The 57,671-nt window shown below is 38.9% G+C and carries 44 protein-coding genes and 1 pseudogene (1 of these 45 running past the window's edge); 24 read left to right on the top strand and 21 right to left on the bottom strand.

Annotated elements, in window-relative coordinates; all coding sequences use genetic code 11:
* Positions 1–851 carry the 5' portion of a flavodoxin-dependent (E)-4-hydroxy-3-methylbut-2-enyl-diphosphate synthase gene (gene ispG, locus ACFIJR_RS03205; RefSeq protein WP_375625233.1) on the bottom strand. The gene continues 391 nt to the left of window position 1, outside the view, so only the first 851 of its 1,242 coding nucleotides appear in the window; its start codon is at positions 849–851; its stop codon lies off the left edge, out of view.
* Positions 852–1,716: 865 nt separating this feature from the next.
* On the opposite strand from ispG, the gene ACFIJR_RS03200 reads away from it, so the two are divergent.
* Positions 1,717–2,001 (top strand): hypothetical protein, encoded by a 285-nt coding sequence (locus ACFIJR_RS03200; RefSeq protein WP_375653582.1) that lies wholly within the window; start codon positions 1,717–1,719, stop codon positions 1,999–2,001.
* A 477-nt stretch (positions 2,002–2,478) separates the two neighbouring features.
* Here the strand turns inward: ACFIJR_RS03200 and ACFIJR_RS03195 are convergent, their stop codons facing one another.
* From ACFIJR_RS03195 to ACFIJR_RS03155, 9 genes are all read right to left on the bottom strand, one after another.
* Positions 2,479–3,486 carry an HlyD family secretion protein gene (locus tag ACFIJR_RS03195; protein WP_375625231.1) on the bottom strand — a complete coding sequence of 336 codons (1,008 nt, stop codon included), beginning with the start codon at positions 3,484–3,486 and terminating at the stop codon, positions 2,479–2,481.
* A 30-nt stretch (positions 3,487–3,516) separates the two neighbouring features.
* Positions 3,517–5,145 carry an MFS transporter gene (locus ACFIJR_RS03190; protein ID WP_375653581.1) on the bottom strand — a complete coding sequence of 543 codons (1,629 nt, stop codon included), beginning with the start codon at positions 5,143–5,145 and terminating at the stop codon, positions 3,517–3,519.
* Positions 5,146–5,169: 24 nt separating this feature from the next.
* Entirely contained in the window at positions 5,170–5,586 is a 417-nt protein-coding gene (atpC, locus tag ACFIJR_RS03185; protein ID WP_375625229.1) for an ATP synthase F1 subunit epsilon, read from the bottom strand.
* Positions 5,587–5,694: 108 nt separating this feature from the next.
* Positions 5,695–7,338: a F0F1 ATP synthase subunit beta gene (atpD, locus tag ACFIJR_RS03180; protein ID WP_375625228.1), complete on the bottom strand. Its 1,644-nt coding sequence runs from the start codon at positions 7,336–7,338 to the stop codon at positions 5,695–5,697.
* 19 nt (positions 7,339–7,357) lie between these two features.
* Positions 7,358–8,269, bottom strand: a complete 912-nt coding sequence (locus tag ACFIJR_RS03175) for a F0F1 ATP synthase subunit gamma (protein WP_375653579.1) — start codon at positions 8,267–8,269, stop codon at positions 7,358–7,360.
* A 20-nt stretch (positions 8,270–8,289) separates the two neighbouring features.
* Positions 8,290–9,825 (bottom strand): F0F1 ATP synthase subunit alpha, encoded by a 1,536-nt coding sequence (gene atpA / locus ACFIJR_RS03170; protein WP_375653578.1) that lies wholly within the window; start codon positions 9,823–9,825, stop codon positions 8,290–8,292.
* Positions 9,825–10,409, bottom strand: coding sequence for an ATP synthase F1 subunit delta (gene atpH, locus ACFIJR_RS03165; protein ID WP_375653577.1), 585 nt, complete (start codon positions 10,407–10,409; stop codon positions 9,825–9,827). The genes atpA and atpH overlap by 1 nt, the downstream gene beginning before the upstream one ends.
* 1,995 nt (positions 10,410–12,404) lie before the next feature.
* A complete protein-coding gene (locus ACFIJR_RS03160; protein ID WP_375653575.1) occupies positions 12,405–14,600 on the bottom strand; it encodes a primosomal protein N' in 2,196 nt (731 codons plus the stop codon).
* A gap of 334 nt (positions 14,601–14,934) precedes the next feature.
* The gene (locus tag ACFIJR_RS03155; RefSeq protein WP_375625223.1) at positions 14,935–15,171 is read right to left on the bottom strand and encodes a hypothetical protein; all 237 of its coding nucleotides are present in this window, start codon (positions 15,169–15,171) and stop codon (positions 14,935–14,937) included.
* Positions 15,172–15,709: 538 nt separating this feature from the next.
* Between ACFIJR_RS03155 and fsa the strand changes: the two genes are divergently transcribed.
* Positions 15,710–16,363 carry a fructose-6-phosphate aldolase gene (gene fsa, locus ACFIJR_RS03150; protein WP_375625222.1) on the top strand — a complete coding sequence of 218 codons (654 nt, stop codon included), beginning with the start codon at positions 15,710–15,712 and terminating at the stop codon, positions 16,361–16,363.
* Here the strand turns inward: fsa and lptE are convergent.
* Together lptE and leuS are read right to left on the bottom strand one after the other, a co-directional pair.
* Positions 16,360–16,956, bottom strand: a complete 597-nt coding sequence (gene lptE, locus ACFIJR_RS03145) for an LPS assembly lipoprotein LptE (RefSeq protein WP_375626612.1) — start codon at positions 16,954–16,956, stop codon at positions 16,360–16,362. The two genes, fsa and lptE, sit on opposite strands and share 4 nt — an antisense overlap.
* Complete coding sequence (leuS, locus tag ACFIJR_RS03140) at positions 16,943–19,585, bottom strand: leucine--tRNA ligase (RefSeq protein WP_375653689.1); 2,643 nt, start codon at positions 19,583–19,585, stop codon at positions 16,943–16,945. Before leuS ends, lptE begins: the two co-directional genes overlap by 14 nt.
* A 165-nt stretch (positions 19,586–19,750) precedes the next feature.
* Here leuS and ACFIJR_RS03135 point away from each other — a divergent pair, with 165 nt between their 5' ends.
* The 6 genes from ACFIJR_RS03135 (at position 19,751) to ACFIJR_RS03110 (ending at position 27,509) form a co-directional block, all read left to right on the top strand.
* Positions 19,751–20,440, top strand: coding sequence for a YggS family pyridoxal phosphate-dependent enzyme (locus ACFIJR_RS03135; RefSeq protein ID WP_375653574.1), 690 nt, complete (start codon positions 19,751–19,753; stop codon positions 20,438–20,440).
* A 1,102-nt stretch (positions 20,441–21,542) separates the two neighbouring features.
* Complete coding sequence (locus ACFIJR_RS03130) at positions 21,543–21,857, top strand: hypothetical protein (RefSeq protein WP_375653572.1); 315 nt, start codon at positions 21,543–21,545, stop codon at positions 21,855–21,857.
* A gap of 886 nt (positions 21,858–22,743) precedes the next feature.
* A complete protein-coding gene (gene acs / locus ACFIJR_RS03125; RefSeq protein WP_375653571.1) occupies positions 22,744–24,687 on the top strand; it encodes an acetate--CoA ligase in 1,944 nt (647 codons plus the stop codon).
* A gap of 540 nt (positions 24,688–25,227) precedes the next feature.
* Positions 25,228–25,887 carry a cell division ATP-binding protein FtsE gene (ftsE, locus tag ACFIJR_RS03120; RefSeq protein WP_273723097.1) on the top strand — a complete coding sequence of 220 codons (660 nt, stop codon included), beginning with the start codon at positions 25,228–25,230 and terminating at the stop codon, positions 25,885–25,887.
* Positions 25,880–26,833 (top strand): cell division protein FtsX, encoded by a 954-nt coding sequence (locus ACFIJR_RS03115; protein WP_375625217.1) that lies wholly within the window; start codon positions 25,880–25,882, stop codon positions 26,831–26,833. The genes ftsE and ACFIJR_RS03115 overlap by 8 nt, the downstream gene beginning before the upstream one ends.
* A gap of 4 nt (positions 26,834–26,837) precedes the next feature.
* The gene (locus ACFIJR_RS03110; RefSeq protein ID WP_375651712.1) at positions 26,838–27,509 is read left to right on the top strand and encodes a YdcF family protein; all 672 of its coding nucleotides are present in this window, start codon (positions 26,838–26,840) and stop codon (positions 27,507–27,509) included.
* 1,353 nt (positions 27,510–28,862) lie between these two features.
* On the opposite strand, the gene ACFIJR_RS03105 is transcribed toward ACFIJR_RS03110, so the two are convergent.
* The 8 genes and pseudogenes from ACFIJR_RS03105 to ACFIJR_RS03070 form a co-directional block, all read right to left on the bottom strand.
* Positions 28,863–33,821 carry a DEAD/DEAH box helicase gene (locus ACFIJR_RS03105; protein WP_375653568.1) on the bottom strand — a complete coding sequence of 1,653 codons (4,959 nt, stop codon included), beginning with the start codon at positions 33,819–33,821 and terminating at the stop codon, positions 28,863–28,865.
* Positions 33,822–34,790: 969 nt separating this feature from the next.
* On the bottom strand, positions 34,791–36,800 hold the full coding sequence (locus ACFIJR_RS03100) for a MacB family efflux pump subunit (protein WP_375625214.1): 2,010 nt from the start codon (positions 36,798–36,800) through the stop codon (positions 34,791–34,793).
* 3 nt (positions 36,801–36,803) lie between these two features.
* Positions 36,804–38,030, bottom strand: coding sequence for an efflux RND transporter periplasmic adaptor subunit (locus ACFIJR_RS03095; RefSeq protein ID WP_375625213.1), 1,227 nt, complete (start codon positions 38,028–38,030; stop codon positions 36,804–36,806).
* Positions 38,027–39,508: an efflux transporter outer membrane subunit gene (locus tag ACFIJR_RS03090; protein WP_375626624.1), complete on the bottom strand. Its 1,482-nt coding sequence runs from the start codon at positions 39,506–39,508 to the stop codon at positions 38,027–38,029. Before ACFIJR_RS03090 ends, ACFIJR_RS03095 begins: the two co-directional genes overlap by 4 nt.
* 61 nt (positions 39,509–39,569) lie before the next feature.
* Positions 39,570–40,385: an exodeoxyribonuclease III gene (locus tag ACFIJR_RS03085; RefSeq protein ID WP_375653566.1), complete on the bottom strand. Its 816-nt coding sequence runs from the start codon at positions 40,383–40,385 to the stop codon at positions 39,570–39,572.
* A 30-nt stretch (positions 40,386–40,415) separates the two neighbouring features.
* Positions 40,416–41,024 (bottom strand): outer membrane lipoprotein carrier protein LolA, encoded by a 609-nt coding sequence (locus tag ACFIJR_RS03080; protein WP_375651709.1) that lies wholly within the window; start codon positions 41,022–41,024, stop codon positions 40,416–40,418.
* Between the two features lie 121 nt (positions 41,025–41,145).
* A pseudogene (locus tag ACFIJR_RS03075) lies at positions 41,146–41,393 on the bottom strand (DNA translocase FtsK); the annotation flags it as partial.
* Positions 41,394–42,124: 731 nt separating this feature from the next.
* The gene (locus tag ACFIJR_RS03070) at positions 42,125–44,566 is read right to left on the bottom strand and encodes a DNA translocase FtsK 4TM domain-containing protein (protein ID WP_375653563.1); all 2,442 of its coding nucleotides are present in this window, start codon (positions 44,564–44,566) and stop codon (positions 42,125–42,127) included.
* A gap of 732 nt (positions 44,567–45,298) precedes the next feature.
* Between ACFIJR_RS03070 and ACFIJR_RS03065 the strand changes: the two genes are divergently transcribed.
* Positions 45,299–46,576: a ubiquinone biosynthesis hydroxylase gene (locus ACFIJR_RS03065; RefSeq protein WP_375651707.1), complete on the top strand. Its 1,278-nt coding sequence runs from the start codon at positions 45,299–45,301 to the stop codon at positions 46,574–46,576.
* A 1,549-nt stretch (positions 46,577–48,125) separates the two neighbouring features.
* On the opposite strand, the gene ACFIJR_RS03060 is transcribed toward ACFIJR_RS03065, so the two are convergent.
* Positions 48,126–48,413 (bottom strand): H-NS family nucleoid-associated regulatory protein, encoded by a 288-nt coding sequence (locus ACFIJR_RS03060; RefSeq protein ID WP_015857007.1) that lies wholly within the window; start codon positions 48,411–48,413, stop codon positions 48,126–48,128.
* Between the two features lie 129 nt (positions 48,414–48,542).
* Between ACFIJR_RS03060 and ACFIJR_RS03055 the strand changes: the two genes are divergently transcribed.
* From ACFIJR_RS03055 to ACFIJR_RS02985, 15 genes are all read left to right on the top strand, one after another.
* Positions 48,543–49,157, top strand: coding sequence for a hypothetical protein (locus ACFIJR_RS03055; protein WP_375626634.1), 615 nt, complete (start codon positions 48,543–48,545; stop codon positions 49,155–49,157).
* The gene (locus ACFIJR_RS03050) at positions 49,157–49,780 is read left to right on the top strand and encodes a TrwN protein (RefSeq protein ID WP_375653560.1); all 624 of its coding nucleotides are present in this window, start codon (positions 49,157–49,159) and stop codon (positions 49,778–49,780) included. Before ACFIJR_RS03055 ends, ACFIJR_RS03050 begins: the two co-directional genes overlap by 1 nt.
* Before the next feature lie 124 nt (positions 49,781–49,904).
* Positions 49,905–50,204: a KorA family transcriptional regulator gene (korA, locus tag ACFIJR_RS03045; protein WP_375626638.1), complete on the top strand. Its 300-nt coding sequence runs from the start codon at positions 49,905–49,907 to the stop codon at positions 50,202–50,204.
* Positions 50,167–50,484: a VirB2 family type IV secretion system major pilin TrwL gene (gene trwL / locus ACFIJR_RS03040; protein ID WP_375653558.1), complete on the top strand. Its 318-nt coding sequence runs from the start codon at positions 50,167–50,169 to the stop codon at positions 50,482–50,484. The genes korA and trwL (ACFIJR_RS03040) overlap by 38 nt, the downstream gene beginning before the upstream one ends.
* 140 nt (positions 50,485–50,624) lie before the next feature.
* Complete coding sequence (gene trwL / locus ACFIJR_RS03035) at positions 50,625–50,939, top strand: VirB2 family type IV secretion system major pilin TrwL (RefSeq protein WP_375653555.1); 315 nt, start codon at positions 50,625–50,627, stop codon at positions 50,937–50,939.
* A 111-nt stretch (positions 50,940–51,050) separates the two neighbouring features.
* Complete coding sequence (trwL, locus tag ACFIJR_RS03030; RefSeq protein ID WP_375653553.1) at positions 51,051–51,368, top strand: VirB2 family type IV secretion system major pilin TrwL; 318 nt, start codon at positions 51,051–51,053, stop codon at positions 51,366–51,368.
* Positions 51,369–51,480: 112 nt separating this feature from the next.
* Positions 51,481–51,801: a VirB2 family type IV secretion system major pilin TrwL gene (trwL, locus tag ACFIJR_RS03025; protein ID WP_375653550.1), complete on the top strand. Its 321-nt coding sequence runs from the start codon at positions 51,481–51,483 to the stop codon at positions 51,799–51,801.
* Positions 51,802–51,877: 76 nt separating this feature from the next.
* Complete coding sequence (gene trwL, locus ACFIJR_RS03020; RefSeq protein WP_375653548.1) at positions 51,878–52,195, top strand: VirB2 family type IV secretion system major pilin TrwL; 318 nt, start codon at positions 51,878–51,880, stop codon at positions 52,193–52,195.
* Positions 52,196–52,319: 124 nt separating this feature from the next.
* Positions 52,320–52,640: a VirB2 family type IV secretion system major pilin TrwL gene (gene trwL / locus ACFIJR_RS03015; RefSeq protein WP_375653545.1), complete on the top strand. Its 321-nt coding sequence runs from the start codon at positions 52,320–52,322 to the stop codon at positions 52,638–52,640.
* A gap of 56 nt (positions 52,641–52,696) precedes the next feature.
* Positions 52,697–53,020 carry a VirB2 family type IV secretion system major pilin TrwL gene (gene trwL / locus ACFIJR_RS03010; protein WP_375653543.1) on the top strand — a complete coding sequence of 108 codons (324 nt, stop codon included), beginning with the start codon at positions 52,697–52,699 and terminating at the stop codon, positions 53,018–53,020.
* A gap of 128 nt (positions 53,021–53,148) precedes the next feature.
* Positions 53,149–53,460: a VirB2 family type IV secretion system major pilin TrwL gene (gene trwL / locus ACFIJR_RS03005; protein ID WP_375653541.1), complete on the top strand. Its 312-nt coding sequence runs from the start codon at positions 53,149–53,151 to the stop codon at positions 53,458–53,460.
* A gap of 125 nt (positions 53,461–53,585) precedes the next feature.
* On the top strand, positions 53,586–53,894 hold the full coding sequence (locus ACFIJR_RS03000; protein ID WP_375653538.1) for a conjugal transfer protein: 309 nt from the start codon (positions 53,586–53,588) through the stop codon (positions 53,892–53,894).
* Positions 53,895–53,906: 12 nt separating this feature from the next.
* Positions 53,907–54,215, top strand: coding sequence for a type IV secretion system protein VirB3 (locus ACFIJR_RS02995; protein ID WP_015857019.1), 309 nt, complete (start codon positions 53,907–53,909; stop codon positions 54,213–54,215).
* Positions 54,216–54,217: 2 nt separating this feature from the next.
* Entirely contained in the window at positions 54,218–56,689 is a 2,472-nt protein-coding gene (locus tag ACFIJR_RS02990) for a VirB4 family type IV secretion/conjugal transfer ATPase (protein WP_375653536.1), read from the top strand.
* Positions 56,686–57,438 carry a type IV secretion system protein gene (locus ACFIJR_RS02985; RefSeq protein ID WP_375651699.1) on the top strand — a complete coding sequence of 251 codons (753 nt, stop codon included), beginning with the start codon at positions 56,686–56,688 and terminating at the stop codon, positions 57,436–57,438. Before ACFIJR_RS02990 ends, ACFIJR_RS02985 begins: the two co-directional genes overlap by 4 nt.
* Positions 57,439–57,671: the final 233 nt, after the last annotated feature.

Genomic DNA, 57,671 nt, shown 5'->3' with positions numbered 1-57,671 from the left:
TTTACTTCTCGTGTCCGATCACCACCAGGTTTTGGTGTTAAGGAAATTCGTATTGTATCGCCAATCCCTTGTTGTAATAAAATGCCCAAAGCCACCGAAGAAGCAACAACGCCCTTTGTTCCCATCCCAGCTTCCGTTAATCCCAAATGAAGAGCATAATCACAACGCGCCGCCAAGGTGGTATAAACAGCAATAAGATCTTGGACATCACTCACTTTAGCAGAGAGAATAATTTTATCACGTCCCAACCCCATCTCTTCAGCGCAAAGAGCCGATTGCAGAGCAGACTGCACAACAGTTTCCCGCATCACTTCAGCAACCGATAAAGGATTTTCTTGCTGTGCATTTTCATTCATAAGCCGTGTTAACAATGCATTATCAAGAGAGCCCCAATTCACGCCAATGCGAATAGGTTTATGATACCGACAAGCAATCTCTATAATTTCTGCAAATTGACGATCTTTTTTTGCGCCAAAACCAACATTTCCAGGATTGATGCGATATTTTGCAAGCGCCTCAGCACACGCAGGATGATCAGATAAAAGCTTATGTCCAATATAATGAAAATCCCCAACCAAGGGTACAAAAAATCCTAACCTCTCCAATCGCTCCCGTATTTTTGGTACAGCTGCCGCCGCTTCATCACGATCAACAGTAATCCGAACCAATTGTGAACCAGCTTGCCAAAGAGCAGCCACTTGAGCAACAGTTGCATCAACATCAGCTGTATCCGTATTGGTCATTGACTGTACAACTATCGGGCTCTGCCCCCCAATGATCACATCACCAACAGCAACACCAACAGATCGACGACGCTCAAGTGGTTTAGATAAAAAATAGGTCGTACTCATCAAGTCCTCAAATTTTTAAAACCTGCGCTATCAATCATCATTTACATTGACTTCCTCCACGCTTCAAAGGACGAAAATTACACCGCCCCCCAATCTTAACAGATTACTCTCAAAAGGTTCCACCTACTAACCACTGATGCAATTCAACTCATAGGTGCGATTCATCCTATAGACGCACCGGATAAGTTCTACTACTTCTGTTCAAGTTTATACTTCTACACTTGGTTGATTCAAAAAGAAACTGAAACCAAATAGAGACAATACTGTATTTTTAAGTTGCATGCCGATACCTTACATCAACGTCATCGCAAAACAGTGTTTTACAACACAACAGATAACGCCTATCAAAGCGCAATTTTTAAAAATGCATGAAAGACACCGCCCAATTAATCCAACACATTGATTTATAATAATCAATTTTTTACAAATTTGAATGGCAACCCCAAATATCGTAAGATTTTCTCATTTTAAATCTTCTTAATTGAATCAATACCACTCCCTAAAGCCACAAAAGAACAAGTAGATAAAAATTCCTTATAAACTATTTCAAGTGCCAAAAGCTATCCCAACACTTTAAACAAACAAAAAAATGAAGACACCGACTTACATCTTTATGAAATAAAGATGATAGAATGAATTTTACACCATTTTGTAAAAATTTTTACCTTAAATCCTTAACAAACACCATCACGAAATGAACTCGAGCACATTAAGAAATTCCTCATTAAAACCTAAACTCTTAATTCTCATCTCACCCATGCGCGGCATTATCAATGCAACCTTTCAATTTTCAAGCCGTTATAGCAAAACCCCAAACACAATTCCAACTGTCACGCAACAATTTAACACATGAAGGAGTCAATAAATGTGTCTATTTTCACCCCATAGAAAAAATGCTAAAATTAAAAAACGTATAGCACAATTAAAAAGAGAGCTGGTCCCCGTAAATCATTGGAGTTCTCAAAATGATAGCTTTGAAAACATTTCTGAGCTGTTTGATACATGGAAACAAAAAGTCCGTCACGCGCTTTATCACCTCAACGAACATGCTGCAGAATTAAAGAAAAAAGCGAAAGAAAATCCTAAAAAAACCCTCGCACTAACAGCAGGAGTCGTTTTAGTAAGCTTCTTGCTGATCCGTAAAAATTAACAACACAACCAACAACCTTCCCTTTTAATGCCCGACTCAAAGCGGGCATTTTTTATAGTTTACAAAATATAAACTTTACATCTTTCCCCCTAACTTTACGCTTTCCTCCAAAAGATAAGTTTTCCATCCATTCCACCAATCTATTATCCAATTTTCTATCTGGCAGTCTCCTTACCCCTATCCTCAAAACACGCGGTAGCACCACATCTCAAAGGACAGTGTTGTGAGAAACTATAAGAAAAGTTTTCAACATTGCATCTATCCCCCCTACTGAGTTATTTCAAAAGAAATGGAAGTCAGTAAAGATGCATGCGCTTTAATATTTTAAGGAACATTAATTGACATCATGATATAGAAGTATAAGAAGCCTAAGAGCTTTAAAAGATGTATTATAAAAAACCAAACGAAATCTTCCAATGTGAATACCCATTTGCTATAAGTAAATGACACAAGAATTAAACTGAAAAAACCCAAAATTTATCCTCCAGAATCGACCCGCTGCGAAGTATCCACGTACGTAACCACAGACATCCCAGGAATGAGCTTTTCAATCCCCTCCTGCCCAGGATCTAAAGAAATCCGTACTGAAATACGTTGCGCAATTTTGATAAAATTACCAATTGTCGTATCTGTTTTTAACAATGAAAACTCTGAACCTGTCGCCGGAGCAAAACGAACCACACGCCCCGTTAACTTTTTGTTGTTCAATGCATCAACAGAAAAAACAACCGGTTGTCCCACACGCATCTGAGAAAGTTGCGTTTCCTTATAATTAGCAATAATCCAAATATCATCAGAAATAACAGAAACCAATTGCGTACCCGGCATAACATATTGCCCTACCTTAGCGCCAACCAATCCAATATAGCCTGTTCTAGGAGATAAAATCTTCGTATGATCAAGATTAAGTTTTGCCAACTCAACACTCACCTTTGCTCCCGAAACTTCTGACTGTAAACTTTGCCGTTCAAGATTTAATTGTTTTTGCAATTGTCGTTTTGTTTCTAGGGCTGCCAAGAGTTGTGAAAGAGGGCGAGAAACAGAAATTGCAGCATCACCAAAGCCTAACTTTTTACTATCAGGAACAACATTAGAGAATGCTCGTGAACGCGTTAATTCTGCTTCTGCAGCATTAACTTCTCCCTGTAAAATCTGAGCTTGCAATTCAATACTTGCCAGTTTTGCATTTTTTGAATCGAGAACAGCCTGTGCCCGTGCAAGCTGCTGACGAAGAAGAGAATCATCAAGCTCAAAGAGCAGCATTCCTTTTTCAACACGTTGATAATCTTGCACATAAATCCGTGCAATCACCCCAGAGATCTGTGAACTAACCAGAGTAACATTGCCCTTAATGGAAGCATTATCCGTTATTTGAATGTTACTCACAAAAGGAGGAAGTCTCCAAGCCCACAAAATCAGCAAAACACCCGTAACACCTGACAAGAATGCAACAATCGTAGCTTTTGACCGTAATGCTTTTATCATTTTTTGCACCCCTCTTCTATGGGCATCATTCTACTTTTCTAACGCCTGCAAAGAGCATGACTTAACAACCATTGTGACAAGAAAAATAATGAATACAATCATTGAAATATAAAAATAAAGCCGAAAAACGTCATCATAAGCAAAAATATTTGCTATTAACTTAAATTTTTCTATCAACATAGAAGTACCCTGTTCACTGCTCAAGCCATGGGGAACAGAAGCACCATAAGAAGGCGAAAACAAAGTATTCATCTCACCAGAAATAAGCGGATCAGTCACAACAATATTTTGTGTTAAGGACTCAAAGTTTTTATGGGCAAAATAAAACTGTAGGCTGCCAAAAAAAGCCGATCCCATCAATCCCCCTGTCACTTGTGTTAGCAAAAAAACCGCAATAAAACTCAAAACATAACGCGGTCCTCGCTCACCAGCAATCACAAACCCTTTGAAAAGAGCAGGAGGCAAAAAAAGTGCATAACTAAAACTCACCAACCCTTGGCTCAACATCATATCTTTCGGACGTGTTAAATAGTTTACACGACTGTCTAAATAAGCTCCCAGCGCCAAACAACCTAAAGATAACAAATAAAAATAATCTTCACGCCCCGCTCGTAAAAAAAAGACACAAACAGCCCCCCCTAACAGAATACCCAATGTCACCGCAAGATACATGGGCGCCATCTCACGATTAAGCAAACCAAAAAGATTAAAAAAACCCACGGGCAAATTTGACCGCTCCAACAAAAAAACATGAAAGATCAATAAAATAAAAACAGATTGAACCATTTCTTTACTGAAAATCCAACGTAAATCAATCAACGGTTTTTCTCTATTAAGCTCAATAATAATAGCAATAGCCAACGAGAAAATAGCAATTGCAAGCCCCCAACCAATCCATGGTGCTTCATACCACCAATACAATATGCCAACAGACATAATCACGGCATTTAATCCAAGACCAAGAGCAATCAAACCATAACTTATCCAATCTAACTTTTGAATAACCTTACTGCGGACAACAGGCGTTAGAGGCAAAGTATAGATACAGACCAAGCTGATGAGAACCAACCCCATTTCCAGAGCGGAAAGACTGGAAAAGCCACCATTTTCCAGCAAATCAGGAGAAATCAAACGTGATAAAGGCGCCGCTAAAGCCGCATTCATATAATTCAAACTAAGACCAACAGTAAACTTCTTTGCTGGAGCAAAAGCCTCCATCATATAAAGCAGCGCAAGCGAAGCCAAAGGAGCAGCAGCAATCCCAGCAAAAAAGCGAATAATCAATGCAGAACGCAAATCCGTAACAAAGAGTTGCAACACGCAAACCAAAACGAAGCCAAGGATTGATAATTCAGCAAAAGCACGCAACCCAAATTGATAGCGGATTTTGATCAACATAATCGCTACACTCACATTTGGCGCCATATAGGCCGCTACCAACCATGTTGTCTCGGTCAAAGTTGCGTGAAAATCACCCGTAAGATGGACAATGTTAGACTGAACAATATTAGCCCCTAAACCATAAGCCCATTGCAAAATAAGAGAAGCAAAAATATAAACAAAACATTTCGGCAAAGGTCCTGCAAAAACACGACCAGGACGAGGAAAAGGTTTTCCACCCCTTTTAGCAAACACAACCGTACTCTTTTTTCCGCTCATGTCACCTTTTTCCTGTATACGCTGCTACGCTTCTATCAACACAGCACCATCAGCTGACAATTGCTGGAAAAAAGCCTCTATTTTATGATTATCCTCATCTCTTGTCCCCCCTTCTAATGTCGCTTGAACCTGCAAAATCCGCTGTTCCAATACATCAAAAGAAAGATGCTCTACAGCCACAACGTGCTCTACCAATAAAGAGCAGCCCGAAAAGGTGATATTTGCAACGCCCCCACATACAGCAAACAATTTTTCACCCAAAGAGGTGCGAACACGCACACTACCCAACACAATGCTTGCTACCAATGGCGCATGATGCGCCATAACTGTCAAATAACCTGAAGCTGAAGGAAGAACAACAGACACTACCTGCTCTGAAAACACAATTTTTTCAGGCGATACAAGCTCAAATAAAAAATGCTCTTCTCTATTGTTTTCCACAAAAGTCTCCACAATACCCGATATAAGGACTCTCTGTTTTCTTCAACGACTTGTCCTTTTTAACGAAAAATATTCATGACAGTTTTCTCTTGAACAAGAAGCTTCTTATTAAGACGCCTCTGCCATGAGACGCTTTCCTTTTTCAAGTGCTTCATCAATCGAACCAACCATATAAAAAGCAGCTTCTGGCAAATCATCATAATCGCCAGCACAAAGACCTTTAAAGCCTTTGATTGTCTCTTCTAAAGGAACGAGTTTCCCTGGCGAACCAGTAAAGGCTTCCGCAACATGGAAAGGTTGCGAAAGGAAACGTTCAATTTTACGCGCCCGTCCCACCAGCAATTTGTCATCTTCAGAAAGTTCATCCATTCCAAGAATAGCAATAATATCCTGAAGCGCTCTATAACGTTGTAAAATGGTTTGCACTTGACAAGCAACAGTGTAATGCTCTTCTCCTACAATCAATGGATCCAACATACGCGAGAAGGAGTCAAGCGGATCAACCGCCGGATAAATTCCCTTTTCCGCAATAGAGCGCGAAAGAACAGTTGTTGCATCCAAATGAGCAAAAGACGTTGCCGGCGCTGGATCCGTCAAGTCATCGGCAGGAACATAAATTGCCTGAACGGAAGTAATAGAGCCTGTTTTTGTACTGGTAATACGTTCTTGCAAAGCCCCCATATCCGTTGCCAAGGTAGGCTGATACCCCACAGCAGAAGGGATACGCCCTAAAAGCGCTGACACTTCAGCACCAGCTTGCGTGAAACGGAAAATATTATCTACAAAGAAGAGAACATCTTGTCCTTCATCACGGAAACTTTCTGCAATTGTCAATCCTGAGAGAGCCACACGCGCACGCGCTCCTGGTGGTTCATTCATTTGCCCGTAAACAAGGGCACACTTCGACCCTTCCGTTGAACCATTATTCTCTTTTGGATTCACATTCACGCGGCTTTCAATCATTTCATAATAAAGATCATTTCCTTCCCGTGTACGTTCTCCCACACCAGCAAATACAGAATAGCCACCATGAGCCTTTGCAATATTGTTTATAAGCTCCATAATAAGAACGGTTTTTCCAACACCAGCGCCACCAAACAAGCCAATTTTACCTCCTTTAGAATAAGGAGCTAACAAATCCACAACTTTAATACCGGTGACGAGAATTTCTGAAATGGTTGATTGCTCAACATATGCAGGTGCATCTTGGTGAATAGAACGCGTTTTGGTTGCAGGAATTGGTCCCACATTATCCACCGGCTCTCCAATCACATTCATAATACGTCCCAATGTTGCTTCTCCTACAGGAACGCTAATTTGCGTACCTGTATCCACAACCTTTTGGCCCCGCATCAAACCATCAGTAGTATCCATAGCAATCGTACGCACGGTATTTTCACCCAAATGCTGCGCAACTTCTAATACCAAGCGATTGCCCAAATTCTCTGTTTCCAAAGCGTTAAGAATATTTGGCAGTTCACCTTCAAATTGCACATCAACGACAGCACCAATAACCTGCTTGATCTCACCAACAGCGGCTTGTGCACGCTCTTCTTTTTTTGCGGATGCATCTTTTTTTACAGGTGTATCTTTAGCTGCACTACGCGCAGGCGCAGAGGAAGCCTTTACATCCACTGAAGCCGTTACATCCACTTGAGACTTCGAAGCGGCTTTTTTCACGCCGGAACGAACAGCTGGTTTCTTTTTTTCACCTTTTTCTGTTCCTTTGCTTGAGGTTACTGCTTTTACCATCAATCCTTACCTTTTCCATTTAAAGCGCTTCAGCGCCCGCAATAATTTCGATCAATTCTGTCGTAATCTGTGCCTGACGTTGACGATTATAAGCTACCGTCAATTTATTAATCATTTCACCTGCATTGCGCGATGCATTGTCCATAGCTGTCATCTTGGCACCCATCTCACCAGCAATATTTTCTAGCAAAGCCCGAAAGATTTGCACCGAAAGATTGCGTGGCACAAGCGCCTCTAAAAGAGAAGCCGCATCAGGTTCATACTCATAGACAATTGATTGTGAACCTTTACTATGATCTGTTTGCTCCTCAACATCTATTGCCTCAACAGCTGCTTTTGGAGCAATCATCGGAATCAAGCCAAAAGCTGTTGGACGCTGATTAATCACAGAAATAAATTCAGAATAAAACAGCGTACAGACATCGAAAGCGCCTTCATTGAATAAATCAACAATCCGTTGACTAATCATCACCGCCTCTGCAAAACCAATGCGCTTTACAGCATGCAAATCGATATGATCAATTATCAAACCTTTGTAATCACGCGATAAAATATCCGCACCTTTTTTGCCCACAGTGATAATTTTCACTATTTTACCAGATGCCAACAATGCCTTAATCTGTTCACGTGCACGACGAGCAATTTGCACATTAAAAGCACCACACAAACCGCGCTCAGCAGTACACACCACCAAGAGATGCACATCATCTCGCCCCGTACCACGCATAAGAGCAGGCGCATCAACACCATCTACATCAGCAGCAAGACTGATCAAAATATCAGCCATCTTCTTCGCATAAGGACGCGCAGACTGCGCTGCCTCTTGAGCACGATGCAACCTTGCCGCTGCAACCATCTGCATAGCTTTGGTGATCTTTTGTGTTGCTTTAACCGAAGCGATACGGTCTCTAAGATCTTTTAGTGAAGCCATTCAAGCATTCCATCAATTCATCACGAGAAATTTTTCGCATAAGTATTAAGAACAGTTATCAACTTATCTTTCAGCTCGTCTGTTATTTGCTTTTGCTCAGCAATTGCCTTTAAGAGATCTTGATAATCACTACGCAAAAGCACCAAAAGTCCCTGCTCAAACCGCGCAACATCAGAAACCGCCAAAGCATCAAGATAGCCATTCACACCGGCGAAAATAACCACCACTTGTTCTTCCGTTTTAAGTGGAGAAAATTGTGGCTGTTTCAAAAGCTCAGTCAAACGTGCACCCCGATTCAACAGACGCTGGGTTGACGCATCCAAATCAGAGCCAAACTGCGCAAAAGCTGCCATTTCACGATATTGCGCCAATTCACCTTTAATCGAGCCAGCAACTTGCTTCATCGCCTTAATTTGTGCGGCAGAACCAACACGCGACACAGAAAGACCAACATTTACAGCAGGACGAATTCCTTGATAAAATAAATTTGTTTCGAGAAAAATTTGCCCATCAGTAATCGAAATCACATTTGTAGGAATATAGGCAGAAACATCATTTGCTTGCGTTTCAATAACCGGCAAAGCTGTCAACGACCCAGATCCATTTTCCGCATTCAACTTCGCAGCCCGTTCTAAAAGACGCGAATGCAGATAGAAAACGTCCCCCGGATAAGCTTCACGACCTGGAGGACGACGCAATAAAAGAGACATTTGACGATACGCCACCGCCTGTTTTGACAAGTCATCATAACCGATCAAAGCATGTTGCCCATTATCACGGAAATACTCACCCATAGCACATCCAGAAAGAGGTGCAATAAATTGCAGTGGTGCTGGATCAGAAGCGGTCGCTGCAACAATAATAGAATATTCCAACGCTCCACGTTCTTCTAAAACTTTAACGAATTGTGCCACCGTCGAACGTTTTTGACCGATAGCCACATAAATACAATAAACTTTGTCTTGCTCTCGTCCAGCCCCTTTTTCATGAAAAGGTTTTTGGTTTAAAAATGTATCGAGCAAAATTGCTGTTTTTCCTGTTTGGCGATCACCAATCACCAATTCACGCTGCCCCCGTCCAATAGGAATAAGTGCGTCAATCGCTTTCAATCCGGTCGACATCGGTTCATGGACAGACTGACGCGGAATAATTCCAGGAGCCTTAACATCAACACGACGACGCTCTGTTGCTTTAATGGGCCCCTTCCCATCGATAGGGTTTCCCAACGCATCAACCACACGCCCGAGCAAAGCGGGCCCCACAGGAACATCGACGATAGCGCCTAACCGCTTTACACAATCACCTTCACGAATATCACGATCTGAGCCAAAAATGACCACACCAACATTATCAACTTCCAAATTGAGGGCCATACCGCGCACACCGTTTGGAAAGGCGACCATTTCCCCTGCTTGGACATTATCCAAACCATAAACGCGAGCGATACCATCCCCTACAGAGAGAACCCAACCAATTTCTGAAACCTCAGCCTTTTGGTCAAAGTTTTTGATTTGCTCTTTTAGAATTTTTGAAATTTCAGATGGTCTAATATCCATCAGCTGACCTCTTTTTTCAATGCAAGCTTAAGCGAAGACAATTTTGTGAGAAGAGACGTATCAATTTGAGACGATCCCACACGAACGATTAATCCACCAAGAATTGTTGGATTCACAATGCTGTGTAGCAAAACTTTTCCTCCAACGACACCTTCCAAAGCCTCACACAACTCTTGTCTTTGTTGAGAACTTAAGGGGCGCGCAGAAATAATTTGCGCAGTCACCTGCCTACGAGCGCGCGCAACGCAACGCTGAAAAGCATGTAAAATACCAAATACGGCACTAAGCCTACGGTTTGTTGCAATAACGCGTAAAAAATTACCAATAACCTGCCCTGCGTTTTTATCAGCAAATTTGATGTTTGCACAAACAGATTGCATCACCTTAACTTGCTCTTTAACTGAAAAGAATGGACTAAGCACAAAGCGTTTTAAATCTTTATTTTGCTCCAAAACAAGCAAAAGATCTTCCACTGCCTTTTCAACCTTTTCAATGTTTCCGGCTTCTTGAACGCAATCAAAAAGCGCTTGCGCATAGCGTTGATCTACCAACGGCAGCGGTATGAGAGAAAATGAATCCGACACGAAATACCGCCTCTTTCCCTTGAGCGACTCTCTGATAGTTATCAGATGAAATGAAACAGACATTCTCAATCTTAAGAATCTTCTTCTTAAAACCTAGAACAAAAACCTCTTGGTTTCTAGCATAGACATAGCCGACTCGCAACACCACAAATCGCTGCTTTTTAAAAATTTTAATAAAATATTCAAAATATTTTTGAAAAGAATTTTTTTTAGATATACAAGATGGCAACACAGTTTTTTTATGCCTCTTTTTGACATTCTCTGAGCGATTTTTTCACTCTCTTTGATTTTGCTTCAAATGCTCTTGCCACCATAATAAAAAACTTCTTCTCTAAAAAACACTCCCTTTATCACCACAAGACCTTTAACGAGATGCGAATGCGACTGAAAAAGTCTATTATTGCAAACTGATAAGAAAAAAAGTAATGAATATCCTCCTAAAAATTAAAGAAAAAATTGATCTTTTTTCTTCAAATACCCACTCCTTTTAAAAAAATTCACCAAGTATATTTTCTTGTAAACACACTCTTTAAGTATACAACATATTGATTTATAATGATAATATATCATTTTTCATACCAGATGAGCCCCAAACATCGAAAGATTCTCTTATTTCAAATCTTTCTATCAAAATCACTCCCTTGCTCCATCACAAACAAAAAAGGAAATGATTAAAGAAAAAACACCTCGTATAAACGCTCTCAAGTACCAAGAGCTTTCGTAATCCTAAAAGCTAAATAATAAATGGCGCCATTTTATACCTTTATGAAATAAAAATGGGGAGCCTTAACGCGGTTTTTTCATTCATGAAAGCTTTTACATGCTACACTCGAAAAACATCATAAAATGAATTCGAGCATGCTGAAAAACATTTGTTTAAACAAGCATATGAATGTAGTAATACAATAGATGTTCGGTAATATTCCGTTTTGGACGTTCTGCTTTACATGAAAAATGTGCCCCCATTAGAGAACGAAAGTAACAAAAGCATGAAACAATGGAGAATCTCCATTTCACGACAGCACCCATAAATGCTATAATGATAACTCCATTGAGCAACCTCATCTTCACACTTATGAAAGAACAAGCTGGCACCATCACATACTTTGCCATCTCCCAATTTTACGACAGCCCTTAACACTTGAGATGATTAAGCACTTTAGTCCTTTCTTATATAGTTTCACTCGACACAGGCTCCCCCCATCTGTAACATGCAAACGAATGATTTTGTTGGATCAATATAACCAGATTTAAAATAAGAGAATCCTAAAATAGTTGAGCTTCTAAAGCGAATAACGGCATATTATCACTATAAATCAATATTTATTATTTATAAAAATTATAATTATGGACGCTTTTGAAAATTCTAAAGCCGTAAATAAGGACAACAACGATGAATACGCATTTTGACCTTTACGCTCCAAAATGAGTCTGTGTTCTCGTCAAAGATAAATAAAATAGATATATGCAATATTCTCGCCCTAATCTAACATACAAAAGCAAGTACGACTCGTACAGCGCTGATACATCTTATGAACGCTGCTGCATAAGGTTTTAAGGTCAAATAATATCAAAAACACGACCTTCATTAAGCCCACGTAGCTTCACTTTATACGGCACTATATTATATGGCACTATATTGCACTGATTTTAGAAAAAGCATAGATAAATATCAATTTGAACCCGTATAAAATTGGATATTTTGGGTGTACAGCTAAGCATTTTCAGACCCTATAATCCGCCCTTATAAAAAGAATCCGCCTATCAAAAGGGTACTGTCCCTAAAACAAAAAAGGAGTAAAAGCCGAAATGATAGTGTCCTCGAATAATAGAGACGCTTCTGCTGGTTCCATAACAAAGATATTTTTTCCCGTAGCTCTGCTTAATGCAATGCACATGTATCATATTCTGCTGCTAGGATGCTTATTCTGAAATATATAATATTAAAGTAAAGCATCTTAAGCAAAGAGACCTTCACTTTATGCGATACTGGTTTTAGAAAAAACTTTGCGGATCAATATCAATTTGAACCCGAACAGAACTGGGCATTTTGGGTGTACCACTAAGCATTGCACGTATAAACCCTTGTATATCAAAGGAGCGCTGTCCTTGCAGCAAAAGCCGAAAACGATAACGCCCCCGAACCAAAGCCAAAGGCGCTTCTGCTGGTCCCATAACCGAGATATTTTTTTCCCGTGGCGCTGCTTGACGCAATGCGCGCGCATAATGTTCTGCTGCTTGGCGCTGTTGTGCAGACACAATCAAAGAGGCAAGCCGCCCATAGGGAGGCAAATGATAATGCTGACGCGCTGTAATCTCACGTGTGTAAAAATCTTCTGGCTGACATGAAAGTAGGGCTTTGATGACAGGATGATCTGGTTGATAAGTTTGCAATAATCCTAAACTTTTCAATCCCACACGCCCTGCTCTTCCGGTAACTTGAGAAAGCAGCTGATAGGTACGTTCACTTGCGCGTAAATCGCCATTGGCAAGACCAAGATCAGCATCAATAACGCCAACCAGAGAGAGCTTGGGAAAATGATGTCCTTTAGCGACCAACTGTGTTCCAATAATAATGTCCACATCGCCATTTGCAATGGCTTGTAATTCGCTTCGCAATTGCCCAATCCCTCCTTTGAGATCTGTTGAAAGAATCAATGATCGCGCTTGAGGAAAAAGCATTTGTGTTTCTTCTGCAATTCTTTCCACACCCGGTCCACAAGCCACGAGATGATCTAATGTCCCACATTCAGGACAGGCTTGAGGAAGTGGTTCATGATACCCACAATGATGACATTTCAATTGCCCTTGCGCACGATGTTCTACCAACCAACTTGAACAATCAGTACAATGAAAACGATGTCCGCAAATTCGGCATAAAGTTAAAGGTGCATAACCACGACGATTAAGAAAAAGAAGAGCTTGTTCGCCCTTATCAAGCGTTTGTTTTAAAGCCCTTTCAAGAGCAAAGGAAATAAAGCGCCCCTTTTGCACCCCTCCTTGGCGCATATCAACCACCCGCAACTGTGGAAGTGCTACTTCTTTAAAACGGGAAGGTAAATGCACCTTTTTATAACGCCCTTTTAAAACATTAGCTTGGCTTTCAATCGACGGTGTTGCTGAAGATAAAATAACAGGAAAATGCTCAAAAGAGCCCCGAGCAACAGCCATATCACGCGCATGGTAAAAAATGCGCTCTTCTTGTTTATAAGCGCTATCATGTTCTTCATCAACAACAATCAAGCCAAGCTCATGAAAGGGAAGAAAAAGCGCTGAACGAGCCCCCGCAACAACACGCACCCGCCCTTCTGCAACTTGCCGCCAGACACGTTCTCTACGACGTGGCGTCAAATCAGAATGCCATTCTGCTGCTGCAGCTCCAAAGCGTGCATAAAAACGATCTAAAAACTGCTGTGTTAAAGCAATTTCCGGCAATAAAATTAAAACCTGCTTGCCCCCTTTGAAGGCTTGAGCGACCGCTTCAAAATAAACCTCTGTCTTTCCTGATCCCGTAACACCATCAAGCAAAAAAACTTGAAACTGAGAAGATAAAACACCTTCCCGCAATATTGTTGCTGCTTCATTTTGCGCTCCCTGCAACTGAGGAGGACAAAAGTCAGGATCAGGCATTGCCACAAGATCAGGAGCAGGAACTATAATATCTTCAAAAACCCCTAGCGCTTTTAAACCTTCAACAACAGAAACCGAAGTTCCAGCCGCATGCGCAAGACCAGAACGTGTCCATATCTTCTCATTACGCACCAATTCCAAAACCCGTAATCGCGCTGGTGTGAGACGTTCTACATTTCCACCACAATATCGCAAACCCAGCATCTGCGCTTCCGGCTCTAAAGCAGCCGGTACAGACAAAACCAATCGCGCCACAAGACCAAAAGGCGCCATTGTATAGCGACTAACAAAACGCAAAAATGTGATCATTTCTGCCTTTAAGGGGGGACAATCAAAAACATGAAGCAAAGAGCGTAATTTTTCACGCGCCACCGAACCAGACCTTTGCCCATCGGCTGCCTTCTCTCCAACATCCACAACAAAACCGCAAAGCTCACGCCCCATCACCGGAACCCGAACAAAGGAACCAACATTCACCTCCATAGAAGATGGAACTTTATAACTATAAGCGTGAGCAACAGGAAGAGGAACCAATACGGATACAATCTTTTCCTCTATCATGTTTGAATTCATCTTTTAAACCAATCTACGACCTCTTAAACACCAACAGGTCTAAACCTTATCTTTAAACACTCTTATAAAATTCATTACAGGATTCAATCCCCCCTATCACAACACTTTTCTCAAAAGAATTCTTTTTAACACTCATTCCATCACCAAAGTGTCAATAAAAGAACCAATCTCATCCTCTATAACAAAAAACTTTATAGCAAAAAAACTAGCGCCTTTCTTTTGTGCAAATAAAGCGCATCACTATTAAGCATTCAACATGATATCGTCAGTGCGCTCTTCAACAAAGCGATCCCATAGTGTAACTTCTTCCCAACACACACGTTTATTTTTTTACCGCTTCATATCTCAATTTATCTTCAACAAACTGATTTATAAAAATATAATCATCATTATACCTATTGTAATAAAAACCATCAGTACGATGAATTTTTCTCATTTCAAACTCATCGAGGAACATTTGTAAATCCTTATCAATGAGAGAGTCTCCTATGATTTGAATTACAGGGAGAATAGTATTGCAAATGGAACCGTTACAATATTCACCTTGGCTTTGTGCCAAAAAGTGAAAACACGTGCCTACATCTTTCAGCTTGATTGAGAATCAAGCAACAATACAAGTAGCACAAAAGCGTATTGTTGAAGAATGGGTAACACAGAATAAATCAATGTATTGACCATAAAAAAACACTTCATATGTAAAATTTACATGCCTTCTTCAATGGTGTTTTACGATAAAATAAATCCATTCACTTCTATCAAAAATGAGGTTAAACGTACCCCCCTGAAAAAAGGAGGTATCTTATGATGCTCTCTCAAATATCAAGAGCAATCGCAAATAGGAAATGAGCAAAGTGTGTGATAATGCTAGCTTATTTTCATAAGTATAAAAATACCGCTACGCAAAGATTCCAATACGCAAAAATGTTGGTACGCAATGAGCCCTATGCCTTATCAAGAGCAACGATATAAAATGGGTACATGGTTAACATCATAGCATTCTTGTTCTTTATACAGAGATTAATTCTTTCTCTTGCTTTTGCAATCAACAATAGCGCATAACAAAAAATATGATAAAAGCTAACAAGAAGAGGTTAGAGATGAAGTTTTTTGTGGATAGCGCCAATATTGAAGAAATTCAAGAGTTACAGAATTTAAGCCTTGTTGATGGTGTCACCACCAATCCCTCTCTTATCCTAAAATCAGGACGCAATATTCTTGATGTTACAAAAGAAATTTGTGCTCTCATTAGCGGACCTGTTTCTGCTGAAGTTGCAGCAACGGAATTTGAAAGCATGATGAAAGAAGCGGCTGTTTTAGCAAAGATTGCCGACAATATTTGTATCAAGCTTCCTTTAACATTCGATGGATTAAAAGCCTGTAAAGCCCTCACAAAAGAAGGACTAAAAACAAATCTCACACTTTGTTTTTCTGCCAATCAAGCCTTACTTGCTGCCAAAGCAGGCGCAACATTCGTTTCACCTTTTATTGGTAGACTTGATGATTGTGGAAATGATGGAAGTGAACTGCTTCATGAAATTCGCACAATTTATGATAACTATAACTTTGAAACACAAATCTTGGCCGCTTCAATCCGCACCGTTAATCATGTCAAAGAAGCAGCACTCAGTGGTGCTGACGTTGCAACAGTTCCACCAGCAATATTAAAAGCACTAGTCAAACACCCTCTCACTGATAAAGGGTTGCAAATATTTCTCAACGACTGGAAAAAAACAGGACAAAATATTGCTTAATATCTAGAGTTTTTATTGGAAAGATCTTTTGAAAGTAACAAAAAAATCTGTTCAGCCAACTCTTCAGCAACCCGTTTTTTTGCATCTTCTTCTGCTTGCATCGTTGCATATTCTTGACGAAGTCGGTCAAAAGATGCATTCATCATTGCTGTTCCTTTTGCAACAAGAGTATTTTTCATATCCTGCAAAGTATAAGAAGCTCTGCTCATAACAGTTCCAACAGAAGGTCGTCCTTTTCGTTTTTTCTCGAAATCAACCTCTATCTGCATAGATTCTCTTGTAGATACAGATATCTGCAATGCCAATCGATAAGCAGGTAGAGAAGGTTTAGCACCATTTCCATACAAAAGAAAAAGCAGATGATTGCGCACCATTTGACCAAAACGATCCGAAGGCTCTTCCACAACAATAGAAGCAAGCTTTGCTGAAAGCCCCAAAGAAGCTTGCCCAGAAACAGGCTTCCCATAAGAAGCAGAATTCATTGTCATTGCACTCTGCAATTCTTGACGATAAAGCGGTTCAACTTTGCATCCACACAACAGTGTGAATACACCAGCTAAAACAACAAGAATCAAACTTTTAAAAAACGACATTCACAATCCTTTGTGGAACAATAATGATTTTTTTCACAGGCTTTTCAACCAGCTGTGCCTTTACAAAATCTAAAGCCAAAACCGCTTCTTTAATCATCGCTTCATCAGCAGTTGCTGCAACGCTCACCTCACCGCGTTTTTTACCATTAATTTGTACTGGCAAAGTATAGCATTCCGCAACGGTTAACGCGCTGTCATAAACAGGCCAAGCAAGCGCAGACATTAAAGTTTTTCCCCCTAAAGCAGCATGACATTCTTCTGCTAAATGAGGCATCATCGGTGCAATCATGGCAAGAAAAAAATCCATGGCTTGACGTAAAGAAGCTTTCATTTCATCGTCAACACTTGCTATCTTGTTGAGCAACGGTGCCATAATATTCAAGAATTCATAAAGGCGTGCAATAGCCCGATTAAAAGCAAATTTTTCCAAATCATCTTCTACAGCGCAAAGCGTGCGATGTGCAGCTTTTGAGAGTTCCAAAGCTGCCCCCTGATGCCCTGCACAAGGCGCCACATCCTTTAAAACAGAAGCACTCAAAGCCACATGGCGCCAAACACGCTGTACAAAGCGATGGGCTCCTTCAACACCAGATTCTGTCCAGATGACATCCCGATCAGGGGGAGAATCTGACAACACAAACCAACGCACAGTATCAGCACCATAGGATGCGATAATATCATCAGGATCAACGACATTCTTTTTTGATTTCGACATTTTTTCAATCGAACCAATCATCACTTCACTTTGATCAGTCAATTTATAAGCCTGTCGTTTTCCATCCTTTTCAACAATGGAAATTTCTGCTGGAGAAACCCACCCTTGATCATCCCGATAGGTTTCATGAACCACCATACCTTGGGTAAAAAGCCCCTTAAAAGGCTCATCAACAGTCGCATGGCCGATCAATTTCATGGCACGCATAAAAAAGCGTGCATAAAGAAGATGAAGAATGGCATGCTCAATTCCACCAATATATTGTTGCACAGGCAACCATTCAGAGATTGCTTGTTTGTCGACAGGTTCCTGCGCAAAAGGAGCCGTAAAGCGTGCATAATACCAAGAAGAGTCAACAAATGTATCCATAGTATCGGTTTCACGTTTGGCAGGTTGACCACAGGAAGGACAAGTAACATTCTGCCACCTTTCATGCCGTGCAAGAGGATTTCCAGGTTGATCAAAAGTAACATCATCAGGCAACACAACCGGTAAATCGGTACGTGGCACTGGAATCACTCCGCAAGATGTACAATGGATCATCGGAATGGGGCACCCCCAATAACGTTGCCGCGAAATCCCCCAATCACGCAAACGAAATTGCACTGTTTTTTTCCCTTGCGGTTGCCCATTGAGCATTTGTTCTTCAAGCCTTTTGGCTGCTTCTTCAAAAGCTTGTTGAGGTGTCAAACCATCCAAAAAGCTGGAGTTGATCATCACACCATCACCCGTATAAGCTGTTTCAGCAATGACAAAATCTTCTGCTTGCTCTCCTTTTGGCAAAACCACCGGTTTTATTGGAAGATCATATTTACGCGCAAAATCAAAATCTCTCTGATCATGAGCCGGACAACCAAAAACAACCCCTGTTCCATAGTCCATAAGCACAAAATTAGCGATATAAACAGGAATATGTACTGTTGAATCAAAAGGATGAACTGCCAAAAGGGGCGTAAGAAATCCTTGTTTTTCAGCTGTTTCAAGTGCTGCTGTTGTCGTCCCACCACACCGACAATTTTCAATAAAAGCACTCAACGCTTTGTCTTTTTTTGCCAAAGCTTGTGCAATAGGATGATCAACAGACAGAGCCAAAAAGGAAGCGCCAAACAGTGTATCAGGACGCGTTGAATAACAAACAACCTCATCAAATTTCTCACAAACATCATCAACACCACCCGCCGACTTTAAAGCCCAACGAATCAGCAAACCTTGTGATTTTCCAATCCAATTTTTCTGCATAGTGCGAACTTTTTCGGGCCACTGCTCCAGCTCTTCAAGCCCAGCCAAGAGCTCTTCACTAAAGTCGCTAATTTTGAAAAACCACTGCGTCAATTCACGCTGTTCCACCAACGCACCAGAACGCCAACCCCGCCCATCAACAACCTGCTCATTGGCCAAAACGGTGTGGTCAACAGGGTCCCAATTCACCTTAGCCACTTTACGTGCAACCAACCCCTTTTGATAGAAATCAAGGAACAACATTTGTTGACGATGGTAATATTCCACATCACAAGTCGCAAATTCACGCGTCCAATCTAAAGAGAGCCCTAATTGCTTTAATTGCCCGCGCATTACAGCAATATTTTGATAAGTCCAAGTTTTAGGATGCACTTTACTTTGCAGAGCAGCATTCTCAGCCGGCATACCAAAAGCATCCCACCCCATAGGATGAAGCACATTAAAACCCATTGCCCTTTTATAGCGTGCCACCACATCCCCCATGGCATAATTGCGCACATGCCCCATGTGAATGCGGCCTGACGGATAAGGAAACATTTCTAAAACATAATATTTTTCACGAGCATCTTCTTGAACAGTCTGAAAAATTTTCTTTTCATCCCAAATTTCTTGCCATTTTTTTTCTCTCGCACGTGGATTATAGCGTTCGCCTATATTATAATGTTCAATCGTCATTCCCATTATACTCTTTTAATAAAACTGAACCAAAAAACTTGTTTTATTATGCTTGACCATGGATTAAGCTCATCGTCAACATTTTCGTGAAATATTTCCCTAAGTATTTTATAAAACTTTTAAAAAACGACCAACTCTTGAACAAAAAAGGTAAAGCACAAAAATATGAATACACAAACGCCCCTCAACGCCCCTTCCATTGAAGCATGGCAAAACCTTCAAAAAGACATTGCTGAAACATGTCAAGAGCTACAACGCCCTATAGAAGAAATTGAACTTATCGCTGTTTCAAAAACTGTTTCTGCCGCTGATATACGTCCCCTTTTACAAGCAGGCCAATCTTTGTTTGCAGAAAACCGCGTACAAGAAGCGGCACAAAAATGGCTCGGGTTACGTCAACAATTTGAAAATATTAAGCTTCATCTCATCGGTCCCCTACAATCAAATAAAACAGCAGAGGCGGTCAAACTTTTTGATGTTATTCAAACGGTTGACCGTGAAAAAATAGCAAAAAGCTTATCTGAAGAAATGGAAAAACAAAAAAGGCATCTTCCTTGCTATGTTCAGGTTAACATTGGCTTAGAACCGCAAAAAAGTGGTATCGCACCACAAGAAGCGACATCTTTTGTCAACCAATGCAAAAACAACTATGGACTTGATATCATCGGTCTTATGGGCATCCCCCCTGTCGATGAAAACCCCGGACCCTATTTCGCGCTCTTAGCAAAATTAGCAAAACAAGCAGGTCTTCCAAAGCTTTCCATGGGCATGTCCAGTGACTTCAAAACTGCTCTACAGTTTGGCTCTAACGTCCTTCGCATTGGCTCCGCTTTATTTGGAAAACGCCCTGTGTAAAGCAATTTCCTCTCATATAAATTCATTCCCCCTTCATATAAATTCCCATTGAAAATTCTACGAACAAGCCAAAAACAACAGAAATGAGAAAAAATATTTCCTTCAATATCAATAAGAGCAATTCTAGCAAAAAAGATTCCAGTCCCTCTTTCATCCTGTTAGCAAAATAAGCAAAAAAGCTGATCTTCTCAAATTTCTCACCAGCACATCCACAACACGTACAATAGATTTAAGATAGCATTGCAATTTGGCTCTCATATTCTCGCACATTGGCTCTACTTCGCCTCCCCTCTGACCGCCTCTCCAGCAAAAGCAACATAAAAAATAAATCCTTATTATATAAAGGCAAAATGATAAGAGGGGCGTTGCGCATTCATGAAAAAACTATCGCAAAATCACTAATTACAAAAGAATATTTAATACGATTATCGCAATGATTTCCATTAAAAACCACGAATTCTCTTAACTTCTCCAACACGCGTAAACAATTTCCCCACATGCCAATGGCGTAAAGCAGGCAAAAAGAGGCTTATGGCTGCATAATACAGTAACAAAACTCTTTCATGTAAGCCACTTGAGAAAAATAAACATCTCAATTGCCCAATAGAGCACCAAGAGCCGCGCTAAACGACATGAATAGCAATCTATAAGGTCCAACAATAGCATAAAGACTTTCTATGCTCTACAAAGCGTAAAATACGGTCAATATTCGCCTGAAAAATAAAAGAACGAATCCCGTTCATATGCACATAATACATGCAGGCAAAACAATGGCAATGAGATCGATTTCAATAACGATATTTCTTTATCGTTCTCATAAACAAAGAGAAAAACACCAATTTTTTCAGATGCACATTTTTCTAATTTTAAACTTTAATTAATAAAAAATATGGTGTCATTTCTTGTGTTTAAAAATATTATAAATAATATTATTATATTATAAAGAATAATATTTCATATACATAATATAGTTATTATTTATACAGTATTTTATTGCCATTTTTAAAGTTTATATTTTACATTTTTCTAAAAATACGCGATAGCCATTTCAAATGTATCATTATGATACTACTTTTAATGTGGATAATTAAGGAGAATTAATATGTTTGGTTCATTCAACACATTCGGTCATATGGTGACAAAGCCTTCTTTTGGTCATTCGCACAATTCAAGACCTTTTCATGGAATATCAAAACATACTCATGGAAATGCATGTAGCTTTAATGGTTTTGCTAATAACATGATTTCACACGCCTCTACACTAGGAGTTCAGGGAGGGCTAACAGGAGCAGCAGGGGGAGCTCTGTTTGGAGGACTAGGAGGTGCTCTTACAGGTGGAACTGTAGGTTTGGGAGGGGGACTCATTGGAGGCGCTATTTATGGCTTTGGACAGTCAGCTTGGAATTGTTGGTTCTAATTTATAAGAATTGTTGGTTCTAATTTATAAAAAGTAGCTACAAAGATATCTCTGAAGATAAATAATTCTGTAAATATATTCGAAAGAATATACCAAAATTAAATATCTACATCTGTGGACAAAATAGTTTTCGGAGATATCTATTGTGGATCACATCTTATAATCAGGATTTTGTTATAAATGAATATTCTTTATGAAATCATAAGACTGTTTTGCATTCTCATTGTATTCATCCCTATATATGCTATTGGTTTTAAAAAAATTGGTGGTTACAGTTGGAAAGTATCTATAAAATCAACATTATATACAGTAATTCTGTTCATTATTTCTGATATTTTGTGTAGATACTTCGGTTTATATTAATATTTATTGGATGAGTCCCAAGTACACTGAATAAAGTAGCTATGGTGCTATTAATGAGAAATTATCATTTATAATCACAGATTTTACTCATAAAATTATTGAATCGCTTATAGCAACGTTTTTTTCTGGTTTTATATATATATTTTTTATTATAAGTTTATTTATTACAATTGGGAAGATTCTCTAAAAAAGTCATTATTAATAAGCTGTATATTCTTTCTTGTTAGTCTTTTATTTAACGATATTGGTTTATATCAACTTATAAAAAATATTTTATAATAGACATTTTTTAAATGTCTTAGTGTGTTTATAAAAAGCTCTATACCGCAATAGGTTTTGCTATATTTGAGTATCCTAAAAACATAGAATACCCTCTTTAATATCATCACATCAGATTTTAAAAATTGACTATTCTAATCTTTGTCATTTAGTCTAACCTCACAATGAAAAGCTTTAGGGACGACTCTGCCGCAAATATAAAAATACAATGGCTGATTTTTCTAAAAAATAAAAAGAGGGAAGCATGACTGAAAAAATCTATCCAGTATCAGAAGAGATCAAAAAAAATACTTTGCTCGACGAGGAAACTTATCAACAATGGTATCGAGAAAGCATCGATGATCCAGAAAGCTTCTGGGCCAAACATGGTCAACGCATTGAATGGTTTAAAGCTTTTACAAAAGTAAAAAACACTTCTTTTAACGGAAATGTCTCCATTCAATGGTACGAAGATGGGATAACAAATGTTGCCTATAATTGCATTGATCGCCACCTGAAAACCCATGGAGACAAAATCGCGCTTATTTGGGAAGGAGATAATCCTTATCATGATAAAAAAATAACCTATAACGAGCTTTATGAACATGTTTGTCGTTTTGCCAATCTTTTGAAAAGTCGTGGCATTAAGAAAGGCGATAAAGTAACCATTTATCTCCCCATGATACCCGAAGCAGCCTATGCTATGCTCGCGTGTGCCCGCATTGGTGCTGTTCATTCGGTTATCTTTGCTGGCTTTTCTGCAGAGGCAATAGCAGGACGCCTTGTTGACTGCGAATCAACCTTCATCATTACCGCTGATCACGGCTTGCGTAGCGGCAAACGGATCAACTTAAAAGACAATGTTGATCATGCTATTGAGATAGCAGCACGCCAAAACGTGCATGTAGACCAAGTCATGGTTATACGGCGGACTTGTGGACCCATTCAATGGATAGAGGGGCGTGATTTTTGGTACTACGAAGAGATAGCTCATGCCAAAACAGATTGCCCACCAGAACCAATGAACGCTGAAGATCCACTTTTTATTCTTTATACTTCAGGCTCCACCGGCAAACCCAAAGGCGTTTTGCATACCACAGCGGGCTATCTTGTTTATGCCGCGATGACACATCAATACGTTTTTGATTACCACCCCGATGAAGTTTACTGGTGCACGGCTGATATTGGTTGGATAACCGGTCATTCTTACTTGGTTTATGGACCTTTATGCAATAGTGCGACTACTTTAATGTTTGAAGGCACACCAACCTTTCCTGACAAAGGAAGATTTTGGGAAATTGTTGACAAACACCAAGTTAATACACTCTATACCGCACCAACAGCTATCCGCGCCTTGATGGGAGCAGGAAATTCGTTTGTTGAACACTCAAACAGGACATCGTTGCGTCTTTTAGGTACGGTAGGCGAACCGATTAATCCAGAAGCATGGGAATGGTTTTATCATACAGTTGGAAATGACCGTTGTCCGATTCTCGATACATGGTGGCAAACGGAAACAGGAGGGCATATGATCACGCCCTTGCCTGGTGCAACCCCCCTCAAAGCAGGATCGGCCACACGTCCTTTTTTTGGTGTTCAACCCCAAATTGTTGATGCCCAAGGCAATATTTTAGAAGGTGAAGCAGAAGGCAATCTTTGTATCAGTGATTCATGGCCAGGACAAATGCGCACGCTTTATAAAGATCATGAGCGCTTTATTCAAACTTATTTTTCCTCCTATAAAGGAAGATATTTTACAGGCGATGGTTGTAGGCGCGATAGTGACGGCTATTACTGGATTACAGGGCGGGTTGATGACATTCTCAATGTCTCAGGGCACAGGTTAGGAACTGCTGAAATTGAATCAGCCCTTGTTTCTCATCCCGCTGTATCAGAAGCAGCCATTGTGGGTTACCCGCATCCCATTAAAGGACAAGGAATTTATAGTTTTATCACCTTAATGGAAGGGACAGCTCCAAGTGAAGAGTTACAAAAAGAGCTTATTAAACATGTGAGAAAGGAAATAGGCTCCATTGCCATATTGGATAAAATTCAATTTGCCCCACAGCTTCCTAAAACGCGATCAGGAAAAATTATGAGACGTATTTTACGAAAAATTGCCGAAAACGATTTTGATACTCTCGGAGATATCTCAACTCTTGCCGAACCACAAGTTGTTGAAGATCTGATTGCTAACCGACAAAATTAAAGAACCCACGAAGAAATATAACATACGGTGGTTTTTGTTTTTTGCTAAAATTATCTCAGCATTGTTACGAAAACCACCGATGAGAATAAAAAACAAAACAATTCATGGGAAGCTCAACAACTCTAACAACAAACGCCTTTCTTCATAACAAATAAGAAACAATTGAAGAAAAAACTTCAAGATTGGAATATGAATACAGATAAGAATAAGAAAGTAAGATAAAAAGAGCAACATAGCTTTTTAAAATCGCCCAGTACCCACTCAATGCAAAAAAGCCTCTGAGAAAGAAGAAAAAATAGTTCTGATGTTTATGCTAGAATCCCTTTGAAATTCCTGCTAAAATCATAAATAAAGCTAAAAAGAGAAAGTATACGTGATAATATTCTTGAGCAAAAATATTTATCTATAACGAGGGTGTATAAAAAATATTGAAAACCATGAAATCTAAAATAAACAAGCTTAAAACAAAAATCTAAAGTAATGAAAGTAAGAGTTCTTAGAATAAATGATGCAATATAAAATCAGGAGTAATAATAAAAAGTGATTCATTTTGAAAATGTCGGTCTACGCTATGGAATGGGACCTGAGGTCCTTCGTGATATTAGCTTTCATATTCCTCCTGGATCATTTCAATTTCTCACTGGCGCCTCTGGAGCAGGGAAAACGTCGTTGATGCGTCTTATGTTTTTGGCACTCAAACCCACCCGCGGTCATATTGATTTATTTGGAACAGACACAGCATTACTCAAACGGCAAGAGCTCCCTGCGCTGCGACAACGTATCGGTGTAGTTTTTCAAGATTTTCGTTTACTCGACCACATGACCACTTATGAAAATGTCTCCTTACCTTTACGCATTAAAGGACAAGAAGAAGCAACCTATCGCAGTGAAGTGGAAGATCTTCTCTGTTGGGTAGGTCTGGGAGATCATATTCATGTTTTACCACCAGTTCTTTCTGGCGGAGAAAAACAAAGGGTAGCCATTGCACGCGCGCTCATTGATCAACCTGAAATTCTACTTGCCGATGAACCAACCGGAAATGTCGATCCGCCCTTAGCAAAACGCCTACTCCGTTTGTTTATTGAATTAAATCGTTTTGGAACAGCTGTGATCATTGCTACCCATGATATTGCCTTAATGGAACAAGTTGCAGCACGACGTATGCTTCTCCATAACGGACGGATGACGATTCATGAATAAGTCTTTCCCCATTTTTACAAGCAATAAAAAAAATACAACAGCGATTATTCCCAGTGGTAATATTTCTGGAAAAGCATTGGTTGCCGTTATTGCTATTATGACATTTCTTTCAAGCCTCACCTTAATCGGTGTTGATTTAGTCCAACGTGCCGCCCAAAATTGGAGTAATCAGATTAGCTATGAAGCAACAATACAAATACGCCCCATTGACAATGTTGATATCAACAAAGCTCTCCGTGATGCCGTACAATTGGTCAAAACATTTTCTGGTGTACAAGATGCAAAAATTGTTGACCAAAAAGCTACAGAAAAATTACTGGAGCCATGGCTTGGAACAGGTTTCAATATCAATGAACTGCCCCTTCCCCGCCTTATCATTGTGACTCTGAAGAGAGATGAAAAAATCAATTTTGCAGCCATTAATCACGCCATTAAAACCCAAATTCCAGGAGGTCAATTTGATGATCACCGTGTTTGGGTCCATCGTTTTGCGACCATGGCATACACCACTGTTTTCATTGGCTTTTCAATTTTAGCATTGGTTCTAGGCTCTCTTATTCTTACCATCATTTTTACCACCCGCAATGCATTGGCAGAAAATGCGCATATTATCAATGTCTTATATTTCCTTGGTACTGAAACTATTTTCATTGCCCGCCAATTTGACTGGCATTTTTTTAAAACTGCACTGCGTGGTGCTTTATATGGTGGTCTCACAAGCATATTTCTGTTTTTAGCCTTTTGTCTCTGGACGAATTATAACTTGGGAAGAGTGGAAGCTAGCCAAGTAACAGCTTTGTTTGGACATATTTCCATAAGTTCCGTTCCTTACGGAAAAATCATTTTTCTTATTATTTTCGTTTCTTTTCTTACCACCCTTACAAACCGCATGACTATTTTAGCGCAACTGAAAAAAATCGATCAATGTGAAAACGGTTTATTTTAATTTTATGACTCACCACTCCTACCATTCCAACTCATTGACGCAAAATGATTTAAAACGTCCTCTTCCAAAACGACCCCATTATCGTTGGTCTATGCGCTTTTTATTTTGCTATTTTCCACCGACAACACTTACTCTTGCAATCATTGTTTTTATTTTCTGGGGTGGTTTTATTGTTTTTTCTGAAAAAACTGAACGACTTTCTCCCCCAAAGCCTCTCCCCAAAGCTGATGCCATCATTGTGCTGACAGGCGGAGAAAACCGAATAGAGACAGGACTTAATCTCTTACAAAGGGGGCTTGGTTCACGACTCCTTATCAGTGGCGTAAACAGCACAACCAATCTGAAAGGTTTCATGCATAACAGGCATATTAGCCCACGACTTGTCTCCTGTTGTATTGACATTGGGCATCAAGCGATTAACACCAGAGGAAACGCCGAAGAAAGTGCTGCTTGGATCAAAAAACACCACTATAAGACCCTTTATATCGTCACCCATGATTACCATATGTGGCGCTCGATGCGAGAACTTAAGTATTTAATGCCTGATATCCATTTCATTGCTTATCCTGTTAAAAAGAGCGATGCTGAAAGCGCAATACAACAAATCAATCAAATCCGCATTCTCATATTCCAATATATTAAAACGCTCCAAGTCTATATCAGAACCGCATTCTAATCTTTATCCTTCTGACTTTTTAAAAACCTTGCTACCCACGAACTGCTTCATACCGTTCTTTCCATATCCTTCCACACGAGGTTGCCTCTATAAAAGCTCGACAGAGCTACCCTCATATAACACAGAATACCCCAATACACGTATCACTGTATTGCACATTCACCCAAAGACATCTCTTACATCTCAAACATATCTCACAGCACGGAATCTGTACATGCCATCCCAATATATAAGCTCTTGTAAATAAAGCTCCCAGACAACTATAAGATCTCCAGACTTGTTATAAAGATCTATTGATACCACCGTCTTTACGCTTCATAAAAATACAAACCGCCCCATCCTATATTTTACCGCCCCCAAGTATTACGATAGCTCTTAAGCCACTTGGGATGATTAGTAAGAGGCATACTTTACGCCTTTCTTAAACACGCACACACCAAACTCATATGACATGAAAAGAAGTAATTTTAATAGGTTTAAAATAAGAAAATTTATGATAATTAGATTTCTCATTCAACAGAGAGAAGGTTAAACTATCATGATAAATCAATATATTAGTAACAATCTCTTCATTCAACAAAGCACCTTCATAAGAGCATTTTAGATCACAGATAGGAATAAGCTCAAAACGCACACCGCCACGAACATCCCACACTTTTTATAGCAATATCTTTTGGCATAAATCATTTCCCTCTAAAAACACTTTTTGTTTGGCAGCCTCCCCAAAAAAGAACAAAAATTTTTAAACTCTAGCGATCTGTAAACAATAACAATCCAGCTTCTTATCTAACGCGTTCTCCCTGCTCACTTCCAATCACCCCTGCTCAAAGGACAGATTTCATGAGAGTTGTGATTTCCTTCCAACATCTCAAAGGACGATGATTCCTATCAGCAACGATTTGTAAACAATCCTACTTCTCTGGGCAGGTTCCTCTCAGCTTCCCCATTTATATGGTTTACTCACATAAGACTCAACGAACAAACTCTGCTTAAAGCTATTCATCACGGTCGCTAAAGCGCATGCGTCATCATTTTAGCGACCTTACTACCTATGATGTTTTATCACATGCAACATATTGATTTATAAAGATAAGTATTCTTCATCTTAAATAAGGATTTTGAATAGTGTAAAACTCTCTCATTTTAAATCTATTCTCTGTTGAATCAATCAAAACCATTTTCTTGCACATCATAAAGGACTTGCACATCACAAGGGAAGAGAGCCTGCGTGGCGTAAAACTGTACAAGAAAGGCATGCCTCTTATGTACCGTCTCAAGTGCCAAGAGCTGTCGCAATACCCACGAGCTGGCAAATTATATGATAGTGCCAGTTTGTTACGACACAGCGCTGTTTTACCGCACAATGGATAACTTCACTTTTTCAGTTTCTCGCACTTCCAATTTTGGAAGACTGCGCACAATTTTCATTGTTTCCAAACTTACAGTAATAACCCGCTGAAACAATTCCAATGGATAAGCTGGATTACCCACCGTTTCAACAGCATAGCGATTAGCATCATTAACAAGACCGCTCGCTTTGTCCGTTTTGACAATCTGCCGTTCCATAACCCATTCAAGAGCAGACCTGCCATTGACCACATAATCATAAGCTTCAAGAGGAATATTCTGCATCGTGATATGCGCATTATAAACCACTGTACTTTTATCAATAGCACCACGCTTACCAGCAAATTTCATCGCCTCAACACGATAGAAACTCTTCTCATCAGAAATCATCCAAGTTCTTGGATCACCCTGTTTATAGGTAATGGGATAGGGCTCAACCTCCTCATAATTCATATGCAAATCACCAAGCTTTCGCCCCGCTGTTACAAAAGCCCAAAAATCCTCTACCTTTTTAACTGTTGGGATACGTGGCAATTGTTTGAACAAATTATGTGCATAACGCGCACGATAATCTTCTGAATGCAAAATCCCATAAACATAATAAAACAAATCATCCTTTGTTATCATTTCACCAGGATATGCTGCATTAAAATAAGCCAACCCTTCATCCGTGAGAGCATCACGCCGCTCTAAACCAGTTTCTTTGCTTTCCTCTGCAAAATTTGCAAATAAATGAACCTGCTCTTCCTTTTTATTTTTCAAGGACGCAGAATCCTCATAAACATACCGTGGAAAACACTGACCTTTTTCCATTGCATCTAAGCTAGGCAAAACCCTGCTCATAAGGACAGAAAAACCACTGCTTGCTCCTATACCGGTAACTTGTATTACCCTATTCTCAACCGCTTGCTTCATAGGAAATATACGCGGCATTTGATAAACTCTCTCATTAAAGATGCGGTTATAATAAAGCCATTGCTGTGTAAAAGGACGATGAAGACCTTGAATTAAGCAATCACTTTCAAATTCAGAAAACTTTCCTCTTACCAGTTCTTCTTTAAGACTACTGCTCCAACTAATCTTTTTGGCATCCGTGTTAACAAAATCATTCACGGCATTCGCACGCGCCTTGCGATCAGCATGTGTGTAGGCATTATTAAAACGCTCTACTTCACCGTTATAAAAAGTAATCATATTGCTCATATTTTTCGCTAAAACTTCACGGCTTGAGTTGTATGCCCAAGCATCACGACCAGTTTGTATACCACGAGAAAAAATTTTGAATAGCTTTTTATCACTGCCCTTCTTATCACCTAAGGCTAGAAATTTTTCAAAATCATTGTTGCGCTGATCCAGCCAATCACCATGCTCATCTGGTGTAATCATCTGCCAACCGTGTTCACACTTGATACCACCAACACTACTCAACCGCTGAAGTTGAGATAATTTCTCTTTTGTCGTGAGATTATCACCAATATCGTAATAATGAATTTTGCACTGCTCCGTAACATTTGGATTTTTAACAAATAGTGTAACAGCAATTCCTGTCATGCTTCCACTGCCGAAAACATTTTGCCCTTCTTGAGCACGTCCTTTGCTCAACATATTTTTGCGAATATCACCACGCAAATTGAGAACATAAATGCTCGAGAATTCTTCACTCAATTCTTTTCGTAAGCCATTCGTAGAGTATCCATTGATAAAACCTGAATTTGTCACAAAACCAATAACACCACAGTCTTTTATGCGATCACTTGCCCACCGAATGGCACGAATATAACTGTCATAAAGTCCATTAACATTGCTTGCTTTGGATTGAGCGGCATAGGTTTCACGAATGCGACGATCCAATTTAGGATAGGCAATATTTTGTGCATTGTCGTTTTCACTTTTTTGTCCAGAAGAATAAGGGGGGTTGCCAACAATAACACGAATATCCAGTTCCTTCTGGTGTGCCCGACGTGTACTGTTATCCACCAGCAAATCACTGATCAGGTCTTTTTCTTGCTCATAAAGCTGGAATGTATCGGTCAAACAAATTCCCTCAAACGGAACATAACCTCCCCCCATCAGACCATGATAGGTTGTCTCAATATTAATGGCTGCAATATAATAGGCTAAAAGCACAATTTCATTGGCATGAATTTCATGACAAAATTTTTGTTTCATCTCCTCTGGTTTTATCAAACCCGATTGCAAAAGCCGCGTGATAAAAGTCCCCGTTCCTGTAAAGGGATCCATGATGTGCACACCCGATGAGCCAAGCGTTTGCGCAAATTCTTGCTCTAAGACATCATTGACAGAGTGCAAAATAAAATCCACAACCTCAACGGGAGTATAAACAATGCCTAGTTTTTCTACAGTGCGTGGAAAAGCATAACGAAAAAACTTATCATAAAGCTCTATAATTAACCTCTGTTTTGCTTTTGGATCCGTAATGCCACTGGCGCGTAATTTTACACTTGCGTAAAATTTTTCCAGATCTTTGGATTCCTTATCAAGATTCGCCTTATCAAGCACATCAAGAATACGCTGCATAGCACGCGAGACAGGATTTTCACGTGTGAACTGATACTCCTCAAACAACACCTGAAAGACAGGACGCGTGATAATATGTTGTGCCAACATCTCAATCGCATCAGCCTCTGTAATCGCATCATTTAAATCATCACGAAGTTCTGCCATAAATCTGTCAAAGGCTTGACGTGCCTCAGTATCTGGCTCTGCCAGAATACCTGTTAAACGCGTAATATGATTCTTAGCAATTTCAGCAATGTTGCTCGCCCAATCTTCCCAATAATCACGTGTCCCACATTTCTTGACGATCTTTGCCAAAATCGCACGAGAAATTTCATCCACCGGGAAAGAAAACTCCTTGTTTAGCTGATCTGTACGAGTTAAATCATATTCCGGTGCTCCAATTCCCGCTCGTGCAGGCTGTGAGCGTAGTGGAAGATTGTCTACAACAGCTGTAACAGCCTGTAACTCCGTGCTCTGTGTGACGCCAATAATCTCAATCACATTGCTGATATCTTGGCTCAGCGATGCCTTATTAATCGTCGCATCAAAACGATCATCATGCGCACGCAAAGCATTTAAAATTTGCCAAACAACCCGATATTTATCATTGTTGTTCAAAGCCTGTTCCACTGGAATCCCAGAGGGAATGCCAATTGGCAAAATGACATACCCCATCTTTTTGCCCTCAGACCGACGCATCACCCGCCCAACCGCTTGCACAACATCAATCTGGCTCTTACGTGGATTTAAAAACATGATCGCATCCAGAGCCGGAACATCCACCCCCTCAGACAAACACCGTGCATTGGTCAAAATACGACAAACATCCTCACCACTATCAGCTTTCAACCAATCAAGTAATGCACCACGATCCTTCGCATTGAAAGTGCCATCAACATGCTCAATTTCACACTTCAGAAAGTGCTCATTTTCCGTATCCTCTTTCGTATAATCAAGATATTCTCTAACAACCGCAGAAAATTCATCACGCACCAGTTCAGAACTTTTAATAGTTTTACAAAACGCTAAAGCACGACGCATGGGGTGTGGATCCGCACCAACATCAGCCTTCAGATCTTGTTTTGTCAGCGCCTTATAACAGCCAATAATCTTCGTTGCATCATCAAGAACAAGCTCAGACTGGTCATCACTAAGACGCTTCTGAACAGCGGAACTGACCAATTTTTCGTCCACTGCTAAGACAATAACCTTATAATCCGTTAAAAGATCATTCTGTACTGCCCAAGAAAAACCCCGATAAAAAAGTGTTTTACCAAAAAGCTTTTCATCATCCATCGAAGCAAGAACGGCATTAACTTCATTCGCACGACTTTTTGCGTTATCACCAAAAATGCGTGGTGTCGCTGTCATATAAAGGCGCTTCTTGGCACGAATAACATCATTAGAATGCACCTTAACAAAATTGGATTCATCCTCTCCAACCAGCGTTGCCCCTGTTGTACGGTGCGCTTCATCACAAATGATAAGATCAAATGTTGGCAAACCATACTTTTTCTGAGCATCCGCAACCACCTGAATCGAATGATAGGTTGCAAACACAACGCTCATCCTATCTGCAACACTCTTACCCGCCTGTTCTGCAAGTTTAGCAGCATCGGTTGTCGCCGGAAAAGCAAGATCAAACACATCAATTTCAGCAACATCATCACTATTTTTACGACGCTTTCCCACTTGTGTATCTGAACAGACAGCAAAGGATCTCAATCCAATTTCTGCATCCGTTGTCCATTCACGAACCGTCTGTGACATCAGTGCCAAGGAAGGAACAAGAAACAAAACAAACTTGCCTTCACCCGCAAAATCCTCAGCAATTTTAAGACTGGTAAATGTCTTACCAGTACCACAAGCCATAATAAGCTTACCCCGATCTGCTTCCATAAGTCCAGCACGCACATCACGCAACGCATCCTGCTGATGTGGACGGATTTTCTTTTTATCCTCCAACACAACTTTGCCCTGGACTGCAAAAGTTTCCCAACGGATCGGACTTTGTTGTATATCGGAAAGATTAATCCGTATAACAGGAATATCCTGCCCCCGTATCATTGTTTCAGCGTTATCACTCCAAGCACTTTCAGTGCTATCTATAATAACACGCCGCTTAAATGGAGCTTTCCCTGATGCCGAAATAAAACTATCAATATCTGCTTTTCTAATCCGATACGCGGCATCATAAAATTTACATTGGATTGCTGCAAAACCCTCTCCATCACGAATCTTTGCCACAAGATCGATACCAGTATCACGACCATCCCAATCATTTTCACGAGCCCAATCTTTAAAGGTTTGAACCTTTTCATAACATCCAGACTGAAGAGGATCATGTGTCAGATAAGCAAGAGCAAAACGCTCAAAATACGTACCTTTGTCCCGTTCGGTACGCGCTTCGTCACGATATGTCTGTAAAAGCGATTGCAGCTTCATGCTTCCCCCCAATGAAAAATACTTTCAACTATCGAGTCTAGCCAAACTGGTTAATGCCTATTGTTTCACCCAAAAGACTTTAGATAACTCGATTTACTGAATGAACCGACTATTTAATAATGGAATATGTACTAAGCAAAACAAATGAATAAAGTTTTACTTATCAGCAAAAGAGTGGAATCTGCTTCCTACTCATCTCTGATAAATATCATGTAATCACTTACAAAAATGTAGAGATTTACTTTATTATTTGGGTGAGCTTCTTCTTGATATTTATCTATTGAAAGAGTATAAGTTCATACTCAGAAGGTGCTAAACGCAATAAAAGCATATCATAAAACCAATAATCAGCTATACCAATACACATAATAATGAATGCAGCAATTAACATTCCCAGCAACATGAGCCCATAAGTGCATTCATCTCATTCTCCCTACAAAACTGGAGCTTCGTAAAAACCTATATCTCCGCCGCATAAAGCCATAAAGAATCTTAAAACCAAACGTTACCAATACCAACGCCCCTCCCTTTGCCATACAATTTGTGACAAAAAACAGGGTAACGAATAAACAAAAGGAAAAGAAAAACTATAGAAGACCAACTCGCCTCGTATACCCGTTCGTTTTTTTGAGATATAAGCTGTTTTTCGTTTAAATTTTCTTCTTTTTTATCTTGTTTGTTAACAGATATACACTCCACTTCCCCTCTTAACTTTTAGGTTAAAATCCTAAAGTTATCGCGCCTTGTATTTTGTATAGTTATAAAAATACAAGGGAAATTTATTCATGATACGTTGGTCCGTAAAACGTCATCCTTTAACATTCTATAAAGCACGCTCCACTTAACGAATAAAGCGTTTTCTAAAATGGAACAGCGAATAATGCTAAACTTTTCCCATCCATGTTTCGCTTCATAAACGCTTCTTCCAAGTGGTAAACATCACAACAAATATGCTCCAATTGATAAAGCTTAATCGCGTGAAAGAGCGACAACAGGGTCAAGCCGTGAAGCTTGCCGCGCTGGAGAAAAGCCAAAACATATTCCAATGAGGGTCGAAAAAGTAAGGGATAGGATGATCGAATCAATCGTATAAACCAAGTGGATAGGCGCCTTAAACAGAAGAAATAAACCACCGATAGAAAGCCCAAACAGAATCCCCAAACCACCACCAATGACACAAACCAAAACCGCTTCAATGAGAAACTGCTGCAAAATATCACTTTGGCGTGCACCAACTGCCATACGCACACCAATTTCATTGATCCGCTCAGAAACGGTGACCAGCATAATATTCATCACCCCAATACCACCCACAATCAGGGAAATCGCTGCAATTGAAGAAATTAAAAGTGTTAAGATATGTGTACTCTCCATGATACGTTCACGAAAGAATTCTGAATTTCTAATGAAAAAATCCTCTCCACCATGCCGCATAATGAGAAAACGTTTCACCATGTTTTCCGCTAAATGTGAATCGACATCATCAGCAATCCTAACGGTAATCGCACGAACTTCTGTTGTGCCAAGAAAACGCGTTTGCACTGTTGTATAGGGCAAATAAAGCTGTAATGTATTTGATGTATTTCCATTTGCGTTATTTTGTGAATCAACAACACCAATAATACGTGCTGGAACATTACCCACAAGCACCACTTTGCCAAGGGGGCTTTCATGGCTATGGGGAAAAAGAACAGACAATGCTTCTTTCTCAATCACGAGATCAACCGCCCGATCCTGCACACTTTTTTGATCAAAAAACTGTCCTTTGAAAACCTTAAGCCCCTGTGTCTGAAAGAATTGTTCTCCCACCCCCACAATGACGGCATTGACTTCAACTGCACCAAAACGCACTTTCGAGCTTGTTGAAATCTGAGGTGTTACACCAGAAACATAAGGTAACCCAGACAATGCTTCTGCATCAGCTTCAACAAGAGTTGTTATTTTCTCTGCTTGTGGATCAGAAAAACTTTTGCCAGGTAAAATTGTTAATGTATTAGCACCCAAGCTTTTAAAATTTTCCAAAATTTTCTCTCGTGTACCATTTCCCAAAGCGACCATAGCAATAATCGCCCCAATACCGATAATCACCCCAAGCATTGTTAAAAAAGTTCGCATTCGATGTGCATTCATTGCCAACAAAGCCATAACAAATGCCTCACGAAAACGTTCAACAAAAGACCGAAAAGAGCCAAGCTGTTGTTTAACTTTTAGTGTCTGTTTTTCGTAAAAAGACTGACTATCCGTTTTTATCTTTGCCCCCGCTGCTCTTTTCTTCGCAACCTTTGTCATACTGTCAGCAATAATTTCTCCATCACTGATTTCGATAATACGCTCCGCTCTTTTGGCCACCTGCATATCGTGAGTTACAATGATAATAGTACGACCTTCTTGATGAAGCTCATCCAAAATACGCAACACTTCCTGTCCACTCTGTTTATCCAGTGCACCTGTTGGCTCATCGGCAAGAATAACCTCCGCATTATTCATCAACGCTCGAGCAATAGACACCCGTTGTTGTTGACCACCTGAGAGTTGATTTGGACGATGATTCACCCGATCGCCCATGCCCAAGCGCGTTAAAAGATCTTGTGCACGCTTTTTCCTTGCTTCCACAGCACATCCTGCATAAATAGCCGGAATTTCAACATTCCCAAGAGCTGTCAATTCATTCAACAAATGATAGCGCTGGAAAATAAAACCAAAATGATTGCGCCGCAAAGCCGACAATTCATCAGCTGAAAGAGAGGCTGTTTCTTTCCCTGCAATCCAATAACGACCAGAAGTTGCCCGATCAAGACAGCCTAAGATATTCATTAATGTAGATTTTCCTGAACCAGAAGCTCCCACAATCGCTACCATTTCACCGCGCTTAATGGTAAGATTGATATCCTTCAAAACAGTAACAAATGTTTCGCCCGCTGGAAATTTACGTACAATATTTTCCAACACAAGGACAGCATCTGCTTGGTTTGTGTTCATGGCTTAAATCTCGTCTTCACTATGCACGTCAGAAGGTTCTGGCATCACCCCATCAGGCGAGCCGGTGATAACAACATCACCCTCATTCAGTCCTGAAACAATCTCTGCCATCACTTTATTATTCAAACCAACGCTCACCTGTTTAGTAACCACCTTGTTCCCCCCCTCCAAAACAGAAACCCATGCCTTATGCTCTTTTGTCTCATCGCGTAAAGCATCGCTTGGAACCAACAAAACATTTTGAGCACGCCCTAAGATAATATGAACTTGAGCAGTCATATAGGTTCGCAAAAAATTGTCCGCATTATCAACATGTAAAATTCCGTTATAATAAATAGCTGATGAGATTAAAGCACTAGACCCCCCTACCATACCAGGATTAATACTCACATCAGCACGAATTGCTTCAGGAGCCGGCTCTATCTTTTCTAAAACGCCCTCATAACGACGCTGCGAATTCCCTAAAACTGTAAAATAAAGTGGTTGTCCAGCTTGAACTTTAAGAACATCAGCTTCTGAAATTTGCGCCTTGATCGTCATCTTTGACAAATCGCCCAAAATAACAATTGTTGGCGCCGACTGAACCGCATTCACATTCTGTCCTTCTTCCACAACTGTTGCCAAAACCGTTCCCGCTGAAGGAGCAATGATGCGTGTATAACCTAAATTGACCTCTGCACTATCCACATCAATTTGTGCTTGCACAATCTGCTGTTGAAGTTGAGCAATTTGTGCCTCACGTATTTTTACTTGTGTCGCAGCATCATCGAGATTAGCCCGTGAAACCGCACGTGACTCGATCATTTTTTTCTGACGTGCTAAATTTTTCTGCGCAAGAGAAAGATGGGCTTCTTGTTCTACCAAACTCGCATAATAGTGAGATAATGCTGCTTTTTTTCTTTTTAAATCATTTTCTTGATCTGTAGGATCAATTTCTGCCAAGAGATCGCCTTCTTTCACAACACTCCCAGGAGAAACGCGCATTGACACCACACGCCCTGTTGCACGCGCACCAACAGCCACCAACCGATAAGGACGTACAAGACCAGAAGCTAAAACACTTTCCTCAATATCCCCACGCTTCACCACCGCGGTTATATAAGTTGGGCTAGATGTTCCAAAAACAACAGAACGCAACCATAAAAACAAGAGAAGAAGAAATATAGCAGCTAAAAAGAAAGAAAGTTTTTTGTGTTTTGTAATGAAATTTTTGAGTAGACTTTTTTTCATTTTCCTACCTTTGCACGCGAACGAGGTGCACCATCAACGACTTCCGGACGTGATACATCAACAACGCCATCCCAGCCCCCCCCCAATGCTTTCATCAACGTGATATATTGCGTAACCAAAGAAACACGGCTATCTTTAAGTGCCATTTGTGCAGAATAATAAGAGCGATCAGCGTTTAACAATTCAAGAAAACTGGTATTTCCATTCTCAAAAAGACTCCGTGAAAGTTTTAAGGAATGAAGAGAAGCTTTATTCGCAATGATCAGCTTTTCTAAGCGTTGATGTTCTTTAGTTAATCTTACCAGCGCATTTTCTACATCTTCTAAAGCTCCCAAAACAGCAGCCCGATAAGTAATAAAAGCTTGATCACGCTGTGCACGCGCTACCGCAATAGAAGCCTCAACCTGACCTCCATTAAAAAAAGGAAAACGCAAACCAGGCCCAAAAGACCAACCAATCGTTGAATTTTTCCATAACTGATCTATCGCCGTTGCGGCTGTCGAAATATTACCTGTTAAAGTAAGTGAGGGATAGCGATCTGCTTCACGTTGACCAATCCGCGCTGTCGCTTGCGCATATTGACGCTCTGCCCGTCGTAAATCCGGACGTGTTAACAAAATATCAGCTGGAATTCCTGCTGGTATCGGCCAGTGCGGTTGTGGAATCTTTGTATGCTTAGCATTTTTTTGTAAAAGAGCCTTCAATGCCGTAGGCACACGACCAGTTAAGACAGAAAGACGATGAACGCTCATTGCTAAATTCGCTTCCATCTGTGATATATCTGCTTCTGTATTTGCCATTTGTGCTTGCGCATTTGAAACATCGAGCTCAGAAACATCACCAGCTGTTAATCTAGCACGCATCAATTCATAGGTTTTACGTTGTGATACTGCAATTTGCCGCACAATTAACAATTTCTGTTGCCAACCACGCATTTGTACATAATTTGTTGCCACATCTCCTAACAATGTCACCATGGTAGCGCGCATATCTTCCACAGCCGCATCAAGACCATAACGCGCTGCTTCAACCGCTCGTTTATGCCCACCAAAAAAATCAAGCTCCCAGCTTGCATCAAAACCACTATGATATTGGTTTAACAATGCATCAGACTGTCCAGAATAACTACGGGTTCCTGAAATTGAATTGGACACATTTGGCAAAAGAGTTCCCACAACCTGTCCTAAACCCGCACGTGCCTCACGTACCCGAGCTTTGGCAACAGCAACATTATTATTTCCAGAAATCGCATAATCCATTAATGCATCTAGAACAGGGTCATTCAAACGCCGCCACCATCCGGCAAGCGCAACTGGCTGTCCTACAGTCTGTGCAGATTTTTCTCCCCAAACTGCTGGAACACGAAAAGATGTTTTCTGGTAATTAGGACCAACCATACATCCTGACAAAAGCAAACACAACAAGACACAAGAAAGTAATCCACGAGAAGCGCCCCTTTTGAGATTTCTGATATACATCTAGTCTCCCGCATTCTTTCAGAATCATTATTTAATATTAATACTTTATTTACCTCTTATTTCAAACTTGACGTGAAAAATCAAATACAGTTTGCACAGGAATATGATCTGAAGGGCGTTCCCATCCGCGCGCATCACGAAAAATCGAAAGATCTACAACAAAAGGTGCTAAATCAGGAGAAGACCAAACATGATCAAGCCGCCGTCCATAATCGGTAAATGCCCAATCGCGTGCACGATAACTCCACCATGTATAAAGCTTGGTAGGAGCAGGAATATGAAACCGCATCAGATCAACCCATCCACCTTGACAACACAAGTCCTGTAAACGCTCGGTTTCAATGGGAGTATGGCTTACAACCTTCAACAATTGCTGATGAGACCAAACATCCTCTGCCAAAGGAGCAATATTTAAATCGCCCACCAAAAGAGAAGAAAGACCATCTCCTTGATCCGCACGTATGGAAGACATTTCTTCTAAAAAATCAAGCTTATGACGAAATTTTTCATTCACATCAGCATCTGGAATATCTCCCCCAGCAGGAACATAAAAATTATGAATCCGCAAGCTTCTCCCATGGGCTTCCACAATAACTGAGATATAGCGGCAATCTTGGTTTTGGCAAAAGAAACGCTTTTCTACCTTTTTAAAAGGCAAACGAGAAATAATAGCCACCCCGTTATAAGATTTTTGTCCACTCAATGCGATATGCTTATAACCCGCTGCTTCAAAAGCCCCCACTGGAAATAAAGCATCTGGACATTTTGTTTCCTGTAGACACAAAACATCTGCGGAAAAGAGTTCCAAATACTGAAAAACCTGTGCAAGACGCAAACGAATAGAATTAATATTCCAAGTTGCAATACGAAATAACATCCATTTCAATCCCAATGAAACAACACCGCACTATTTCTTCGAAGGAAGTGCAAACATTCCATTAGCGAAACGGACGTCTGTCCGCACATTCATAATCTGCACAGTAGTTTCCAAATTTTGTTGGTCAACAATTGTCCACTGCCGCAAAGCAGAGCCTTTAGAATCAAAAACCATCCTTATTTGCCCAGCCCCAATCGTTTTATCACGCAGAACAATCGTCACAGCCCCTGGATCTTCGCGAAATGCCAACAAGCGCCCAGAAGATATATCAATTTTATCAGCCAACAGAAACTTCATTGGCGTTTGCGAAAGTTGTGAAAAGTTCCAAGTATTCAAAGCCCGATTGTTAATACCTACAAATTGGCCATCTGCAATAATCTGTAAAGGCATTTTCTTATAAATAAAACGAATTTTCCCTGGGCGCTCTAAATAAAATGTCCCTTGGGACATTTTTCCCTTTGGACTAAACTGAATAAAATCACCTGTCATTGTTTTGATTGCCGCAAAGTGATTTACAACATTTTGCGCCTTTATCACTTTATTAGACGCTTGCGAAAAAACAGGAAAAGTTAAACACCAAAAGATAATAATTCCCACCAACCCAAAGACTCTTCTTTGCGGAAAAAAAGACGTTTTCATAAAAAATGCTCCCAAGCAATGTTTAATTGACTTTATAATTTATAACTTAAGTGATCAACGATGAATAAATACCCTTCTTTATAAAATAAAGATATTGTTTGAAAAAAATATCAAAATATTTTTAACAGTATTCTTCTTCGACAATCTCCAAAACTTTTTGCTTACCCATATCATTTGCTGGACTAATAATGCCTTCTTCTTCCATCTTTTCAATCAATGTTGCGGCACGGTTATAACCAATACCTAAACAATGTTGAATATGAGAAGTTGAAGCACAATAGCAACAGCTTGACTATAGGGATCATCTGCTAAAGAAAAAGCCAAAGAAACATCCTTCTTTATTGCCTGCGGTATCGTTTCCAAATAATCAGTCTGCGTTTAAATTTCCGAAGGCATTCAAATTTCCCGCTTTTCTGCTGATTTTCTAAACGCATAATATATTCTTTATATATTCTTTCCCACCCCTAATCTGTGAAGCAATATAAATTATAGTCAATACATAACGGATTAAGTACTAAACATATATTGCTCGCGAACCTGAAAACTCCTTTAAGTGGCAAAAATGCTTTTTTGACTTCCTTCCAATCCAAAAGAATAAAAATTTTCACCCGAACCAGTCTGTAAACAGTTTGAAGTTTAGCAGATTTCACTTAGCTTCCCACCCCATATGATTCATCTATATAAGGCTCCACAGATAAGCCTTGCCCCTAAATATTTAGAGCGCACTTAAAAAGACACTTAAATATCAAGCCTTACATGCTTTTATACCCCTACACTCGCAATAACATTATTTTATACCAAGATATTGATTTATAATAAATTATCTTTTTAACTTAAATCATAACGCCAAATACAGTAAGATTCTCTCATCTCATACTCTCTCATATTGAATCAACTCAAATCATTTGCTTGCACGTTACAAGCAAGGTTGGTGTGTGAATAAAAGTTATATAAGATAAAGAATCCCCTTATAAAGAGTCTCAAGTGCCAAGGAGCTATCGCAAATCGAGAACTGGTATATGAAAATACAGACTTTCTACGATACAGTAGGATAAACACTTGTTTTATAAGATGTTATAGAAAGCAACTATAAAGATTTTTCAAAAGCGTTCTTCTTCGGCAGGCACTAAAATTTCTCGTTTCCCTGCGTGATTTGCTGGACTAATGATACCTTCTTCTTCCATCCTCTCAATCAATGTAGCAGCACGGTTATAACCAATGCCTAAACGGCGTTGAATATAAGAAGTCGAAGCCTTACGATCACGAAGCACAATAGCAACAGCTTGGCTATAGGGATCATCTTCTGAAGGAGAAGCTAAAGAAACATCAGCACCATCCTCTTCAACTTCTTGCGTAATTGTTTCCAAATAATCAGGTCGTGCTTGCGCTTTGAGATGCGCAACAACCTGCTCCACTTCATCATCTGCAACAAAAGGACCATGCACACGTTGAACACGTCCTCCTCCCATCATAAAGAGCATATCTCCTTGTCCCAATAATTGCTCAGCCCCCTGTTCGCCCAAAATTGTTCGGCTATCGATTTTTGAACTTACAGAAAAAGAAATACGTGTAGGAAAATTGGCTTTGATCGTCCCAGTAATAACATCGACAGAAGGACGCTGCGTCGCCATAATCACGTGGATACCGGCAGCACGTGCCATTTGTGCCAAGCGTTGAACCGCGCCTTCAATGTCTTTACCAGCAACCATCATCAAATCAGCCATTTCATCAATAATGACAACAATATAGGGCATAGGACTAAAATCAAGTGTTTCCGTTTCATAAAGAGGCTCACCGGTCTCGCGATCAAATCCAACTTGAATTGTCCGCGCCATTGTCTCTCCCTGACTTGCTGCTTCCCTAAGACGTGCATTAAACCCATCAATATTACGAACGCCTAATTTTGACATTTTACTATAGCGCTCTTCCATTTCACGAACAGCCCACTTTAAAGCAATCACGGCTTTTTTAGGATCTGTCACCACGGGTGTTAATAAATGAGGAATGCCATCATAAACCGAAAGCTCAAGCATTTTCGGATCCACCATAATGAGACGACATTGTTCAGGTGTCATACGATAAAGCAATGATAAAATCATTGTATTGATAGCAACAGACTTTCCCGATCCTGTTGTACCAGCAACCAAAAGATGGGGCATTTTTGCTAAATCTGCAATAACAGCTTCCCCCCCGATTGTCTTACCTAAAGCAAGTCCTAGCTTTGCTTTGCTGTCAATAAATTCTTGCGCCTGCAACATTTCTCGTAAATAAACCATCTCACGCTTTGCATTAGGCAATTCTATTCCAATCACATTGCGTCCTGGAACCACCGCAACACGCGCTGAAATCGCACGCATCGAGCGTGCAATATCATCTGCCAAACCAATAATACGGGAGGACTTAATGCCAGCAGCCGGTTCAAATTCATACAAAGTCACCACAGGTCCAGGACAAGCATCAATAATTTGCCCTTTAACTCCAAAATCTAACAAAACCCCTTCAAGTTCCTGAGAATTTGCTCTTAAAACAGCAGGAGAAAGTTTTGCATCTCTAACAGACGGTGGTGGAACCGAAAGATAATCTACAAGAGGAAGAACAAAATCACCATTTGAAGAAGCTGTTAAAGACTTTCGATTTTTAACAGAAGCAACATAGGTTTTATTTTGATTTTCCTCACACTTTACTTTTTCACCCAAAAAAGTTGGCTCAATTCGATCAAATGACTTTCCTTGCCCCTTACTCTGAAAACGCCTTTTGAAACAGAAAAAACGAAAGAAACGCGCTTGTAAAAAATAAAAAAGATGTAAAAGAGCGCCAAAAGTTGTCGCAAAAAAACCATGATTTTCACGATCATCCTCTGCAGCATATTCCGTATCTTCTTCCAATTCAAAAACTGGATTAACGATTGCATCTTTTGGAATGCTTTTTTCTTTTCTTTTCTTTGTTCGACGCCGCCATATCACATTGCCAGCAAAAGCAGCAGTGAAAAAACCTAAAAGAATAAAAACAACACTGAAAAACACCGTGTAAAGAGGAGAAAGAAAAAGAGGAAAAACTGAAGAAGCAACACTTAAAGCTTTATCTCCTAAAACCCCTCCCAATCCCATTGGCAATGGCCAATAAGTAAAAGAAGCAACAGGTGACATAAGGGCAAAAGCAATTAAAAAACAAATCGTTGATAGCGCCCATAAAAAAAAGCGCAAAGTCAAATTGTAGATATTCTTTTGCGCCAACAAGAGAAAAGACCAAAATAATGGCGGTAACAAAACAGCAAGACTTGCCAAGCCAAAAAACTGCATAATAAAATCTGAAAAAATTGCCCCCATCCACCCCATAAGGTTTGTAACCTCATTTGTACTTGCATGGGTTAAAGATGGATCCTCAACATTCCACGTCGCCAAAGCAAATACACAAAAAATAATAAAGCCCAAAAGCCCAAGCCCAATAAATACCCCTATCTGACGTAAAAACATCTCAATAAGACGCGAACCTTGAGAATTTCGCACTTCTAATGAATCATAAGGAGAAGAACTTCGGTGCATCTATCAATTCCAAATACAAAACTTTCATATTTTAAAGAGTTATAACTCTCTCTCGTAAAAAAGGATGAAGCTTAAACTCTGTGCCAATCTGTAAACAAATAACCTGTAAACAATCCGACTTTTTATCTAGTCTAGCGCATTCTACCTTCTAACCACTTCATATCACTCATACATCACCACCCTAAGAGACTATCCTTCATAAGGCGCACAAAAAGCTCTCGCTGAATATTTTATCACACGATCAACCAAAAAACACCTCATGTGTAAAGTTTTACATGGGTCCTATAGGCACCTCCTAAACAGACGATGTTTTTTACGCTACATCATGATAACGGCAAAATATGAATACTGTTTTAACCATCACGAATGAACACAGTTTTTTATTTATCATACTAACTAAATGTCCCCTTCAGGACAGGCATACTAAAGTAATTCATACAACTTAAAAAATACACGACCATCTTTGGTTATTTTTAGTTTTCTTTTTTATCAACCAAGTGTAAAAAGAATTGAAGAGGACATTCAAAAAAGCTTATCCGATAAATCTGTAAAATGAATCACATAAATGATTAAGCAGAAGAACTCTGAAAAACCAATCTGTCATCAGATTGGTGCCAAAAAGAAACCTCGTTTTGTAAAGTAGAAAGAAAAGTAAACGTTAAGATATTTTAGGCAATTTAAAAAGATATTCTTTTTTAAAAAAAGCAAACTGTAAACAATGGAAGAAGTATTGTGTGTTCTAATCGCAATAAAGACGTACAACCCAATAAAAAAATTAAATCTCATAAAACTAAACAATGTGATCTGCTCATTGCAGGAGGGGCAGCTGTCGGTTTAACCCTAGCGATAGCACTCAAACAAACAGCCCCTAATCTGAAAATAAAAATCGTTGATGCTGCTCCACAAGGAGATACCCCTGCTTCTAACATACGAGCCATTGCCCTTGCTGCTGCTTCTATTCGTATGTTAAAACAATTACAATGTTGGGAACCTATAAAACCCTATGCGCAACCCATTCATTCAATGATCATCACAGACACAAGCACAAGTGATCCTGTCAAACCCACCCTTTTAACCTTTGAAGGCGATATTAACCCTGGTGAGCCCTTTGCTGCTATGGTAGAACATAGAGAACTCATCAACACTTTAAAAAAACGTGTCAAAGATCTCAATATTCCTGTTATTGCAAACAAGCGTGTCATTGATTTTCATCAAGAAGACCAACATAAAACCGTCACTTTAAATAATGAAGAGGTTTGGCAAACAAAATTGCTTATTGCAGCCGACGGAGCCCATTCGAAATTACGCCAAAAAGCAGGTCTTAAAAACTTTTCTCATCCCTATAAACAAACAGCAATCATCTGCACAGTTGAACATGAAAAACCCCATAATGGTCAAGCAATTCAACATTTTTTACCTGCCGGTCCTTTTGCTCTTCTCCCTCTCAAAGGCAACCGATCTGCCATTGTGTGGAATGAAGATCATAAAACTGCGCAATATTATCTCAAAGCTAATGCCCTTATTTTTGAAACAGAACTCGAAAGACGCATTGGCCATCGATTAGGCAAACTCTCTTGGAATGGCGAACGTCAAGCTTTTCCTTTAAGTCTTTCTTTAACACGTCAATGCGTTAAACCACGTTTTGCTCTCGTTGGCGACGCCGCCCATACCATCCACCCCATTGCAGGACAAGGACTCAATTTAGGATTACGCGATAGCGCTGCCCTCGCTGAAGTGATTATTGAAGCAGCACGACTAGGTCTTGACATTGGCTCCCTCACTGCTTTAGAGCGCTATCAAAGCTGGAGACGTTTTGAAGTTGTCCGTATGGCTTTAAGCAATGATTGGCTTAATAAACTCTTTTCTAATGATAGCCTTCTTTTACGGATGCTCCGCGATACCGGCCTTGGTATCGTTAATCAAGCGCCAAAAATAAAAAAATACTTCATTCAAGAAGCTGCCGGTCTCACTCCCAATGCCCCACGTCTTCTACACGGCTTCCCACTTTAAGCAAAAATTCATCCTATTTCACTTTTTTACAACCTTTGCCTTCCTCCTTCAAAGAACAAAAAATTCCTATCTCATCCAATCTGTTTACAAACCAGATTCCTGTCGAGTAATTTTCTCTTGACTTCCTCCTCCCATATTTCACTTAACATAAGACTCGACAAGCGAGTACATTCTAAGAATATTCACCACGCACTGAAAAATAATGTCTCAAAGAGGTTGCCTTATATCACCACACCTTAAAAGAAGCCATTTCACGTCATAACGAAATAAACAAGACTTTTTAGCACACAACATTTTATTTATAATAATAAATTCATTGTTCTCATATTGAGTGAGAAATCTAACGATCATAAAATACCCTTATTTCAAATCTCTCTCATGTTTAAGCAATCAAAATCATTCACTTGCACATCACGAACGAGAGTGTCGTATAAATAAAAAAAATTAAACAAAGCAATAAAAAACCTCCCTCTCTCAAGAACTAAGGACTTTAGCAATATTGGAGGCGAGTAAAGTGTATAAGGACGCCGGCTTATATTTTTTATTGAAATAAAAGCTGGTGTACAAAAATGGATTTTATGTAATCATAGGGACTTTCACGTTATACTATTCACGAAAAGCATCATAAAATAAGCTTCGTTGCATTGAAAAATTTTTCTTTTAAAACAAGCGCGTAAATTGGTAACACAACTGTATCCCGTTTGAGGTATTCTATTCCTCAGACAAACCCTTTAACTTATTGTGGAATACCACACAATTTTAGAAAAAATATTCCGATATATAACAAAGTGTTCCGTAATCTATACCATCACACAAAATTGTAAACGTGCATATCACCCCCCTATTTCACACCATAAAAGAAGATAAACCGCAATAGAATGGCTTAATCCTTTTATTTTCAAATACGCTCTTTATTCATAATTCATTATTCATAAATGCTCATAAATGAATTTTAATCACAAACGCTCAGAAATATGTCATAAATTCTATAAAACTCATAACAGCCATAGAGATTTTTCATTTCCTACACACTCACTCATCTCAACTAAACGAACGATAAATCGATAAATAAAGTAAATGCCTCATATATAATCTTACAGAAAAAAGACCAAACAAAATCTATAACATCAGGCTTGTTTTACAGAACAATATTTCAAAAATATAAGTATGCTAATTTATTAACATATTAATTGATAAAATTATCATTTTACATATTGAGTGAAAATCCCTATGCAATAAATCATTCTCATTTCGACCATTTTTGTAAAGAGTCAATAAAACTATAAAAAGAAGTAAAATATCCCCCTCTCTCAAATGCCAAAAGCAATTACAATATTTTAATCCGGCATCATCATTATGCTTGCCAGATTATAACAACAAGACTTTTTCACTTAAATACATTTGTTCATGCCCCCTATCATTTTATTTGATCACTCAATACTTTAATATATTTGTTCAGTATGTTTATACAATCAAATTACCCAAAAGAGCATACTTCTTGCATTTACATTCCCTAGTATTCCCTTATCTTGTAAATATCGCACACGTATTATGTTACTTCAAGTTCATCAAGTGTATACCCATTCTCCAACCACTCTTTAATCCACTTAGGTCTACGTCCACGCCCATTCCATAATTCCCATTGGTTATTAGGATTTCTATAATGGCGCTCTTTGCTCACAAGATCAGCGATATCAATTCCATGGGCGTTAGCAATTTCAAGAATTTTTCGTCGCGCATTTTGCTTTTCCTTTGCTTGCCGTTTTTTTAATTCCACATCGATTTGTGTACGCATCTCTTGTAGTTCATCAAAATTCATATTTTTGAGATCATTCACCTTAATTACTCCCCTTGCAAAAAAGAATTTTTTTCTTGCCATATTTTAAACACAATTATAGACAATTTCTGTCCATTTATTATCGAAATTAAAATTACGATGCATATATCACTTTGACGGAGATGTGCTTTGGACCACAAAGAACTGTTTATTGGTACATCAATTACCATCACTGCATCTTTTTTCAGCTCAATCGCTGAAACTACTAAATGCAGTGCTCAAACGCCATCACACCTCTCTGACTCTCATGAATCAGTAGTCAAAAGTAAATATAAATCGTCACTCTATAAGTTATGGCAATACGCAACAAAGAACAAGCCCTCTCTGTATAATGATAGTGTAGTTCATTATGACAATAAAACCTCCCCTTACACACAACGGCTTTTTACTTCGTATAAATTTTTTTTGAAAAGATTTTTGCAACCAGAGAATTATGTAAAACAAGCAGCTTCAATACAGTATCAAAGATTATTATTTTTTAAAAGCAGCGCCTTTTTTCGTGATTCCAATAATATTGGTTGGCATAACGTGCTCTATTTTATTCCGCACTTTTATCTTGTTGGTTGGATACTCGCATATATTAGAAATATTTTTAGAAGAGAACAAAACAATAATCACAAGGAATATTCTAAGCTAAACAATCTCGTTCTGCAAATTTATAAAATCAAAAAACAACGAGAAAATGCACCACAAAGAATGAGCATTTGTATTAATAAAATTCTTCATAATAAGGTGTATTGCTAATGATTGTTCCAGATTTCACATTTTTTGCTGCTGCATACATATCCAATACGCCCCCCATAACATTTTCAGTTATCGCCGAACAAGAAGCGCGGGACAATGTCTACGTAACAGATGATAAAGATAACTTCTTCTATCAATCATCTCAGCTTAAGGAAACAATCGCAACAACTGAACAGAGAGAACATAATTTTAACATAATTTTAGGGCAAATTGGTGTTGGAAATGTGAAATTGTTTTCTCTTTTTGATGCATTTGATTTTTGCGGAAATCTTACAGCTGTACAAAACGCTCTAACTTACTGCTATGAACAAACAACATCAAAGTGCATCTTTGAAAAAGCGACTTTGCAATCTGTGCTAAATTTCTACAACACAGAAAACTCAAACCACACCTCTATACAAAAAGTTACTTCATATATTGGAGTAAAAGCTGCTGTACGAGAAAATGAAGATTTGCAGGAGCCTGTAAAGCTTAAAAAAGAAGAACTAGAACAGGCAACTAACGTAGATTCTCTTCCTCTCTCTTCAAAAGGAGAAGAAGATGCATTTACACATAAAGAAAGTGGCACCAACGATGCTTTTTCAGCTGAAGATTTTTCTTCATCGAGAGGCTCGCTAGAGTGACAACTGATATTTTCACGAAACTCTAGAATTTTGATAGGATATTATAATGAAAGGTAGATAAGAAAATGTTAAAGCTCTAATTAGTAAGATTGGACAAAATCTCTTCTAATTGAGGGCAAAGATAATGAAAATGATAGAACAAAACAGCGTTGACATAGCATTTAGTCAAAAAGCAGCACGTGAGATTACAGTCGTGATGCTTTCAGAAAGAGAATGGTATTTTACGTTTATTTCCGATGATCCAATCACCGGAAAGCCAAATAAATATACGTTACTTACACAAAGAGGAAAACTAAGAACTTGGGCTGATCCAAAATATCTCTTTAAGTTTCTTCATGAACGAGGGGTCATTTGTGGGAGTTTTAATCTTAATCAGGATAAACAACATGAAACAATTAAATATTCTTCACACAACAGCTCGTAATAAAATTGCTGCATTTTCAGCAGCTTTAACTGTGTTTTTTATGGCCAATCCTGCATCTGCCCAAGCAGCGGGTTTAGATCCTGCAAAAAAAGCTTTAACTGCACTCCAAACAGACTTGAAGACGATTATCCCTATTGCTGCTGCTGTGATCCTTTTGTGCTTAGCAATTGGTTATGCAGGGCGCTATATCGGAAAAGATACATTTGTACGGTGGGCGATTGGGGTCGTTATCGCTGGTTCAGCAGCTGAACTTGCTGGTTTATTATTTAAACCAAACTAATAAATATATTAAACACGAAATGTTTATTAATGAAAAAAGAATTTTAGACTTTAATACTTTTATTGCACATCAATGAAATTATTCCTTAATTTTATGGAAAAACTACTTACACCTAATACAATGTGATAAGGTTGAACAATATGAAAAAATTAATCAATTTTCAATTGAAGGATAATAATAAAATTACGGCAATCTCTGCAGCTTTAACTGTATTTTTTATGAGCAATCCTGTGTATGCTCAAGCAAAATTAACAAATGCAAAAACTGCTTTAGAAAAACTCCGAGATGACTTAAAGCTACTTATCCCTATTGCTGCTGCTGTGATACTTTTGTGCTTAGCAATTGGTTATGCAGGACGCTATATCGGAAAAGATACATTTGTACGATGGGCTATCGGTGTCGTTATCGCAGGTTCAGCTGCTGAACTTGCCAAGTTATTATTTCAAACTGCATAAACTTTTCATGAAAGAAAACTTAAATTTCAGTATTTTCATTGTATTAAATAAAAAATATATTGAAGAAAAGAAATTACTCATACCAATGTAATATAAATTGGAATAAACAATATGAAACAATTAAAAAATCTTCAAACAATAATTCGGAATAAAACTATTAGAACCTCTGCAGCCTTAACTGCATTTTTTATGTCCAATCCTGTGTTAGCCCAAGCAGTAGTTTTACAGCCTGCAAACAAAGCTTTAACTGCACTCCAAACAGACTTGAAGACGATTATCCCTGTTGCTGCTGCCGTTATACTTTTATGCCTAGCAATTGGTTATGCAGGACGCTATATCGGAAAAGATACATTTGTACGATGGGCAATCGGTGTTGTCATCGCAGGTTCTGCAGCGGAGCTTGCTAATTTATTGTTTAAATCTGCCTGATAAATCTTATTAAACACGAAATGTTTATATAATAAAAAGAAACTTAGATTTTGTGTTTTTATTTAGTACAATAAAAATTATATCAACTGTAATCTAAATTGGAATAAACAATATGAAACAATCAAATACTCTTCAAACAATAATTAGAAATAAAACTACTAAAATTTCTGCAGCTTTAACTATATTTTTTATGGCCAATCCTGTGTATGCTCAAGCAGCAGCAGCATTAACTCCTGCAGACACAGCTTTAAAAGCGCTCCAAGCAGATTTAAAAGCAATTATCCCTATTGCTGCTGCCGTTATCCTCTTGTGCTTAGCAATTGGTTATGCAGGGCGCTACATCGGAAAAGATACTTTTGTACGCTGGGCAATTGGTGTTGTTATCGCTGGTTCAGCAGCTGAACTTGCCAATTTGTTATTCAAAGGCGCGTAATGAGAATGACTATTAAAGTCATGCTGTATAAAATATTTTTTTATTCTAAAGAGAAATCTAAATTGAGATAAACAATATGAAACAATTAAATATCATTCAAAGAATAATTCATAATAAAATCATTAAAAGCTCTGCAGCTTCAGCTGTCTTTTTTATGGCCAATCCTATGTTAGCCCAAGCAGTAGTTTTACAGCCTGCAAATAACGCTTTAAATGCACTCCAAACAGACTTAAAAACGCTTATCCCTATCGCTGCTGCCGTTATCCTCTTGTGCTTAGCAATTGGTTATGCAGGGCGCTACATCGGAAAAGATACATTCGTACGATGGGCAATCGGTGTTGTCATCGCTGGCTCGGCAGCTGAACTTGCCAATTTATTATTTAAACCTGCATAAATCTTTTGGAATATGAAATATTTTTTGTAAAAGAAACTTTGGATTTCAATGCCTTCATTACGCATCAATGAAATTGTTTCTTATTTCGTAGAAAAATATTTATGATAAATCAATGAAGCTAAATATGAGAAAATTAACTAATTTCCAGAAAAATAATAATCAAATCATCACAATTTCTGCGGCTATAACTGCATTTTTTATTAGCAATCCTGTGTATGCTCAAGTAAAATTAACAAATGCAAAAACTGCTTTAGATGCTCTGCAGGGTGATCTTGTTAATAATATTATTCCTGTTGCTGCTGCTGTTATACTTTTATGCTTAGCAATTGGTTACGCAGGGCGCTACATCGGAAAAGATACATTTGTACGATGGGCAATTGGTGTTGTTATCGCAGGCTCAGCAACCCAGCTTGCTAAACTGTTATTCACAGGTACGGTTAATTAAAATTAAAGATGACCACTATGATACAAAATGTTATTTAAAATTTTAATGAGAGAAATATGCAAAAACTAACTAATTTCCAATCAAAGAACAATAACAAAATCATCACACTTTCTGCAGCTATAATTGCATTTTTTACGATACATCCCGTATGGGCCCAAGCACAAGGTTTAGCTCCTGCAAAAAAGGCTTTAGAAGAACTCCAAACAGATCTTACTACTAATATTATCCCTATTGCTGCTGCTGTTATACTTTTATGCTTAGCCATTCTCTATGCAGGGCGCTACATCGGAAAGGATACATTTATACGATGGGCAATCGGCGTTGTCATCGCTGGATCGGCAACACAACTTGCTAAACTGCTATTCACGGGGCAAGTGTAAGTCTATATAACATGTAATGTATTTATAATTAATTGGTTATATCTAATAATTGTAAACATGTAAAAATACCATATGCTTTACAATAATAAATATAAAGTATTAATAAAATCATTAATTAAGAGTATAATATGAAACAATTCAGTAATTTCAAATCAAAAAACAACAACAGAATCATAGCAATTTCTGCATCTATAAGTGCATTTTTTATAGCACATCCTGCGAATGCAAAACTAAAAGCTGAAGATGCTTTAAAAGCTCTGCAAACGGATCTTACTACTAATATTATCCCTATTGCTGCTGCTGTTATACTTCTGTGCTTAGCAATTGGTTATGCAGGGCGCTACATTGAAAGGGATACATTTATACGATGGGCAATCGGTGTTGTCATCGCAGGTTCTTCAGCCCAACTTGCTAAACTGCTATTTACAGGTAATGCATAAATTAGTATAATACGTAACGTTTTTAATGTTCGTTGATTATAGATTTGTACCAGTAATAATGTCGCTCATACTACGAAAAAAGGAATATTATTTATAGCAACTTTAATTAAAAGGGGATAAAAGATATGAAACAATTAAATACGCTTCAATCAAAAATATGTAAGATTAGTGCTATTTTTATCACTTCGATTATGTTATTAATAACTCAATCTGCATATGCTCAGACGGAAACAAAGAGTTTAGATGTTTTCATAGGGATGCAATATGGATTAAGTATAGTTATTCCTGTCATTGCTGCTATCATTCTTTTATTACTTTTGCTTATTTATATATTTCGCATCATCGCAAGAGCTACATTTATGCGATGGGCGTTCAGTGTCATTATTGCTGGTGCAGCTTTTTATATTAGCCACATATTATTTCACCTCCACTAACAAGAGCACCCTATGAAATCACAAGAACAAAAAGAATTCCCCCTATTCAAAGGAGCAACACGTGTTCCAACTATATGGGGTGTCCCCATGATGCCATTTATCGTTATGGTTATGGGAGTCGCTGTTATTGCTATGACAGTAAGTATCTTTTTGTGGATTATAGCACCTCCATTATGGTTCATTATGGTGCAAATTACTAAAAACGATGATAAGGCATTTCGTATCTGGTGGTTATGGATCGATACTAAATTTCGCAATCGAAACAAAGGTTTTTGGGGCGCATCAAGTTATAGTCCCTCTGATTACAGTAAAAGGAGATAAACATGACAGTTGTTGAAAGTAGCAAACGCCTTGCATCAGAGACACCTGTAAGCCTATTTCTGCCTTATTCACATCATATTACAGATACGATTATCTCTACTAAAAATGCGGAATATTTATCGATTTGGAAGATTGACGGGCGTTCACATCAAAGCGCTTCAGAAGAAGATATCTTTCAATGGATAAAAGAGCTTAATAATACTCTACGGGGTATTTCATCAGCCAATTTATCATTTTGGACACATATTGTGCGCCGCCGTGTTTATGAATATCCTGATTCAACATTTGATCAAATGTTTTGCTATCAACTTGATGAAAAATATCGGCAAAGCTTTACTGGTTATAATTTGATGGTCAATGATTTATATCTGACTGTCATTTTTCAGCCGATAGCGGATAAAATTATGTCGTTCTTTTCTCAACATGAACGTGAAACGCTTGACCAAAAAAAGATGCGACAAGACTCATGTATCAAAGAACTCAATGACATCAATCGTACTTTAGGCCAATCTTTAAACCGTTACGGTGCAGAACTTCTTGGTGCTTATGAAAAAAATGGACATGCTTATTCTTCTGCACTTGAGTTCCTTGGAATGCTTGTCAATGGTGAATATCGCCCCATGCCAATTTGCCATGACCGTTTTGCTGACTATATGTCTATCAATCGACCTTTTTTCTCAAAATGGGGTGCTCTTGGTGAACTGCGAACAACCAGTGGAATGCGTCGATTTGGAATGCTGGAAGTTAAAGAATATGATGCAACAACCAAACCGGGACAATTAAATGTTTTGTTGGAAAGTGACTTCGAGTTCGTATTGACACAGAGCTTTTCAGTACTCTCTCGACATGCTGCTAGAGACTATTTACAACGGCATCAGCGTAATCTTATTGATGCACGAGATGTGGCAACGAGCCAAATTGAACAAATTGACGAAGCACTAAACCAGCTTATCAGTGGGCATTTTGTCATGGGAGAACATCACTGCACATTGACTATCTATGGTGATACAATTCAACAAGTTCGCGACCATATGGCCAAAGCGAGTGCAGCATTACTAGATGTTGCGCTACTCCCCAAACCTGTAGACTTAGCGATAGAGGCTGGCTATTGGGCACAACTTCCTGGCAATTGGAAATGGAGACCACGTCCTGCTCCGATTACATCATTAAACTTTTTATCATTTTCATCTTTTCATAATTTTATGTCAGGAAAACCCACTGGTAACCCATGGGGCCCAGCCGTCACAATTCTTAAAACAACCAGTAAAACACCGCTTTATTTCAATTTTCATGCCTCCAAACTTGAAGAGGACTCGACAAATAAACGTTTACTTGGTAATACCGCACTTATCGGACAATCTGGTTCCGGTAAAACCGTGTTACTCGGCTTTTTGTTAGCACAAGCACAAAAATTTAAGCCGACAACTGTTGTTTTTGATAAAGATCGTGGCATGGAAATTGCCATTCGGGCGATGGGTGGAAAATATTTAACATTCAAGCCAGGCAGGAGAAGTGGTTTCAATCCTTTCCAACTCCCACCCACACAAGAAAATCTTATTTTTCTGAAACAATTTGTTAAAAAATTGGCAGAAGCTGGTGGTGAGGTCACGCATCACGACGAGGAAGAAATTAACAAAGCGGTTATGTCTGTTATGGGCAGTAACATTGACCAATCACTCCGTCGTTTGTCCTTTCTGGTACAATTTTTACCAAATCCGCGTTTAAGTGATTATAATGCTCATCCTTCTGTTCATGCTCGCTTACTAAAATGGTGTGAAGGTGGTGATTATGGATGGTTGTTTGATAATCCCCATGATGCTCTTGATCTCTCAACACATCAAATTTACGGCTTTGATATCACGGAATTTTTAGATAATTTTGAAACTCGCACTCCAGTGATGATGTATTTGCTTTACCGCACAGAAGGCATGATTAGCGGACAGCGATTTATGTATATCTTTGATGAGTTTTGGAAGCCTTTGCAAGATCCGTACTTTGAAGATTTAGCGAAAAATAAACAAAAGACTATCCGTAAACAAAATGGTATTTTTGTTTATGCAACACAAGAGCCTAGCGATGCCTTGGAAAGTAATATTGCCAAAACACTCATTCAACAGTGTGCAACTTACATTTTTCTAGCCAACCCCAAAGCAAACTATGAAGATTATACAAAAGGCTTTAAACTAACAGATACTGAATTTGAACTCGTTAAAGGACTTGGTGAGTTTAGTCGCCAATTCCTCATTAAGCAGGGTGATCAATCTGCGCTTGCAGAACTGAATCTTGGTAAATTCCATCTGACACGCGATGGAAAAACCATCGAACACGACTTTAGTGACGAGCTCTTGGTGTTATCAGGTACACCTGATAACGCAGAATTAGCCGAAAGCATTATCGCGGAAGTTGGTGATGATCCAGCAATATGGTTACCAATTTTCTTACAGCACGCAAAAAATGACAGGAGGGAAACATGAAAAAAAAGGTCATTTCAATAGCAATTGTAATAACTTTAGGGATTTCAAACCCAGCAATGGCTTGGGTTTGGGGCGCTGGAGCAGCAGATTTGTCGGCATCAGTTCCGACGACGTGGCCCAATTTTTTTGGAGGTTCATCTTCGAATACATCAACGCCTAAAAAACCTTCACAACCTGATACCCAACTTCTCGATATGCTAAAAAAACAACTTGAGAAAACAAAAAAGATATACGAGTCTATAACGGGAAGCCAAAAGTTCGACACTAAAAAACTTAAAAATGCACAAACAGATCACAGCAGTTTTTTTCTCAAAAATCCAGAAACGCTCTACAATAGAAATGAATCTTCAGCGCTATCTACATCACTTAAAAAGATTTTAAAAGAAGAAGAAATTCCTATCTCTGTCCATGAATCTAGCAGTTTTATCAACGATCGTATTCAATATGCAGCCATCACTGATAAAGCCGTAAGTTTAAAGACTTTTGAAGAAGCAAATAATCGTTTTCAGCAAATTGAAGAACTATTAAATGAAATCAAGACAACAAAAGATCTAAAAAGTATTGCTGAGTTACAAGCACATATAATTGGAATGCTCGCTAAGCTACAAAATGAAACAGCAAAACTACAAATGGTCACACATTTACGCAACGCTGAACATGCACTTATTAAACAGCAGAAGGACAAACATAACATAAAAATTTTGAATAGTAAAAACGCGAAAATGCCTACCATAAGATTTATTAGATAAAGCTTTTTATAACAATATTTCGTTGTATTATTTTTCTTGTATGCTCGTAAAAAGCAAAAGTTAATGCATAATATTCAGTTATCTCTCATAAACTGAAAAGGTCTACGAAATTTAATTCTATCCTAAAAAGCTCAACGAAAAATGCTTAAAAAGCATATAAAAAGTTGAAAATTCATTAAAGAGGAATTCCATGGACTTTACAGTGTTCACGCAACTTTTCACTAAAATTGATC

It is taken from the genome of Bartonella sp. OD88NMGDW, assembly GCF_042193775.1.
Taxonomy (GTDB): Bacteria; Pseudomonadota; Alphaproteobacteria; order Rhizobiales; family Rhizobiaceae; genus Bartonella; species Bartonella grahamii.
This window is presented reverse-complemented; position numbering and strand designations above follow the sequence as displayed.

Coding starts and splice junctions, on each gene's coding strand:
- ACFIJR_RS03160 (WP_375653575.1), bottom strand. CDS start 14,600: ATGATAGAGGAAAAGATTGTATCCGTATTGGTTCCTCTTCCTGTTGCT.
- ACFIJR_RS03000 (WP_375653538.1), top strand. CDS start 53,586: ATGAAACAATTAAATACGCTTCAATCAAAAATATGTAAGATTAGTGCT.
- trwL (WP_375653553.1), top strand. CDS start 51,051: ATGAAACAATTAAAAAATCTTCAAACAATAATTCGGAATAAAACTATT.
- trwL (WP_375653558.1), top strand. CDS start 50,167: ATGAAACAATTAAATATTCTTCACACAACAGCTCGTAATAAAATTGCT.
- ACFIJR_RS03175 (WP_375653579.1), bottom strand. CDS start 8,269: ATGGCTTCACTAAAAGATCTTAGAGACCGTATCGCTTCGGTTAAAGCA.
- leuS (WP_375653689.1), bottom strand. CDS start 19,585: ATGACGATTGAACATTATAATATAGGCGAACGCTATAATCCACGTGCG.
- ACFIJR_RS03095 (WP_375625213.1), bottom strand. CDS start 38,030: ATGAAAAAAAGTCTACTCAAAAATTTCATTACAAAACACAAAAAACTT.
- ACFIJR_RS03090 (WP_375626624.1), bottom strand. CDS start 39,508: ATGTATATCAGAAATCTCAAAAGGGGCGCTTCTCGTGGATTACTTTCT.
- trwL (WP_375653543.1), top strand. CDS start 52,697: ATGCAAAAACTAACTAATTTCCAATCAAAGAACAATAACAAAATCATC.
- ACFIJR_RS03070 (WP_375653563.1), bottom strand. CDS start 44,566: ATGCACCGAAGTTCTTCTCCTTATGATTCATTAGAAGTGCGAAATTCT.
- lptE (WP_375626612.1), bottom strand. CDS start 16,956: ATGTCGTTTTTTAAAAGTTTGATTCTTGTTGTTTTAGCTGGTGTATTC.
- ACFIJR_RS03050 (WP_375653560.1), top strand. CDS start 49,157: ATGATTGTTCCAGATTTCACATTTTTTGCTGCTGCATACATATCCAAT.
- ACFIJR_RS03135 (WP_375653574.1), top strand. CDS start 19,751: ATGAATACACAAACGCCCCTCAACGCCCCTTCCATTGAAGCATGGCAA.
- ACFIJR_RS02990 (WP_375653536.1), top strand. CDS start 54,218: ATGACAGTTGTTGAAAGTAGCAAACGCCTTGCATCAGAGACACCTGTA.
- ACFIJR_RS03190 (WP_375653581.1), bottom strand. CDS start 5,145: ATGAGCGGAAAAAAGAGTACGGTTGTGTTTGCTAAAAGGGGTGGAAAA.
- ACFIJR_RS03195 (WP_375625231.1), bottom strand. CDS start 3,486: ATGATAAAAGCATTACGGTCAAAAGCTACGATTGTTGCATTCTTGTCA.
- ACFIJR_RS03080 (WP_375651709.1), bottom strand. CDS start 41,024: ATGAAAACGTCTTTTTTTCCGCAAAGAAGAGTCTTTGGGTTGGTGGGA.
- trwL (WP_375653555.1), top strand. CDS start 50,625: ATGAAAAAATTAATCAATTTTCAATTGAAGGATAATAATAAAATTACG.
- ACFIJR_RS03100 (WP_375625214.1), bottom strand. CDS start 36,800: ATGAACACAAACCAAGCAGATGCTGTCCTTGTGTTGGAAAATATTGTA.
- atpD (WP_375625228.1), bottom strand. CDS start 7,338: ATGGTAAAAGCAGTAACCTCAAGCAAAGGAACAGAAAAAGGTGAAAAA.
- atpA (WP_375653578.1), bottom strand. CDS start 9,825: ATGGATATTAGACCATCTGAAATTTCAAAAATTCTAAAAGAGCAAATC.
- acs (WP_375653571.1), top strand. CDS start 22,744: ATGACTGAAAAAATCTATCCAGTATCAGAAGAGATCAAAAAAAATACT.
- ACFIJR_RS03085 (WP_375653566.1), bottom strand. CDS start 40,385: ATGTTATTTCGTATTGCAACTTGGAATATTAATTCTATTCGTTTGCGT.
- trwL (WP_375653548.1), top strand. CDS start 51,878: ATGAAACAATTAAATATCATTCAAAGAATAATTCATAATAAAATCATT.
- korA (WP_375626638.1), top strand. CDS start 49,905: ATGAAAATGATAGAACAAAACAGCGTTGACATAGCATTTAGTCAAAAA.
- ACFIJR_RS03105 (WP_375653568.1), bottom strand. CDS start 33,821: ATGAAGCTGCAATCGCTTTTACAGACATATCGTGACGAAGCGCGTACC.
- ACFIJR_RS03200 (WP_375653582.1), top strand. CDS start 1,717: ATGTGTCTATTTTCACCCCATAGAAAAAATGCTAAAATTAAAAAACGT.
- trwL (WP_375653541.1), top strand. CDS start 53,149: ATGAAACAATTCAGTAATTTCAAATCAAAAAACAACAACAGAATCATA.
- ACFIJR_RS03110 (WP_375651712.1), top strand. CDS start 26,838: ATGACTCACCACTCCTACCATTCCAACTCATTGACGCAAAATGATTTA.
- fsa (WP_375625222.1), top strand. CDS start 15,710: ATGAAGTTTTTTGTGGATAGCGCCAATATTGAAGAAATTCAAGAGTTA.
- ACFIJR_RS02985 (WP_375651699.1), top strand. CDS start 56,686: ATGAAAAAAAAGGTCATTTCAATAGCAATTGTAATAACTTTAGGGATT.
- trwL (WP_375653550.1), top strand. CDS start 51,481: ATGAAACAATCAAATACTCTTCAAACAATAATTAGAAATAAAACTACT.
- ACFIJR_RS03130 (WP_375653572.1), top strand. CDS start 21,543: ATGTTTGGTTCATTCAACACATTCGGTCATATGGTGACAAAGCCTTCT.
- trwL (WP_375653545.1), top strand. CDS start 52,320: ATGAGAAAATTAACTAATTTCCAGAAAAATAATAATCAAATCATCACA.
- ACFIJR_RS02995 (WP_015857019.1), top strand. CDS start 53,907: ATGAAATCACAAGAACAAAAAGAATTCCCCCTATTCAAAGGAGCAACA.
- ACFIJR_RS03115 (WP_375625217.1), top strand. CDS start 25,880: ATGAATAAGTCTTTCCCCATTTTTACAAGCAATAAAAAAAATACAACA.